We start from the raw sequence: 57671 nt of genomic DNA, 5'->3' as shown, positions 1-57671 counted from the left end.
TCGTCACCCGCCGGCAGCGGCCGGTCGCGGCGGTGGTCGGCATCCAGCGCCTGACCGAGATCGAGAACACCCTTTCCGACCTGAACGATCTGGCGCTCGTCCTCGCCCGGGCGGCGACGGATTCGGGCCGGCGTACGTCGTTCGACGATGTGCTCAGCGCCTACGGGCACACCCGGGAATCCCTCGCCGCCCTGCCCGACGACGAGTGACGATGACGGACATCACCTTCACCGACGCGGCGATAGACGACCTACGACGAATCGGTCCCGACGCCGTACCGAAGGTCCTCCGGAAGGTCTTGATCCTCACCGACGACGCCGAGGCCGGCTATCCGCTCGGCGGCGAACTCACCGGATTCCGCAAGCTACTGGTCGGACGCAACACATGGCGCGTCGTCTACCGGATCACCGACGAGAAGACGGTCGAGATCTGTGAGATCTGGGCGGTCGGCGCACGGGCCGACGCCGAGGTCTACCGGGCCGCCACGGCACGGATTCGCGCCGCCCGGGACAAGCAGCCGGCCCTGCTTCGGTTGACCGAGGTCATCGCACAGATCGGACGACTGGCCGGGGACATCGCGGTCGAGCGGGAGGAGCCTCGCGAGCCGGTGCCCGACTGGCTCGCCAACCGCCTGATACACACGGCGGGGGTGGCCCGCACGGAGGTCGCCGCCATGGACCTGCAACAGGCGGTCGACCGCTGGACCGCCTACACGACCGGACAGCACTGAGTCGGATAGGCGGCAGAGTACGGGCCGGCTTGCGGCCGCCGGCCAGCATGGCGGCATGTACCCCAGCCCAACCGTCTCGTCCGCCGAGCTGCGCCCCCGCCGGACGTGGTTTCTCGTCGCCGCCCTGATCGCCCTCGCCGGGGTGGTCGCCGGCGTCCTGCTCTTCGTCCTCAGCCTGAACAGCGCCACCGACAGCATGGACAGCGTCACCGAGGGGTTCAACGAGAGCACCGAGCAGGTCTTCCAGACCGGCGACACGGTGTCGGTCGAACTGGCCGCCGACCAGCGGAAGATCGTATGGGTGGACGCGTCTGCGGTCGGCAGCGGCGCGACCTGCGACGTCTCCGGATCGGCCGTCCTCGGCACTCCCACGACCACCTGGACGGTGACCAACTCGACCGGGGAGTGGCGCAGCCTCTACCAACTGTCTGCCGCCGGCGCCGGCACCTACGAGCTGACCTGCACCGCGGGTGGCGGCACCACGCCGGTCGCCCTCGCGGTCGGCCAGCCGCCACAGCTCGGGGAGGCCCTCGGCTTCGCCGGCCGGCTGTTCGGTGGGATCGGCGCGCTGGCCCTGCTGCCCTGTCTCGGGATGGTCGTCGGCGGGGTGATCGCCCTGGTCGTCGCCCTGCGCCGCGGTTCGCACCGCAAGCGCCTGCTGCAGCAGCGGTCGGCCGGCTACGGGTACGCCCCCGGCTACGGACCGCCCCGGTAGCGATCTCGAAAAACCGTTGCCGCCCCGCGCGGCCACTGGATAGCGTGGCCGTACACGGGAAGGGAGGTGGTCCAAGCTTTGATTGGCAATAGGACTCGTGAGGTGGCTGCCCGCTAGCCGCTGTCCTTGACAGTTTTCGTTCGTCGAGACCGTGTGGCAACGGCGCGGCGAATCCACGACAGCCACCCGACCCCCGGGGGTGCCGGCCCAGTCCAGCCGGCCCGCTTCAGCGGAAACCCCCGGGGGTCGTCCTGTTCCCCGGTCCTGTTCCCCGGTCTGCGGAAGGCGGCCGCCGCGTGTCGTCGCGCGAACTCGTCGTACTCGGCACGGCCAGCCAGGTGCCCACCCGACGGCGTAACCACAACGGCTACCTGCTGCGCTGGGACCGCGAGGGCATCCTCTTCGACCCGGGTGAGGGCACCCAGCGGCAGATGCTGCTGGCCGGGGTTTCCGCCACCGACCTGACCCGGGTCTGTGTCACCCACTTCCACGGCGACCACTGCCTGGGCCTGCCCGGCATCGTCCAGCGGCTGTCACTCGACCGGGTGCCGCATCCGGTGCCCGTGCACTTCCCCGCCGGCGGGGCCGGCTACTTCGAGCGGCTACGGCACGCCAGTTCGTTCCACGACGTCGCCGACGTCCGCGCCGAACCGGTCGGCACCGACGGCCAGCGGTTCGACATCGGCGCCGGGGTGCTGGAGGCACGCCGGCTGCGACATCCCGTCGAGACGTACGGCTACCGACTTCTGGCTCCGGACGGGCGACGGATGCTGCGGGACCGGCTCGACGCGTACGGCATCTCCGGGCCCGCGGTCGGCGCGTTGCAGCGCGACGGCCACCTCGACCTGGACGGGCGTCGCGTGTCCCTGGAGGCGGTCAGCGAGCACCGGCGCGGCCAGCGGTTCGCCTTCGTCATGGACACCGGCCTGTGCGACAACGTGTTCGCCCTGGCCGAGGAGGCCGACCTGCTGGTGATCGAGTCGACGTTCCTGTCCGTGGACGCCGCCCTCGCCGCCGAGGTCGGCCACCTGACCGCGGCGCAGGCGGGCCGGGTGGCGGCCGAGTCCGGGGTACGCCGGCTCGTGCTGACCCACTTCTCGCAGCGGTATCCGGATCCGGAGCGGTTCGCGGCGGAGGCGCGGGAAGAGTTCGGCGGTGATCTCGTCGTGGCCGACGACCTGATGCGGGTGCCGGTACCTCCCACGGTCTGACGGGCGGCGAGCCACGCCGCCGGACCAGAACGGCGCCGACCATCATCACCTGGGCATACACTCGGCGGATGTCGGTCTCGCTGCGGGTCGCCGAGGCGGTGGACGTGCCCCGGATCGCCGAGTTGCACCGCCGTTCGCGGATCGACACCTACTCCGACCTGGTGAGCTACGACACACTCACCCGGGTGCCGGCACCGGTGTTCGCCGACTGGTGGGTGGAGCGGTGGAGCCACGAGCGGGAGACGCACGTGCTCACCGTCGCCGAACGCGACGGGCGGCTGGTCGGGTTCACCTATGTCGGCCCCGACGACGAGGGCAGCCAGGCGGACACCGGCCTGCTCTACGCCATCCACCTCGAATCCGCCGAGCGGGGCCGCGGGACCGGGCGGGCACTGATGGCCGAAGCCCTGGCGACCCTGCGGGAACAGGGCTGGCAGCGGGCGGCGCTGTGGGTCCTGGCCGGCAACGACCGGGCACGCGGCTTCTACGAGCGCGGCGGCTGGCAGCCGACCGGGTGGTGCCGCGACAGCACGTTCGGCCCGCCGGTCAAGGAGATCCGGTACGACCGTCCGCTGCGCTGAGCGCTCCCGCCGCTGGGTGCGGGAGGTTCGTGGCGGGCGAGAGTACGTGACCTATGTATGCGGGGGAACCGTATGGTCACGCACCCTCGCCCACCGTGCCCACCGGACCCGGGGGGAACGCCTGGCCGGAGGCGTCAGACCGGCGGAGGCTGCCGGTCACCTGATCGGGTGGGCGATGCGGGACCATCGGGTGCTGGCGGGGCATCGCCGGTGGTCACCGCTGGAGCGAAGACTGCGTTCTCGGTGTCGTACCGCGGGCCGTTCGTGCCCCGCGTACACCTAGTCAACGGTGCGGCGGACCCGACGGGTCGGACAGTTTGTGCGACGTCCGGACGTCGTCACCGGGCGCCGAGGTGCGCCAGGAGGTCCTGCCGGGTCAGCACGCCCTTCGGCTTGCCGTCGACGAGCACCAGGGCAGCGTCAGACTTCTCCAGCAGCGCGACCGCCTCACTCACCGGCTGCCCGCCACCGACCACCGGCAGCGGCGGTCCCATGTGCCGCTCGATCGTGTCGTGCAGGTGCGCCTGGCCGGAGAAGAGCGCGTCGAGCAGATCACGCTCGGCGACCGAACCGGCGACCTCGCCCGTCACGACCGGCGGCTCGGCCTTGAGCACCGGGAGCTGGGAGACGCCGTACTCGCGCATGTAGTCGATCGCGTCGCGGACCGTCTCGGTCGGGTGCACGTGGATCAGCTCCGGCATGCCGCCCGGCTTGCCGGCCAGTGCCTCGGCCACGGTCGCCTCGGCCCCGCCGGTCTCCATGAAGCCGTAGCGCGCCATCCACTCGTCGTTGAAGATCTTCGACAGGTAGCCGCGGCCGCCGTCGGGCAGCAGCACCACGACGACGTCGTCGGGGCCGGCCCGCCGGGCGACGTCGAGCGCCGCGACGACCGCCATGCCGCAGGAGCCGCCGACGAGCAGACCCTCCTCACGGGCGAGCCGCCGGGTCAGGTCGAAGGACTCCTTGTCGGAAACCTCGACGATCTCGTCGCAGATGGTCCGGTCGTAGGTCTCCGGCCAGAAGTCCTCGCCGACGCCCTCCACGAGGTAGGGCCGGCCGGTGCCGCCGGAGTAGACCGAGCCCTCCGGGTCGGCGCCGACGATGCGGACCCGCCCCTCGGACGCCTCCTTGAGGTAGCGGCCGATGCCGGAGATGGTGCCGCCGGTGCCGACCCCGGCCACGAAGTGGGTGATCCGGCCGGCCGTCTGCTCCCACAACTCGGGGCCGGTCGTCTCGTAGTGCGAGCGGGGGTTGGCGGTGTTGGCGTACTGGTTGGGCTTCCACGCGCCGGGGATCTCCCGGGCCAGCCGGTCGGAGACGTTGTAGTAGGAGCGCGGATCCTCCGGGGCCACCGCGGTCGGGCAGACCACCACCTCGGCGCCGTACGCCCGCAGCACGTTCTGCTTGTCCTCGCTGACCTTGTCGGGGCAGACGAAGACGCAGCGGTATCCCTTGAGCTGTGCCACCAGGGCCAGCCCGACACCGGTGTTGCCGCTGGTCGGCTCGACGATCGTGCCGCCGGGCTGGAGCAGGCCGCTCTTCTCCGCCTCTTCGACCATCCGTACGGCGATCCGGTCCTTGACCGAGCCCCCGGGGTTGAAGTATTCGACCTTCGCCAGCACGGTGGCGGCGATGCCCTCGGTGACGCTGCGCAGCCGCACCAGCGGGGTGTTACCGATCAGCTCGACGACATTGTCGTAGTAGCGCACGTCGTTGTGCCCTTCTCGGAGGCGCCACGGCAGGTGGCCGGGCCGGTGATCGCACGGGTCACGTCAAGACTACGTGCGGTTCAGGTCACGACCTGTCCCGGGATGACCGTGGATCGCTTGGCCTCCCACTCCAGGAACCGCTCGGTCTCGGCGAGGATCGACCCGGCCAGCCAGGTCGCCATGAGCGCGTCGTCGGCCAGGCCGAAGAAGGTGAGGAACAACTCCGGCACCAGGTCGACCGGCGACGCGATGTACGCCGTCGCCGCGGCCATCATCGCCAGCCGCAGCCCCCCGTCGTATTCGCCCCGTGCGGTGGCCTTGAGCATCCGGGGCAGCGCCCCGATCCGTTTGCCCAGGCCGGGGCCACCGCGGGCGCCCGACGTCAGTGCCCGCCCCAACGCCGCGAAAGCGGCGGTCCGCTTCAAAGTCTTGGCCATGTCGCCGACCTCCCTGCCGCCAATGATGCACCCGTACGCCAACCGGCGCCTCCGTCGCGGTACGTACCCAACCGGTCGCGGATCTAGGCAATCGGTCAAGCGGTACGTCGCCTCCGGGGGCTAACCTCGAAGACCGTACGACGCACGCCACGACCGACCGGCCCGATGCCGGCGGCCGGGTGTCCGGCGGCGGGCTACGGCGGGCAGGCGACGGTCCGGGGGGACGGGATGGCTCGGATGGAGACGGTCGAACAGGGATCGGCCCCGTGGCGGGTCGTCCGACGCGTGGGGCTCGCCGCCGCGATCGGCGCGGGCCTGACCGCGGCCGGTGCCGCCGCGCTCGGCGGGATCCTGCTCGGCCAGGCCAACCGGGCCCGCCGCACCATCCCGATGGCCGAGGCCCCACCGCCGCGCGGCGAGGGCGTCTACGGCGCCAAGTTCCCCGGCCGGCCGATCACCCTGGCGGTGCTCGGTGACTCGACGGCGGCCGGCTACGGCGTCCACCGTCCACGTGAGACACCCGGCGCGCTGCTGGCCACCGGGGTGTCCCGCCGGCTGGGGCGGCCGGTGCGGCTGCGCCGGTTCGCCGTCGTCGGGTCGATATCCGCCGGTCTGGCACCACAGGTCGAGGTGGCGGTCGAGGCGAAACCCGATCTCGCGGTCATCCTGATCGGCGGCAACGACATCACCAACCGGACGCCGTACGGTATCGCGGTGCGTCACCTCGTCGACGCCGTACGCGACCTGCGCCGGGCCGGCGCCGAGGTCGTCGTCGGCACCTGCCCCGACCTCGGCGCGATCCAGCCGATCAAGCCACCGTTGCGGTGGCTGGCCCGCCGGTGGAGCCGGCAGTTGGCGGCGGCCCAGACGGTGGCGGTGGTCGAGGCGGGCGGCCGCACGGTGTCGCTCGGCGACCTGCTCGGTCCGCGGTTCGCCGCCGATCCGGTCCGGATGTTCGCCTGGGACCGTTACCACCCGTCCGCCGACGGTTACGCGGTGGCGGTGGCCGCGATGCTGCCCACGGTCCTGTCCGCGCTCGGTGCCGGCGAGGAACGACGGGCCGTACCGGTCGCCGGCGAAGGGCCGCGCTCCCTGACCCAGGCCGCCGCGCAGGCCGCCCGCGAGCCGGGCACCGAGGTCACCGGCACCCAGGTCGCCGGCCGCGACCGTGGGCCGGGCGGCCGCTGGGCGCAGTTGCGCCGGCGCCGGCCGGCCTGGCTCGGCCCGCTGCCGAGCGGCGGGCTGCCGGCCCTGTTCGGCAGTTCGAGGGCCGACGATCCGGCCCCGGTCGCCGTACCCTTGAGGCATGGGTCACACGACGCGGCGCAACCATCCACGGTGGAGAAACCCCGGTGAACGCTCGCCGTCGGGCCTCGTCCGCCACGGGGTGACCCGATGACCGGCATGGCCCTACGCGTCGGGCGCGCCGCCGCCCTGACCCTGATCGCCGGCACGGTCGGCGGTGCCGCGCTGCTCGCCGGCGAGGCACTGGTCGCCCGCACCCGCCGCTACGCGCAACCGGAGATGGGCCTGACGCTGCGCGCGACGGTCGGTGACCCGGCGGCGCCCCCGCTGCGGCTGGTCCTGCTCGGCGACTCGCTGGCGCTCGGCGTCGGCGTCGACCAGGTGGCCGACACCGTCGGCGGCCAGTTGGCCCGCCTGCTCAGCGAGGGCGACGGTCCGGCCGCCGGCCGGCGGCGGGTCGAACTGTCCAGCGTCGGCGTCTCCGGGTCGCGGTCCACCGATCTCGCGACGCAGGTGGCGCGGGCGCTGCTGGGGCGGCTCCCGGACGTGGCGGTGATCCTGATCGGCGCCAACGACGCCACCGGCCTGCGCCGGCCGGTCGAAGCGGCGGCACACCTCGGTGCGGCGGTGCGTCGCCTGGGTGCCGCCGGTGTCGAGGTGGTCGTCGGCACCTGCCCCGACCTCGGCGCCGTACGGGCGATCGCTCCCCCGCTGCGACAGGTGGTCGGCTGGGCCGGGCGGGTGACGGCGCGGGCCCAGACCAGGGCGGTGCACGACGCCGGCGGCCAGACCGTCGACCTGGCCGCCGAGGCGGGTCCGGTCTTCCGGGCCGACGCCGGAACGCTCTGCCACGACGGCTACCACCCGTCGGCCGACGGCTACCGGGTCTGGGCGCACGCCCTGCTGCCGGCCGTGTCGCGTGCCGCGAGCGGCGCCGACCGCAGCTGAGCCGCCGCAACACCTTCGCCCTTCCCGCCGAAGTTACCCGCGGGTTAAGTTGGGCTCATGTCGACAGAGCCGTCCCGCACCGCCGTCATCGTCTCCACCGCCCGATCCCCCATCGGCCGCGCCGCCAAGGGGTCACTGCGCGAACTCCGGCCCGACGACCTCGCGGCCACCATCGTCCGGGCCGCCCTGGACAAGGTGCCGCAGCTCGACCCGGCGCGGATCGACGACCTCTACCTCGGTTGCGGCCTGCCCGGCGGCGAGCAGGGCTTCAACATGGCCCGGGTGGTCGGCACCCTGCTCGGCCTCGACACCGTGCCGGGCGCGACCGTGACCCGCTACTGCGCCTCCTCGCTACAGACCACCCGGATGGCCTTCCACGCCATCGCCGCCGGGGAGGGCGACGTCTTCGTCTCCGCCGGCGTCGAGTGCGTCTCGCGGTACGCCCGCGGCAACTCCGACAGCCTGCCGCCCGAGGCGCAGGAGCTGGTCGGCGGCGGATGGCACAACCCCCGGTTCGCGGCGGCGCGGGAACGGTCGGCGGCGCGGGCGCGCGGTGGCACGGACCGGTGGCACGACCCCCGGCTCGACGACGAACTGCCCGACATCTACCTCGCGATGGGACAGACGGCGGAGAACCTCGCCGAGGCGTACGACGTCAGCCGGGCCGACATGGACGAGTTCGGCGTACGCAGCCAGAACCTCGCCGAGAAGGCCATCTCCGACGGGTTCTGGGCCCGCGAGATCACGCCGGTGACGCTGCCGTCCGGCGAGGTGGTCAGCGCCGACGACGGCCCGCGCGCCGGGGTGACCCTGGAGGGGGTGGCCGGGCTCAAGCCGGTGTTCCGGCCCGACGGCCGGGTCACCGCCGGCAACTGCTGCCCGCTGAACGACGGCGCCGCCGCCGTGGTGGTCATGAGCGAGAGCCGGGCCCGCGAACTCGGCATCACCCCGCTGGCCCGGATCGTGTCGACCGGGGTCAGCGCCCTGTCTCCGGAGATCATGGGGCTCGGCCCGGTCGAGGCGTCCCGGCAGGCACTGCGCCGGGCCGGCATGACCATCGACGACGTCGACCTGGTCGAGATCAACGAGGCGTTCGCGGCGCAGGTGATCCCGTCGTACCGGGAGCTGGGGATTCCGCTGGACAAGCTCAACGTGATGGGTGGAGCGATCGCGGTCGGGCACCCGTTCGGGATGACCGGGGCACGGATCACCGGGACGCTGCTCAACGCGCTCGACTGGCACGACCGCACGATCGGCCTGGAGACGATGTGCGTCGGCGGCGGCCAGGGCATGGCGATGATCGTCGAACGCCTGAGCTGACCCCCAAGATCCCCGTGATCAGGGACCAAGACCGGCGGGTCGCCGGCGTGGCGCGTGTCCAGCCCCCTGATCACGGGGATCTTGCCAACCCCGGACGGTACGGATCACAGCGCGCGCCGGGTCGCCTGCACGTCCGCGGCCGCCACGCCGAGCAGTTCCGGTGCCGGACCGGCGACGACCAGATCCGCGGCGACGACCTTCAACTGGTCGGTGAGGGCAAGGTCGTTGGGCAGCCGGGGCACCGGTCGCCGAGGCCCGCCCTCGGCATCGGCGGCCCGGTCGGCGATTCGCTGCACCAGTGCGTGCATCAGATCCCCCCGCGCCACCGGCACGCCCGGGTCGTCAGATGTGGCGGGGACCGCCACCGCACCGGCGGGTCCGGCCGGGGCCGCCGCCGCACCGTCACGTCCGGCCGGCACCGCCGCCGCACCGTCAGATGTGGCCCGGGCCGCCGCCGCACCGTCAGAGCTGGCCGGGGTCACCGCCGCGTTGTCAGAGCTGGCCGGGGCCGCCGCCGCACCGGAGGTACGGCCGGGCAGGAGCCCGCCGGAGCCCGCCGCGGCCCGCCAGCGCGGTGCCTCCCAGTGGCCGACCTGACGCACGAGCAGGTCCACCGCGCGACCGAACTCCTCGACGCTCATGGCGGGTCAGTCTAGGGGAGTTGGCTGGTCTCGCCGTCTTTGCTGGCCTCGCCTCCGGCGAGGCTGGCTGCGCCGGCTGGCTCTCGCTCCGCTCGGACAGCTCGCTCCGCGAGGGCTGGCTAGCTCCGCTTCGCGAGGGCTGGCTCGCTCCGTAAGGGCTGGCACGCTCCGCTTCGCGCCGCCTATGCACCGTCTTCGCCCTGGGCCGCAGCCCTTCGCGGGGCGGGCCTCGGGCTCGTCAAGGTGCGGCGGCGCTGGATCGACGCCGGGCTCTGGTCGCGGTTACTGCCATCCGTCGATTACTTCCCCGAACGCTGCTGCACGGTGGGGTTCCCGGCCGGCGCGCACGGATCCGGCCGGCCCGCAGTGAGGGGCGTCCTCGGGGTGGACCACCCCTCGCCGACGCCGACCCCACGCTCGGAACGCTCGCGCGGCCCCCTCCCGATCAACGCGCAGGTCGCCCGCCTGAGGAGAAGACGTTGATCTGGGCGGGAGAGACCTTATCCGCCCCGGGTTAGGTCTCTCCCGCCCAGATCAACAACAACCGCTGGCTGTAATCCCGGCAAAACCGTCAATGATCGGCCGGGTTGCAACGCCTGCCTCGGCCAGGCCGGGCAGTCCGACCTAGATGGCCTTGATCGCCGCCCCTTCCACCCCGGAGCGGGGTGGGGGTGCCGCCAGGGCCGGGCCGTCGGGCCGTCGCGAAGGCAGGGCCGCCATCGCAAGCCGGGACCGCCGCGGCTCGGCCGGGCCGCCGCACGACAAGGCCGCCGCACGGCAGAACCGCCACACGACAAGGCCGCCGCACGACAAGGCCGCCGGGCCGCTGCCAGGAAAGGCCGGGACGCTCAGGGAAACCGGCCGCTCAGGAAGAGGCGAGCCGGCCAGGAGAAGGCGGGCCGGCGGTGGAAAGGGCGACGCCCGCCCCGGGGTGGGGCGGGCGTCGGTCGTGATCGGTGGCGTCGCCGGTCGGGCGGCGCCGGCAGGGGACGGTCAGTCGTCGCCCTGGAAGAAGCTGAGCAGCCGCAGGATCTCGATGTAGAGCCAGATCAGGCTGACCAGGATGCCGAAGGCCGCGGTCCAGGAGTAGCGCTGCGGCAGCCCCATCCGGACGCCTTCCTCGACCTCGTGGAAGCTGAGGACGAAGCTCAGCGCGGCGACGATGATGCAGACCACGCTGAAGCCGATCGCCAGTGCGCCACCGCTGCGCAGACCGGTGTCGACGCCGAAGAGCGACAGCACCAGGTTGATCAGCATGACGGCGAAGAGGCCGACCATCGCCGCGATCATGCCGCGGACGAACTTCGGCGTGGCCCGGATGGCGCGCACCTTGTAGAGCATCGCCATCAGGAAGAACACCCCGAAGGTGGCGACCACCGCCTGGAGGACGATGCCCTGGAAGCCGGCGACGACCTCGAAGTACTTGCTCACCATGCCGACGAAGACACCCTCGACGACGGCGTAGGTGACGACCAGCGCCGGGTTGGCCATCCGGGAGAACGAGATGACCAGGCCGAGCACGAGCCCGACGACCGCCGCACCGATCCAGGCCGCGCTGAGCAGCGCGTCGGGCACGAGGACCCACGCCGCGGCGGCCGAGGCGCCGACGATGCCGAGCAGGGTGACGGTCTTGACGACGACGTCGTCGACCGACATCGGCTGCACGGCGGGCGGCGCATCCGGGTATCCCGCCGCCGTCGGGTACGGCTGACCGAATTGGCCGGCGGGGGCGTACCCGGCGGCCCGCTCGCGCTCGGCCGCGCGGCCGAGCCGGGCCAGCACCGGGTTGGAAGTTCTCACTGTCAGGCCTCCTTCAGAGGTCGTTGCACGGTAACCGTGCACTACAACAGTAATCTCCTCCACGAATATTCGGGAGTTCCACAGCCTGTGAGCACGCTGAACGCACGAGGTGCCCGGGGCGGGGATCGAACCCGCACGCCTTTCGGCAGCCGCTTTTAAGGCGGCCGTGTCTGCCGTTCCACCACCCGGGCCGGGCGGTCCGCAGCGGCCGATCGCCGCGCTGCCCATACGGTAGCGGGTCTGTACCGACCGGGGCGTACCCGTTGCAGCGCGCGACGCTAGGGTCATGGCCGTGACCAGCACTACCGCCACGGACGCCGGGCAGGATTCGACGGATCCGGAGAACGGTACGGGTGAACGGCGGTCCAGCCCGGCCGGACGGACGATGATCCGTGGATATCTTCCCGATCTGGCGATCTGCCTGCTCTTCGTGGTCGTCGCCGGCTGGGTCACCCACGGGATGTGGCCCGATCCGGGCAGCCGGGTGCTGGCACTCAACCCGGCGGACCAGACGCTCTACGAGTGGTTCCTCGCCAACGATGCCCGGCTGCTGTTCGGCGATGTCGGATTACGTACCGACCGGCTGAACGCACCGGACGGCGTCAATCTGATGGCCAACACGACGGTGATCCTGTTGGGGGTGGTCTTCGCGCCGGTGACGCTGTTGTTCGGCGTACCGGTCACGTTCGCCGTACTGGCCGGGTTGTGCCTGGCGGCGACCGCGATCGCCTGGTATCTGCTGTTCACCCGTACGGCGAAGGTGCATCGGTTCGCCGCCGCGCTGGGCGCCGGCCTGTGCGGCTTCGCCCCGGCGATGGTGTCGCACACCAACAGCCACCTGCACATGACCGCCCAGTTCATGGTCCCGGTGATCGTCTGGCTGGTCGTCCGCCTGGTCCGCGCCGCCGACCCGGCCGGCCCCGCCGACCCGGCCGGCCCCGCCGACCCGGTCGGCCCCGCCGACCCGGCCGGCCCCGCCGACCCGGTCGGCCCCGCCGACCCGGGCAGCGCCGCCGACCCGGGCAGCGTCACCGGGCCGGACCGGCGGCGGATCGTCACCTCCGGCCTCGGTCTCGGTGCCGCCGTCGCCGCCCAGGTGTTCATCGGCGAGGAGGTCGTCTTCCTCACCGCGCTCGCCCTGGTCGTGATCACCCTGGCGTACGCCGCCACCAACTGGCGGCACGTACGGCGGATCCTGCCCGGCGCCACCGCCGGCATGGCGCTCGCGGTCGGCTCCGCCAGCCTGGTGCTCGCCTATCCGCTGTGGTTCCAGTTCACCGGGCCGGGCAGCGTGCCGAACGGGCTGTTCAGCCCGCACTACTTCTCCGCCGACCTGGCGAGCTGGGCGGCGATCTCACCACTGTCGTACGCCGGTAGCGAGGTGTCGGCCCGGTTGACGACCGGCCCGGCCGAGTACAACACGTTCCTCGGCTGGCCGCTGATCGTCGTCGCGGTCGGCTGCGCCGCCTGGCTGATCCGCCGCCCCATCGTCGTCGCCTGCGCGGTCGCCGCGGTCGTGATGGCCGGCCTGTCGCTCGGCCCCGAACTGGTGATCAACGGGGTACGCACCGAGATCCCCGGCCCCTACGCGCTGCTGCTCGGGGTGCCGGTGGTCGACGGCGCGCTGCCGATGCGTTTCGCCGTCGCGGCCGTACCGCTGATCGCCACGATTCTCGCGTTCGCCGTCGACCGGGCCCTGCGCGCCCCCGGCCGGCCGGTACGGCTCCTCGTGCCGGGGGCGGTCGCGGTCGCGCTGGTGACGGTGTTCCCGGCGCCGCTGCCGACCGTCGACCGCCCGGCCCTGCCGCAGTTCATCACCGGCGGGCACTGGCGCGACTGTGTCGAGCCGGGCGGTGTGCTGGTGCCGGTGCCGCTGCCGACCCCGCAGGAGCCGTGGCCGCAGCGCTGGGCGGCGGCGGCCGACGCCGAGTTCGCCCTGCCCGAGGGGTTCTTCATCGGTCCGTACGCGGCGGACGGCCGGGCGTCGATGGGCACATACAAGCAGGCCACGTCCGCCCTGCTGGCGGAGGTGGCCCGGACCGGTGCGGTGCCGGCGATCGACGACGAGGACCGGCAGCGGGCCAGCGCCGACATCGACTTCTGGGGTGCCTCCTGCGTGGCCCTGGCCGACGGGACACCACACGTCGACAGCCTGCGCAGCACGCTGGAGCAACTCTTCGGCCCGCCGACCCGGTCGGCCGACGCCTGGACCTGGAAGGTGCGCTGACCCCGGGCGCCGGTCGGCGCCCGGGGTCAGGTGGAGCGTCAGGCCCGGCTGTCGGCGTCCAGCCGGGGTGTCGCCTCCAGGAACTCCTCACGCGGGTCGTGCAACTGTCCGAGCGCGACCACCTCGCGGCGCAGGAAGAAGGCCAGCGTCCAGTCGACGACGACCCGTACCTTGCGGTTCAGCGACGGGATCCGGCTCATGTGGTACGTCCGGTGCATGAACCAGGCCGGCAGGCCCTTGAGCTTGATCCCGTAGACCTGGGCTACGCCCTTGTGCAGGCCGAGGCTGGCGACGCTGCCGGCGTGCTTGTGCTTGTATTCGACGGGCTCCCGGCCCCGGATCACCGCCCGGATGTTGTCGGCCAGCCGCGACGCCTGCCGTACGGCGTGCTGCGCGCTCGGCGAGCAGAAGGCCCCGGGCGGACCGGTCAGGTCCGGTACGGCCGCGCAGTCGCCGGCGCTCCAGGCACCCTCGACGACCGTGTCCCCGTCGACCACCTGCAGCGTCGGCAGGCAGGTGACCCGGCGGCGTTCGTCGCGCGGCAGGTCGGTGTTGTCGAGCATCGGCGACGGCTTGACGCCGGCGGTCCAGACGATGGTGTCGGCGCGGAAGGCGTCGCCGTCGGAGAGCTTCACCAGCCCGTCGACACACGACTCCAGCCGGGTGTCCAGCCGGATGTCCATCCCCCGCTTGAGCAGCACCTCGACCGTGTACGCGCCCATGTCCCGGTCGACCTCGGGCAGCACCCGCTGGGTCGCCTCGACCAGGACCCAGCGCATGTCCTCGGCCTTCAGTTCCGGGTAGTACTTCAGCGCGTCCCGGGCCATGTCCTCCATCTCGGCCAGCGCCTCGATGCCGGCGTAGCCGCCGCCGACGAAGACGAACGTCAACGCACTTCGGCGGGTCTCCGGGTCGGCGGTGGCGGCCGCCACGTCCAGCCGGTCGAGCACGTGATTGCGCAGGTAGATGGCCTCACCGATGGTCTTGAACCCGATGCCGTGCTCGCGCAGGCCGGGGATCGGCAGGGTGCGGGACACCGCGCCGGGGGCGACGACGATGTGGTCGTACGGGATCTCGCGGGCCGGCCCGATGATCGGCTGCACGGTCGCGGTCTTGCGGGCGTGCTCGACCCGGGTGACGGTGCCGGCGACGATGTGACATTTGCGAAGTTCACGGCGCAGCGGCACTACGGAGTGCCGCGGCGAGATGTTGCCGGCCGCCGCCTCGGGCAGGAACGGCTGATAGGTCATGTGGGGCTGCGGGTCGACGACGATGACTTCGGCCTCGCGCGACCCGAGCTTCTTCGAAAGGCGCAGGGCCGCGTAGAGCCCGACGTGACCGGCGCCCACCACCAAAATCCGCTGCGTTTTCACACCCCCATCTTTCTCCTGCCGGCCGCCGGTTATGCCGCCGATCCCGGCCAATGTGACCGAGGACAACGGTGTGACGTCGCTCCGTGTCGGCCGTCACGCCCCGCCGGCGTCAGCGGCGGAGCAGGCGGGCGAGGAGCGCCGCCACCCCGACCGCGACGGCGAGGCCGGCCAGCGCGACGGCCAGGAAGGTCCGCCCACCGCCCCAACCGGCGGCGGACAGCAGCAGGATTCCCAGCACCGCCGAGGCCAGCACCACCGCCCCGGCCCGGAACAGCCAGCCGGTGAACACCTCGGGGGCGACGACCGCGTCGTACGGCAGAACGGCGGCGAGCGCGCACAGCGTGTGGTGCAGGTAGAGGAAGGTGGCCAGGCCGAGCAGCCGCCACAGGGCGACGGGTTCGCCGTACCGGCTGGTGGACAGCACCCAGCCGCCGACCGCGACGACCGCGAAGAGGGTCGCCCACCGGCCTCTCGGGGCGAGCACCGGCAGGACGGCGGCGGCCAGCAGGGCGAAGACGAAGCGGCTGAGGAAGATCTGCGCCGGGTAGGCCAGCACCAGCGCCACGATCCCGGTGAGCAGGATGCCGCCGCGCACCCCGAGCGGCGGCAGCGTCGCCCGGGTGACCACGGTCCGGACCGACCGGAACCGGTCGACGATCGAGCTGATCACCGGTGCACCGGCCGGGGTGCGGAGGCGAGCCGGGCCACGTCGCGCAGCACCAGGTCGAGGCTGCCGGCACCGGCCCAGGCGACGACCGGCACGCCGTGCTCACGGAGCTGGCCGATGGTGTTGTCCCGGTCGAGGCGCCACAACCGGTGCGCGATGTCGCTCCACTGGCCCCGGCCCGGCGGGACCGCCGAGTCCGGCAGGGTGTCGACGGCGACCACGAACCGGCCGGACCGGGCCAGCCGGGCGAGCATTTCCGCCGACCTCGGGTCGACGAGCGGGGTGAGCACCACCACGAGCGCGTCCGACGACAGCACGTGCGGGCCGAAGACCTGGTCGTACGGCTCGTACGGGCTGCTCTCGGCGCGTACGTCGAGCAGCCATTCGAGCACGGTCAGGTACTGCCGGCGGCCGGTGGCCGGACGCAACCGCCGGGCGGCCGGACCGTACTCCAGCAGCGACACCCGGTCGCCGCGGTGCAGGTAGTGCTCGGCGACCGCGGCGGCGGCCCGCACCGTGGTGTCGAGCACCGACGGGCTGCCCTTGATCCCGCCCGACCGGCCGGCCTCGGCGAGCACGTCGAGCAGCAGCACCACCTCGGCGTCGCGGTCGGACAGCGTCGAGGCGACGTGCAGTTGCCGGGTCCGTAGCGACACCCGCCAGTCGATCCGGCGCAGCCGGTCACCCGGTCCGAAGATCCGTACGCCGGCCAGCTCGCCGCCCTCACCCGGTCGCCGGGACCGGTGCCCGCCGACGAGCCCGGCGGCCCGGGGCATCGCCTCGTCGGCGTCGAACGGGTCGGTGACCGGATAGACGGGCACGCCCCGCGGCTCGGCGATCACCGGCCGGCCGACCACCAGACCGTCGGCGGCCGCGACCTGGACCCCGGCCGGGCCGAGCGGCTGACGTCCCCAGCGCAGCGCCTCGCCGCGCAGTTCGACGTCGACCTCGCCGCCGCCGGGTACGGCGATCGCGTGCGGCCGGTCGCCACGCTCGATCCGCAGCCAGGGCGACGTGCGTGTGCGTACCACCGCCAGGTCGTACCCGACGGTGTCGTGGTTGCCGACGGTGACCGTACCGGTGACCGGCCCGCCCTCGACCAGATGGCTGTCACCGGCCTCGATCCGCAGCCGGGGCGGATCTGCGGGCCGGCGGCGCAACGCCCACGCGGTGCCGAGCGCGAACGGAGTCGCCAGCACGACGAGGTCGACCCGGCCCAGCAGAACCCCGGCGACGAGCAGCAGCCCGACCAGCAACACCGCGCGGCGCAGCGCCCGGGTCGGGGTCCAGTCCGGCTGGTCGGTGGGGTCGTGGTCGGGCACGGCTTGCGCGCCCGGCACCGCGGGCCGCAGCATCAGAACCCGGCCGCGTACGTCGGCAGTGCTCCGCTGGCCGGGGCCGGCGTGCTGGACAGCACCTCGTCGACGACGAACGACGGGTCGACCCGGCGCAGCCACATCTCCGGACGCAGCGTGATCCGGTGGGCCAGCGCCGGTACGGCGACCTCCTTGACGTCCTCCGGGATGACGTAGTCACGGCCGGCGAGCGCGGCCTTCGCCCGGGCCAGCAGCAGCAGGGCCAGCGAACCACGCGGCGACGCACCGACCAGGACCGACGCGTGCTCGCGGGTCGCGGCGGTCAGATCGACGATGTACCGGCCGATGGAGTCCTCGACCACGACGGTCTCCAGGGCGGCCTGCATGGCGAGCAGGGCGGCGGCGTCGACGACCGGCTCGAGTTCGGCCTCCTCACGCTGACGGGACATCCGCCGGCGCAGGATGTCCCACTCCTGCTCACGGTCGGGGTAACCGAACGAGACGCGGAGCAGGAACCGGTCGAGCTGCGCCTCCGGCAGCGGATAGGTGCCCTCGTACTCGATGGGGTTGGCGGTGGCGAGCACGTGGAACGGGGCGTCGAGCCGGTAGGTGACGCCCTCCACCGACACCTGCTTCTCCTGCATCGCCTCCAGCAGCGCCGCCTGCGTCTTCGGCGGCGTCCGGTTGATCTCGTCGGCGAGCAGCAGGTTGGTGAACACCGGGCCGGCGCGGAAGGTGAAGTCGGCCTTGCTCTGGTCGTAGAGGAACGAGCCGGTCACGTCGGCGGGCAGCAGGTCCGGGGTGAACTGCAGGCGGCGGAAGTCGAGCCCGAGCGCCTGGGCGAAGGACCGCGCGGTCAGCGTCTTGCCCAGACCGGGCAGGTCCTCCAGCAGCACGTGCCCACCGGCGAGAATGCCGGCGAGCACGAGTTCGAGGGCATCCTGCTTGCCGACCACGACCGTGCCGACCGAGTCGAGCACCGCCCGCGCCATGCGGCCCACATCGGGTACGGCGATCCCGCCCGCCTGCCGGCCTCCGGATACGGCGTCCCCACCGGTCATGTCTTCTCCAATTGCGCGACGGCCGCCGCGATGTCGGCCGGCCTGGGCTTGCGCCGGGCCGGAGTGGTCAGCAACTTCCACAGTGGATCGGTCAGGAGCGCGCGGGCCCGTTCCGGGTCGGTCGCCCGGGTGAAACCGTGCCGCTGCCGCAGCCGTTCGTCGACAAGTTCACCGAGCGCCGGCAGCACCACCTGGTTGAACCGCTCCGGGTCGTTCTGCGCCCGCGCCAGCACGGTCTCCCACCGGCCGACCGCGGTCTGCAGGGCGTCCTGCGCGGACCAGTTGTAGGCGCCGTCGTCCTCCCGTAGCAGCGGCCGTACCGGGGCCGGCGGGGCGAGCCGCGCGGTGACCTGGCGCAGCACGAGCAGCGCCAGGAAGCCGGCGAAGACGGCGACCATCGGCACCGCGAACCCGAACAGCCGCAGCCCGAAGAGCGTCACGGCGGTGCAGGCGGCGGCGATGGCCGCCGTACGCAGCCACAGCCGCAGCCCCGACCGGTCCCGCCGCAGCCGGGGCGGTGGCTCCTCCTCGTGCTGGAGCAGGTCGTCGATACTCGCCCCGGTCACGCCGTCCCCTCGCTGCGCTCGGTGACGGCGCGACTGGAACTGAGCCGACCAGTTCGCTCACTCCGCTCGCTCACCCCGCCCCCTCGCTCCGCTCGGTCACGGCTTTACCTCCGTGGTGAGTTCGCCGCGGAGCCGTTGCAGGGCTGCCCGGGCCTGGGTACGCATCCGCTCGTCGACGGTACGGGTGGCGTAGCGCGCCTCCCGGTAGACGGTGGCGAACGGGCCGAGCACGTCGGCACTGACCCCGCGGTTGCCGCTGAGCAACCGGGTCACCAGATCGGTCGGGGTGTCGCCGACCTCACGCCGCACACCCGCCGCGGCGGCGGCCTGCTCCAGCCGCAACCAGCACGCGATCACCGCGCGCCGCGGGTCGGAGTCGGCGTCGGACAGGTCGACCAGGCCGGCGTCGACGGCGGCGACCACCTCTTCGGCCGTACGGCCGGCGGCCCGTCGTGGCGCGTCCGGCCGGACGCGACGGGTCCGGCGCCCCAGCCTGTCCCGCAGCATCGCCCACACCAGCAGGCCGACCGCGACCACGACGGCGAGCACACACAGGGTGGCGGCCAGCGGGGCCAGCCAGTCCGGCAGTTCGGTGGGTTCGGCCGCGGCGACCGCGCTGGGCTCCGGCGGGAAGGACGGAAGCTCCCGCTCCTGGGAGTAGTCGGGCAGCCCCGGTACGACGTCGTTGTCGACCGTCGGCTCGACGCGGCTGAACTCGAGCGACGAATGGCCGGCGGCGACCGCCGTCACCGCGAGCAGCAGCGCGACGACTGCAAGCGGCCAGAGCCGGCGCAACGAGTTGGCATCCATGGTGGCCCTCAATCCAGCCCGGCGAGGGTCTTCGCCCGGCCGAACACCTCGTCGAGCATCGCCGGGGTGAGCCGTCCGGTGAAGGTGTTCTGCTGGCTGACGTGATAGCAGCCCAGCAGGTGCGGGACCGGCGCCGGCGGCGACCAGTGCGCGCCGTGCCCGAACGCCGGGCGTGGACTGGGCGGGCGTACGCCGTACACCCGGGTCATGGCCGGCCACCACGCGGCCCAGGCGAACGCACCGAGGGCGACCACGACCCGCAGCGTCGACCTGATCAGTTCGATCTCCCGGTGCAGCCACGGCGCGCAGGTGTCGCGTTCGGCCGGGGTGGGCTTGTTGTCCGGCGGCGCGCACCGCACCGCCGCGAAGATCCGGGTGCCGCGCACGGTGAGGCCGTCGTCGCGGGCCAGGCTGGTCGGCTGGTTCGCCAGCCCGGCGCGGTGCAGCGCGGCGAAGAGCACGTCGCCGGAGCGGTCACCGGTGAAGATCCGACCGGTGCGGTTGCCGCCGTGCGCGGCCGGCGCGAGACCGAGGATGCCGATCCTGGCGTCGCCGGCCCCGAAGCCCGGCACCGGGCGGCCCCAGTAGACCTGGTCGCGAAACGCCGCCCGCCTGGTCGTCGCGACCTCTTCGCGCCACTCGACCAGCCGGGGGCAGGCGAAGCAGTCGGCCACCGCGGCGTCGAGTGCGGCGAGGTCGCCGGCACGCCGGGCGCCGGCGACGACGTCCGCAGCGGTACGACTCACCACGTACCCTCCCCTGCTCGACCCGCCCCATGCTGCCAGACCGGGGCCGGGTCCGATCAGGCGGTGAGTCTGGTGCGGAAAAGCTCCAAGGTACGGGCCCAGGCGCTGGCCGAGGCCGCCCGGTCGAAGACCTCCGGCCGGTCGTCGTTGAAGAACGCGTGCCGGGTGCCGGGGTAGTCGTAGACCGCGCATTCGCCACCGGCGGCCTCGATGGCGCGTGACGCCGTGACCACGCCCTCGGCCGCCGACGTGCCGTCCTCCTCGGAGCAGTGGATGACCGCCGCCTTGCCGGCGTAGTCCGTCCACTCCGGACGCATCCGCTCCCACGGCAGGACTGGATAGAACCCGACGGTCGCCACGATCCGGTCGGACAGGGTCGCCGACCACAGCGCGAGGCTGCCGCCGGCGCAGAAGCCGACGGTGCCGACCCGTCCGTTGACCTCCGGTCGCTGCGCCAGGTAGTCGGCGGCACCGCCGATGTCCTTGGCGGCCTGGTCCATCGCCAGCCCCATGATGAGCTTGCCGGCCTCGTCGGGCTCGCTGGTCGACTTGCCGTGGTAGAGGTCGGGGGCCAGGGCCACGAATCCGGCCTCGGCGAACCGGTCGGCGATCGAGGTGATGTGCGGCACCAGGCCCCACCACTCCTGGATGACGATGACGGCCGGGGCGGCAGAGGACCGCTCGCCTGTCGGCAGGGCGAGGTAGCCCTCACTGGTCCCGCCGTTGCTGCGGTAACTCACCATTTCGCCCATCGGCCGTCCTCCTGTCGGTCAGTCATCGTTGGCTGGTCGCACAGTGGTCTTGCGTGGCCGTCAGCCTGTCATGCCGGACAGGAACGCGGAAGCCGGCGGCGACGTGGCGTACACCTCCTCTTAACCCGAGGTGTGCCCCGTCGCCGCCGGCTTCATCGAACCGGTTGGCGGTTCTTACCCGGCGACCGGCTCCAGGCAGAGCACGTCGCCCTTGGCGCCCGGCTTGCCCTCCCAGTAGTTGACCTGGGTGGTCGGGTGGGCGGCGCAGACGGTTTCGACATCCTTGGCCTCGATCTCGGTCTTGTCCGAAATCTTGCCGACGACCTTCCACTCGGCCGTGGCGTCGCCGCAGTCGATCGTCTTGAGGTCGTCCGCGCTCTGGCCGACCATGCAATCACCGACGTTGGCCGTCGACGGGGCACCGGTCAGGTTGTTCCAGATGAAGCCGCCGACGGCGATCACGACGAGAACCACGACCACGCCGATGATCTGCTTGGCGATGCCGCCGAGGAACGCCTTGCCGCGCGACGGCGGGGCCGGCGGCGGAGGAGGCGTCATCGAGGGGTTGGGGGCACCGGCCGGCGGCGGGGGCGGCGGTGCAACCTGCTCAGACACGGAGGGTTTCCTTCCATGGGGGTTGATCTGGCAGGCGACACCGTAACGGGGACCACCGACAATCATCGACCCGATTCCACGGAATCGACATGATCGATACGGCCGGTCGGCCTGACCCGACCGAACAGTTGATCGTTTAGGGCCGATCCGGGACCCTTCAGCCGGTCGCTGTGGGCTCCGGCACATCAGGCGTAGCCGGGGACGGATCGGCCGTCGCGGTCGGCGACGGGTCCGGCCCGGTCGGCGCCGGGTCGGTCGGCGCGGCTTCCGACGGCACCGGCGTCGGCGTCGGCGGCACCGAAGGTGCTTCCGGCACCGTGCTGAACGGCTTGATGGGGGCGCCCTCCGGGCAGTACGGGTAGGTCCGCTTTGGACTTCCCTCGATTTCCGCCCGCATGGCCTCCTCGCACCACGCATGGCCGAGCCGGATCGGCCGGCCGTCCTGGTCGAGCAGCCGGGCATTCTGGATCAGCCGGCCCTGCTCGTCGTAGACGTACACGTCGCGGACCTCGGAATAGGGGTCGCTGTACGTGGGCTGGTAGTAGGTCGGCGGCGGGTCTGAGTCGACGAACGCCACGAAGCCGAAGACAGCCACCACGATCCCGGCGGCGTGCAGCCCGCGCCGCTGCCACCGGCCCAGGCGGTCGGAGCCACGCCGGCCGAGCCAGATCGAGCCGACCACGAAGGCGACGATCAGGAACAGGGTGCCGAAGATCGTGCTGTCCACGATCGGAACCAGCGACAGGCTGCCGCCGTTGACGAAGAACGCGACCAGCATCGCGGCGAGATAGCCCCGCAGCACCCACCAGGCCGGCCGCAGCAGCCGCAGGAAGTCGGAGACCTGCGAATAGCCGATCAACGGGCCGAGCCGGGTGTCGGCCGCCTTGATCTGCCCCCGGGTCCGGCGTACGACCCCGGCGATCCGGTCGTCGAGGTTGGGTGCCGGCCCCTTGACCGGGACGTTCGCGGCGGCCCGCAGTTCGGCGGCATACGCGGCCGGCGAGCCGAGCCGGTCGGCCAGCGGTCCCTCCCCCTCGGCGGCGATCTCCGCGAGATGCTCCGGCAGGTCTTCGAGCAGCTCGTCGCGAACCGCCGGTGGCAGGTCGGCGAGCGCCGCCCGCACCTGCTCCACGTAGCGAGTGATCTCCGGTCCACTAATGACGGTCATGCGGCACCTCGCTCCGCTCGGCAGCCGCACGACTGCAACCTGAGCCAACTGACTCGCTCGCTCCGCTCACTCATGCGGCACCTCGCTCCGCTCGGCAGCCGCACGACTGCAACCTGAGCCAACTGATTCCCTCGCGCGGCTCGGTCATGCCGCCATCCCCCGATCGTCCAGCAAGGTGTCCATTGTGGAGGCGAATTCGCGCCAGACCTTGGTGCTGCGGTTGAGTTGGTCGCGGCCGGCGGCGTTGAGCGAGTAGTACTTGCGGTGCGGCCCCTCTTCGCTCGGTACGACGTAGGTGGTCAGGAAACCGGACTGGAAGAGGCGGCGCAGGGTGCCGTAGACCGAGGCGTCGCCCACCTCGTCGAGCCCGGCGGCACGCAGCCGGCGCAGGATGTCGTAACCGTAGCCGTCCTCATCCCTGAGCACGGCGAGTACGGCCAGATCCAGCACGCCCTTGAGCAACTGGGTGGTGTCCACGGGCTGAACGCTACTTCGCATTACACAGTAGCGTCAACCGCGCGCTACCCGCTGGCGTGTTGCCGCTAATCTGACGCCGTGCCTGCCAACGAACTCCTCAGCCGCCTCGCCGCCGCGCCCGGCGTCTACCGGGGCCGGGGCGACGGCCCCGAAAGCGGCCCGTTCGTGGCCCGGATGGCGGTCACCTCGGCGGTGCACGGGCGGGCCCTGATCCTCGACTACGAGGCGACCAGCGACCGCGACGGCCTCCAGCACGTCGAACACACCGTGCTCGTTGTCGGCGAGGGCGGCCGGCCCGAACTCCACGTCGCCTGCCTGAAACTGCCCGGCGTGGTCCGCTTCGCGCAGACCGCACCCAACCAGTTCACGGCGTACGAGGGGCCGATGGTCGCCCGGATCACGCTCACCGTTCCGCAGCCGGGCGCGGTCAGCTACGGCTGGTGGTGGTCGCGGGACGAGGCCGAGCCGCGCGAACAGTTCCGCGCCGAGATGCGCCGCTCCGGCTGAGCCGATCCGGCGCCCGCCCAACTAGGCGAGGCTCCAGGCAATACCGTCGAGGATGTCGTGTTCGCTGGCCACCACCGAGGTCATCCCGGCCCGCTCCATGATCACCCGCAGCACCAGCGCCCCCGCACCGATCACGTCGGCCCGGCCCGGATGCATCACCGGGATCTCCATCCGCTGGGCCGCCGACCGGGTCAACAGGTCGGCCGTCACCTTCGCCACCGCCTCGTACGACACCCGGGCGTGGTGGATGCGGGCCGGGTCGTACTCGGGCAGTTCCTGCGCGATGCCGACCACGGTCGTGACCGAACCGGCCAGGCCGACCAGCGTCGCGGCCTCCCTACCCGGCACGACGGCCAGCGCCCGGTCGACCGCCTCGGCGATGTCGGCCTCGGCCGCCGCGACCTGGGCCGCGCTCGGCGGATCGCCGTGCAGGTGCCGCTCGGTCATCCGGACACAACCGATGTCGACCGAGACCGCGCTCTCGACCTCGGCACCGCCGACCACGAACTCCGTCGAACCGCCGCCGATGTCGACGACCAGGTACGGCGGCCGGGCATCGGCGGGCAGGCCGCGTACGGCCCCGGTGAACGACAGCCGTGCCTCCTCGACACCGGTCACCACCTCCGGCGCCACCCCGAGCGTGTCGAGCACCATGGCCCGGAAGTCGTCGGCGTTCGACGCGTCGCGGGACGCCGACGTGGCGCACATGCGTACCCGGTCGACGCCGAGCGACTCGATCCGCTCCGCGTAGCCGACCAGCGCCGCCCGGGTGCGCTCGATCGCCTCCGGGGCCAGCCGGCCGGTGCGGTCGACGCCCTGCCCGAGCCGCACGATCTCCATCTGCCGGATCAGGTCGACCAGCGGCGCGCCCGGCGGGGCGTCCGGCCCGGGCAGGTCGGCCACCAGGAGCCGGATCGAGTTCGTGCCGCAGTCGATCGCCGCCACTCTCGTCACGCCGCAACCCTACGAGGTCACGTCGCCCCCGGCGCGCCGGCCCGCCGTCACAGGTGCAGGAGCATCCGTACGTTGCCCAGCGTGTTCGGCTTGACCCGCTCCAGGCCGAGGAACTCGGCGACCCCCTCGTCGTACGAGCGCAGCAACTGCTCGTACACCTGGTGTGGCACCGGCGCCCCGTCGATCTCGACGAACCCGAACGAGCCGAAGAAGCGCGTCTCGAAGGTCAGCACGAAGACCCGGGCCACCCCGAGTTCGCGGGCGGTGGCCAGCAGGGCGTCGACGATCCGGTGACCGATCCGCATGCCCCGGCAGTCCGGATCGACCGCGACGGTACGGATCTCGGCCAGGTCCTCCCACATGACGTGCAGCGCGCCACAGCCGACGACCGCCCCGTCCTCGGTCCGGACCGCCACCCAGAACTCCTGGATGTCCTCGAAAAGGGTGACCGTGGCCTTGCTGAGCATCCGCCGGCCACCGCTGTAGGTGTCGATCAACCGGCGGATGACCCGCACGTCCGAGGTACGCGCCCGGCGCACGACGAAATCCATGCCCACCAAACTAGGACCGCCGGATCCGGGCCGACCCGCCGGGGCGGTCCGGAATCCCGGATTCGTGTCGGGCCCGCACCGCGAATGTCGACGGCGGCCGATCGAAGCCGACAGTGAGAACATGACAACGCCCCGCGCACCCTTCGCCGCGCGCTTCGTCGCCATCCCGGCCGCCGTCGTCCTCACCGTCGGCTCGCTCGGCTGCGGCGTCATCGACACCGTCCGGAACGTGGTGGACACCGCCGGCGTCCTGTCGGAATTCTCCGACCGGCTCGGCAAGGCAGCCGGCCTCACCTACACCGCCGAATACCGGATCGAGGGCAGCGACAGCGACACGGTCAGCTACGTGCAGCAGCCGCCGAACACCGCGACCGTCAAGGGCGACGGCCGCATGATCTTCACACCGGAACACATGATCTTCTGCGGCCCGACCGCCGGCCGGGTCACCTGCCAGAAGGCCCCCAACCACGCCGCCGCCACCGGCGATCCGACCCTGCTCGCGGGAGTGGCCGGACCCGGCTTCATCACCCCGGAGATCGCGCTCGGCATGGTCGCCCTCGCGGCGCTGGTTCCCGACGCCGACGTCGAGACCTCCGAGCGGACCATCGCCGGCCAGAAGTCGCTGTGCGCCGACGTGACCGGGATCAAGGACCCCAACGCCGCGGCCGACACGGTGGCGCAGGACTTCTCGGTCTGCGTGACCGAGTCGGGCGTACTCGCGGCGTTCAACGGCACCACCGACACGGGCGAGAATGCCTCGCTCGAACTCAGCGGCTACTCCGACCGGGTCGACGGATCCGCGTTCGCCCCGCCGGCCGGCGCGGAGATCGTCGACGTCAGTGTGATCCAGTCGTAGGCACGTCGACGCACGGGCCGCCGGTCCACCACGGTTCGACCAGTTCGAGCGTCTCGTCGCCGAACGGGTTGACGCCAGGGCCGGCGGCCAGCGCGTGGCCGAGATGCACGTGCAGGCACTTGACCCGGCCCGGCATACCGCCGGCGGACACCCCGGCGATCTCCGGCACCTCGCCGATCGCCTCCCGCCGGGTCAGGTAGTCGTGGTGGGCGGCCAGGTAGCGGGCCGCCAGCTCCGGGTCATCGGCCAGCCGCTCCGCCATCTCCTTCATCACGCCGGCCGACTCCAGCCGGCTGCACGCGGCCGTCGCCCGCGGACAGGTCAGGTAGAACAGCGTCGGGAACGGGGTGCCGTCGGCCAGCCGGGGCGTCGTCTCGACCACGTCCGGCAGCCCGCACGGACACCGGTGGGCCACCGCGCGGGTACCCCGCGGGGGCCGACCGAGCTGCGCGCCGACAGCGGCCAGGTCGGCCTCGGTCGCCGGTTCCCGCACCGGCGGCGGTACGGCCGCGGCGGCCGCTTCCGCGGGTGGCTCAACCGTCATGCCGTCTTCCTCTTGTTCGCGACTGCGGGGCTCCGCTGCGCTGCACTCCTCGCGCTCACAGCACCAGCCCTTCGTTTCACGACTGCGGGGCTCCGCTGCGCTGCACTCCTCGCGCTCACGGGTGCTGGCCTTCGTCGTTCGCCGCCTGGATGCTCGCCCACAGCGTGTCGTACCAGGGTGCGGGGTCTTCGGGCGGGCCGGCCGGCTCGACGCCGGCGTCCCGGGCCGCCCCCTCGGGATCGGTCAGGACGACCATCGGCACCTCACCCGGCATGACCATGTAGAACCGCTTCCTGGCCTCGGTCTTGACGTATTCCGGGTCCTGCCACAGCTCGGCCCGCTCGGCGAGTTCGTCGATGTGCTCGCGCTGGGCCGCCTGCGCCGCCTCGATCCGGGCGATGTCGGACTGCTGGCTGAGGTAGAGGCGTACCGGATAGGTGTAGGCCAGGGCGAGCGCGACGAGGACCGCGATCAGGACCGTCGCCCGGCCGGTGATCCGGCGCGGCTGTGGTGCGGTGGTGCGCTTGGCGGCACCGCCGGCGGCGGCCCGCCGGGCGGCGGCCGGCCGGCTGGCCGAGCGCGGCCCGTCGGTGGTCCGGCCGGTTCCCGGCGTACGGCCGGATCCGCCCCGCGCGTCGACGCGTACGCCGAAGTCACGGGCGGCCGGCCGGCCGGTGCGGCGGGTCGTGCCCCGGCCCGGTTGGCCCGGCCGGCGGGCCGGGCCCTGACCGCTTGGTGTGCGGCGCTGCGCCATCGTCGCGCCCCCTCCCCGAGGTGCTCCGTGACCCCGTGGTCGTGGCCGGCTACCCGCCGGCACCCGCCACGACCACGGGGATCGACGGGATGCTACGCAGAACGGTATCGCGGGAACGCGCCGGCTCCGGCGTAGCGCGCCGCGTCCGCCAACTCCTCCTCGATCCGCAGGAGCTGGTTGTACTTCGCGACCCGCTCGGAACGGGCCGGTGCGCCGGTCTTGATCTGGCCGCTGCCGGTGGCCACCGCCAGGTCGGCGATCGTGGTGTCCTCGGTCTCGCCGGAGCGGTGGCTCATCATGGTCCGGAAACCGTTGCGGTGGGCCAGCTCGACCGCGTCGAAGGTCTCGGTCAGCGAACCGATCTGGTTGACCTTGACCAGCACCGCGTTGGCGGCGCTCTCCGCGATGCCCCGGGCGATGCGCTGCGGGTTGGTGACGAAGAGGTCGTCGCCGACGATCTGCAGCTTGCTGCCGAGCGAGGCGGTCATCGCCGACCAGCCGGCCCAGTCGTCCTCGGCCAGCGGGTCCTCGATCGACACGATCGGGTACGCCTCGGCCAGCTTCGCGTAGTAGTTGACCATCTCGTCGGCGCTCTTCTGGGCGCTCTCGAAGACGTACGACCCGTCCTTGTAGAACTCGGTCGCGGCGACGTCGAGCGCCAGCACGATGTCGGTGCCGAGCTGGTAGCCGGCGGCCTGCACCGCCTCGGCGATCAGGTCGAGGGCGGCGGCGTTGGACGGCAGGTCAGGCGCGAAGCCACCCTCGTCGCCGAGCCCGGTGGACAGGCCCTTCTTCTTCAGGACGGCCTTGAGGGCGTGGTAGACCTCGGCGCCGGACCGCAGCGCGTCGCGGAAGGTCGGCGCGCCGATCGGGGCGATCATGAACTCCTGCACGTCGACGTTGGAGTCGGCGTGTGCCCCACCGTTGAGGATGTTCATCATCGGCACCGGCAGCAGGTGGGCGTTGGGGCCGCCCAGGTAGCGGAAGAGGCTCAGCTCGGCGCTGCTGGCCGCCGCCTTCGCCACGGCCAGCGACACGCCCAGGATCGCGTTCGCGCCCAGCTCCGACTTGTCGGCGGTGCCGTCGATGTCGAGCAGCTTCTGGTCGATCAGCCGCTGCTCGCTGGCCTCGTAGCCGAGGAGCTGCTCGACGATGCGGTCCTCGATGTTGGCGACCGCGTTCTCGACGCCCTTGCCGTTGTAGCGGTCCTTCACGCCGTCGCGCAGCTCTACCGCCTCGAACGCGCCGGTGGACGCGCCGGACGGCACGGCGGCGCGGGCGATCGTGCCGTCGTCCAGCCCGATCTCGACTTCGACGGTCGGGTTGCCGCGCGAGTCGAGAATCTCCCGGGCGACGATCCCCTCGATGGTGGCCACTGTGGTCGCTCCTCGTTGTCGGGTTCCTACGAGTCCCCTGGGCCGCTTCGGCACGGCCGGGGCTTACCGGTCGGGCCGCGACGGTGCGGCTGAGCCTACTTTCCCGCCACGGCGGCACGGCCTGGCAGCGTCCGGCCGTTGCGGTCGGCTCTGCGGCCCGGGACAGCGTGGCTGGGCGTTCACAGGCAGCGTATCGGGCGTCGGTTGGCGGCCGGGCGTCGCCTCCGGGGCCGCGGGTACGCAACCCGCATGAGTCAGCTTTCCGACATTTAGCCACCAGGGTCACATATTGCGGGAACCGGTTTGCGCGGACTTCACCCCATCGGCAAGGCTGGGGGCCATGCCCGCCCACCCGTCCCTGCCCCGCGTCCTCGTGGGATCGCTAGTCGCCGTGATGCTGCTCTCCGGGTGCCAGACGCTGGGCGACGCCGGGCAGGTGATCGACCGCGCCGAGCTGGTGAACGACCTCGCCGCCCGGCTCGACCGGTCCACCGAGCTGACGTACTCGGCCGACTACCAGATCGCCGGCGGCCAGACGGCGAGCATCGTCCAGGCACAGAAGCCGGTCCGGGCCGCCTACACCTATCCCGGCGGCAAGCTCACCGTCACCGACGAGGCGACCGTCATCTGCGTCACCGAGGACCGCACCACCTGCACCATCACGCCGCCGCCGTCGCCGAGCGCCAAGCCCGCCATCACGGTCTTCCAGAACGCGGGCAACCAGGGGCTGGTCACCCCGACCATGGTGATCAACATGCTGACCACGGCCGCGCTCGACCCGGACGCGGTCATCGAGCAGACCGACACCACGGTCGCCGGCCGGCACGCCACCTGCGTCAAGGTCGGCGAGGTGGCCGCGTCGGACTTCACCGCCTGCGTCACCACCGAGGGCGTCCTCGGCAGTTTCCGCGGGGTGGTCGAGGGCAAGCCGGTCGAACTCGCGATGAGCCGGCTGCGCGACGCGGTCGACCCGGACGCCTTCGAGGTGCCCGCCGAGGCCACTGTCGTCGACCGGCGCGCCGGCCACCCATGACCGTGCCGCCGCCACGCCCGCCGGTCGGGTCCGTGGTGCGTGGGCGGTTCGTCCCCGACGCCCTGGGCACCGGTCCCGCCCTGCCGGACGATCTCTGCCTGCTGGTCGACGGCCGGAAGCTGCTGGTCGGCGCGGCGGGCGGGTTTCCCGCCGTACGCGACCTGCCCGCCGGCACCGAGTGGATCCCGCTCGGCACCCTCGACGGCGCCCGGGTCTGGGCCGGCGTGCCGGCCGGGTCCGAAACCGCCCCGGCCGCCCACCCCCCGACCACCGGCACCGGCCGGGACGGCGCCCGCCCCGAGCCCGCCGGGGACGGCCTCGGTCACTGGCTGGGCTGGCCGGCGCTCGCCGCCGAACTGGGCGAGCCCTACGCCGCACTCGCCAGCCGGGCGCTGCAGGTGATGACCTGGCGGCGCACCCACCGGTTCTGCGGCGCCTGCGCGACCGAACTGGCCGACGTGCCCGGCGAGCACGCACGCCGCTGCCCGTCCTGCTCGCTCTACGTGCCGATGCAACTCTCCCCCGCCATCCTGGCCGCGATCCGAAGGCCCGGCCCGGCCGGCGGTGCCGACGAACTGTTGCTGGTCCGGCACACGTACGGGCCGACCGACATCTGGGCGCTGGTCGCCGGGTTCGTCGAGGCCGGCGAGTCGCTCGAAGAGGCGGTGCACCGGGAGGTCGGCGAGGAGGTCGGACTCACCGTCGACCGGGTCACCTACTTCGGCAGCCAACCGTGGGCGATGTCCGGTCCCGGGGTGGTGCTCGCCGGCTTCCACGCGGTCTGCGCCGCCGACGCCGAACCGGTCGTCGACGGCACCGAACTCGCCGACGCCCGCTGGTTCCCGCTCGACCGGCTGCCGACGGAGATCCCGCCGGCGTACTCGATCTCCCGCTGGCTGATCGACGACGCCATCAGGCGGCCAAGATCCGCGTGATCAGGGAGTTCGTACCCCGGCACGCCGGCGACACGCTCGATTCGATCCCTGATCACGCGGATCTTGGGTGGGTCAGACGTCCAGCAGGGTGCGGAGGTGGCGAGGTGGGGGCGAGCCGTGCGCGAGCATCGCGTCGTGCCACTCGCGCCGGGTCCGGCCGGCCGGCCGCCGCGCGCCGATCTCGGCGACCTCGGTGTAGCCGACGAAGTACGTCGAGAGCTGGGTCGAGGTGAGCAGGGACCGCCGCCACTTGCCGGCCGCCTCGCCCTCCTCCTGGAATCCCGGCCCGGTCATCAGCGCCATCCCGTCGGCCTCGGACAGGTCCTCGCAGTGCACGAGCTGGTCGAGGATCGCGTTGATCGACATACGCAGCCGCATCTTGAGCTGCTGGAGCCGCACCGGCAGGCCGCCGTACCCGAGTTCGGTCATCACCTGCTCGGCGTAGACCGCCCAGCCCTCCACGAACGGACCCGACCAGCCGAGCGCCCGGACCCGGGTCGTGCCACGGAACCGCCGGGCGTGGGCCAGTTGCAGGAAGTGGCCGGGCATCGCCTCGTGGACGGTCAGGTTCTCGATCATGTGGTTGTTGTATTCGCGGTAGAACGACTCGACCCGCTCCGCCGGCCAGTCCGACGGTGGGGGCGCGATGCAGTAGAGGGTCGGCACGTCGGCGGTCTCCAGCGGGCCGGGCGGGTCGCAGTACGCGACCGCGACGCCCCGGGCGAACTCCGGCATCAACTGGATGACGCACGGATCGGTCACCGGCGACACCACGTCGTGACCGGCAACGAACTCCGTCGTCGCGGCCAGCGACCGGGCCGCCGCGGCCACGATCGACGCGTCGTCGGGGTGCTCGGCGCCGAGCCGGTCCAGGGCCCGCCGTACGGTCTCGTCGGTGGCCGGCCCACCGACCAGCTCGGCCGCTGCCGCGCGCAACTCCTCCCCCGCCTCCGCCAGGTGGGCCCGCGCCCGGCGCAGCACCTCGGCGGCGGGCAGCTCGGTGTCGAGGGTGTGCCAGGGCCGGGCCTCCCACAGCCGCCGGCCGAGCCGCGGATCGCGGCCCGGACCGCGGTCGACCCGGAGCCAGGCGGAGAAGTCCTCCAGCGCGGTGACCGCGTCGCGGGCGACCGGTTCCAGCCGGGCGCGCAGGCCGGGCGCCTGGTCGAGCAGCGCCGGCAGCTCGTCGCGGACCAGCGCCGCCGTGCCGGCGAACTGGCCGGCGGCGGTCTCGGCGTGGATACGCGGCACGTCCCGCAGGGTCGCCCGGGCCGTCGCGAGGGCGTCGGGTACGGCGGCGAGCCGGCCGGCGAGGCTCGCCAGCCGTACGTCGACCGGGGCGAACGGGCGGGCCAGCAGCGCGTAGAGCAGCGGCCCGGGGTTGTGCTTCAGCGGGTCCCACTCGTGGGTGCGTACCTCGGTCAGTTCGAACGTCTGGCGCTCGACGAGGGCGGTCAGGATGGCGTGGTCGACCTGTTCCTGCCGGTCGAGGGGGTCGACGTCGACCTCGGCGAGCGCGTTGCCGGCCTCGCGCAGCATGGCGAGCCGGGCGGCGACACCGTCGGTGGACAGGTCGGGCAGCCGGTCGTCGGCCCGATGGTCACCGGCGGACGAGGCGAGGGCGGGGTCACTGTCGAGGAGCGCTTCGACGATCCGGTCGGCGAGCGGAGCGAACTGCGGCATCCCGCCAACCTACGACAACCGCCGCGTGCCCCGCCGCCCTCCACGATCCCCGTGATCAGGGAGCTGTTCGGACGGGTCGCCGGCGTGTCGCGGCCCCGGCCCGATCAGACGGAACCCTCGGCGGCGCGTACCGCCTCGGCGTAGGCGAGCGCCGTCCGGCGCAGGGCCGCCTCCGCGTCCAGCCCCTCGGCCCGCGCCCGCGCCACGATCGCCAGCAGTTCCACTCCCAGGCCGTGCTCGGCGACCGACGCGTCCGGCGCCGCCGCCTCGGCGGCGGGCTCGGGGACCGGGCCACCGGTCGGCAGCGGCACCGCGACGCCGGCCCGTTCCGCCCGTTGCAGGATCTTCGCGGCCAGGGCCAGCGCCGGCTGGGCGAGCGCGATCCCGTCCATGGCCGAACCACGGGCCTTCTCCGCCCGCTTGATCTGCTCCCAGTTGTCGACGATCTCGTCGATGTCCTCGACCGTGCGGCCGGCGAAGACGTGCGGATTGCGGCGGATCATCTTCTCCACCAGGCCGCCGGCCACGTCGTCGACGTTCCACCTCTCGCCCTCGGGCCGCTCCTGCGCGAGCCGGGCGTGCAGCACCACCTGGAGCAGGACGTCGCCCAGCTCCTCGCGCAACGCGTCCAGGTCACCGGCCTCGATCGCGTCGTACGCCTCGTAGCACTCCTCGAGCAGGAACTGGGCCAGGCTGGCATGCGTCTGCGCCCGCTTCCACGGGTCGCCGCCTGGTGACGCCAGCCGGTCCATCACGGCCACCGCGTCCAGCAGCCGGGCCCCGGGCGGGTCCCACGAGCCGTACATCAGCTCCAGCTCGGCCAGGCCGGGTTCGCGGACCAGGCGCAGCCCCAGCTCGCGGGCCAGCGCCTGGTCACCGGCCGGGCCGGCGAGCCAGACCACCGTACGGCCGGCACCGGCGACCGCCAGCAGGTCGGCCGCCGGGTCCTCGGTGACGGTGACCTCGGCGCCCGCCGCGCGCACCGCCGTGACCATCTCGCCGTCCGCCCCGGCGAAGACCGGATTGGCGCGTACGACGTCCCACGCCGCCGCCGTCAGCAGACCGGCCGGCAGGCGGGGCGAGGTGACCAGCAGTACGATCCGCGCCATGCGGTCAGCGGTTGATGACCGCGGGCTCGGCGGTCTTCGCCTCGAACGGCAGGATCACCAGCGGCTGCGGCTGCCCGTCGGGGCCCTGGAAGGTGACCAGCGCGAGCTGGGCCGGGGCATACCGGGGGTTGACCGTCGCGTCGACCTTCCGCACCTGCGCGAAGACCTCGTCGCGCAGGCCGATGCTCTGCGACAGCGTCTGGCGGTCCTGCGTGCCGAGGGTGGCGACGAACTCCTCGAAGGTCGGCGCCGGGTCGCGGAAGCCGCCACCCTTCGCCAGCCGGTCGTAGACGTCGCGCAGGTCGGCCTCGCTCGGCTCGACCGGCTGCGAGGCGCCGACCAGCGCCTGCACGTAGCCCTCGTATTCGGCGAACCGCTGGGTGAACTCCGCGGTCGGCGGCAGCCGGAGCTGCTGCACGACCTGCTCGACCGCGATCGGGGTCGCGGTCAGGCCCTTCTCCCGGGCGAGCCCGCCGAGCACGTCGATGCCGAGCAGGGTCACCACGATGTCCTGCCGGGTGATCGGCAGGGTGACCTCGGTCGGGGTCGGCCCCTCGGTCTGCTCCGGCTGGGCGGCCCGCTGCTGCTCGATCACGGCGGTCAACTGGTCGAGCGCGTCGTTATAGAGCGCGTCGACCCGCTTCTCGGTGATGTGGCCGTCGCCGACGTACGCGGCGACGCCCGGCTGCGACCGGCAGGCGGTCATCCCGCCGAGTCCAAGGGCGGCAATGACTGCTATCGACACCAGACGACGGGCACGCTGCATGGTCGACACTCTCTCACGCGTTCTCGGGGCGGGCCCCGGCCGGGTCGCCGAGGACATCCTTGAGCAACTGGGCGCACCAGTCCAGTAGCGCCTGGTCGCGCAGTGGCTCGCCGCCGATCCGGCGGGTGGTCGGCCGGGGCACGCTGACCTGGTCGGTCGCCGACTTGTAGACCGAGTCCGGGTGGTAGCGCTTGAGCCGCATCTGCTTGGAGTCCGGCAGTGGCAGCGGGCCGAACCGCAGGTGCCGGCCCTGCAACGAGACGTCGGTCAGGCCGTACGCGCGGGCCAGCAGCCGGAACCGGGCCACCGCGACCAGGTTCTGCACCGGCTCCGGCGGGGTGCCGTAGCGGTCGGTCATCTCGGCGACCACCTCGCGCAGCCGGGCGTCGTCGCGGGCCTCGGCGAGCTTGCGGTACATCTCCAGACGCAGCCGCTCCACGCCGACGTAGTCGTGCGGCAGGTGCGCGTCGACCGGCAGATCGATCTTGACGTCGACCTCCTCCTCCGGCCGCTCGCCCTTGAACTGCTGCACCGCCTCGCCGACCATCCGGACGTAGAGGTCGAAGCCGACCCCCTCGATGTGCCCGGACTGCTCGCCGCCGAGCAGGTTGCCGGCGCCCCGGATCTCCAGGTCCTTCATCGCCACGTACATGCCGGCGCCGAGTTCGGTGTGCTGGGCGATGGTGGCCAGCCGCTCGTGCGCGTGCTCGGTCAGCGGCTTCTCCGGCGGGTAGAGGAAGTAGGCGTACGCCCGCTCCCGGCCCCGGCCGACCCGGCCCCGGATCTGGTGCAGCTGGGCCAGGCCGAGCAGGTCGGCCCGCTCCACGATCAGCGTGTTCGCGTTCGGGATGTCGATGCCCGACTCGACGATCGTGGTGCAGACCAGTACGTCGTACTCCTTCTCCCAGAAGCCGACCATGACCTTCTCCAGGGCGTCCTCGCCCATCTGGCCGTGCGCCACCGCGACCCGGGCCTCCGGCACCAGCTCACGCAGCCGGCGGGCCGCCCGGTCGATCGACTCGACCCGATTGTGCAGGTAGAAGACCTGGCCGTCGCGGAGCAGCTCGCGGTGGATCGACGCGGCGACCTGCTTGTCGTCGTACGCCCCGACGAACGTCAGCACCGGGTGCCGCTCCTCCGGCGGGGTGGCGATCGTCGACATCTCCCGGATGCCGGTGATCGCCATCTCCAGGGTGCGCGGGATCGGGGTGGCCGACATGGTCAGCACGTCGACCGCCGTACGCAGCGTCTTCAGGTGTTCCTTGTGCTCGACGCCGAAACGCTGCTCCTCGTCGACGATGACCATGCCGAGCTGCTTGAACCGGGTCGCCGACTGGAGCAGCCGGTGGGTGCCGATGACGATGTCGGCGCTGCCCTCCGCGGCGGCGGTCAGCGTCTGCTCGGCCTCCTTCGGCGTCTGGAACCGGGACAGTTGCCGGATCTGGACCGGGAACTGGCTCATCCGCTCGGCGAACGTGTTGTAGTGCTGCTGGGCGAGCAGCGTCGTCGGCACCAGCACCGCCACCTGCTTGCCGTCCTGCACCGCCTTGAACGCCGCCCGTACCGCGATCTCGGTCTTGCCGTAGCCGACGTCGCCGCAGATCAGCCGGTCCATCGGCGCCTGCTGCTCCATGTCCCGCTTGACCTCTTCGATCGCGGCGAGCTGGTCCGGCGTCTCGGTGTAGGGGAACGCGTCCTCCAACTCCCGCTGCCACGGGGTGTCCGGCCCGTACGCGTGGCCCTTGGACGCCTTGCGGGCGGCGTAGAGCTGGATGAGCTGGGCGGCGATCTCGCGGACCGCCTTGCGGGCCCGGGCCTTGGCCTTCTGCCAGTCCGAGCCACCCATCTTGTGCAGGGTGGGCTGTTCGCCGCCGACGTAGCGGGAGAGCTGGTCGAGCTGGTCGGTGGGGACGAAGAGCCGATCACCCGGCTGACCGCGCTTCGAGGCGGCGTACTCGATGACCAGGTATTCGCGTTCGGCGCCGTTGACGGTGCGCTGCACCAGTTCGACGTAGCGGCCGATGCCGTGCTGCTCGTGCACCACGTGGTCGCCGGCCTTCAGCTCCAGCGGGTCGATGGTGTTGCGCCGCCGGCTCGGCATCTTGCGCATGTCGCGGGTCGACGCGCCCCGGCCGCCGGTGACGTCGTTGCCGGTGAGTACGGCGAGCCGGGCCGCCTCGTCGACGAAGCCGTGGTTGAGCGCGCCGCAGGCGACGACGAGGTGGCCGGCGGCCGGCGGCTGCTCGATCGTCTCGGTGAGCACCGCGCCGAGCCCGGCGTCGCGCAGCACCTCGACCGACCGCTGTGCCGGACCGTGGCCCTCGAAGACCAGCGCGACCGCCCAGCCGTCGCCGACCCAGCGCTTCAGGTCGTCGACGACCCGGCCGGTGTCGCCGTGGTAGAGCTGGGTCGGGTGGGCGGCGAGGGTGACCGCGTCACTCGTGTCCGGGGTGACGGCCACCTCCTCCGGCTCGTCCAGCCACGGCTGCGGTTCGCCGGCCGCCGCCTCGCCCTCGACCAGGCCGAACGGCGCCACCGACCACCACGGCTGGCGCAGCGTGGCGGCGGTGGCGCGCACCTCGGCCAGCGTCCGGAACGCGGCCGCGCCCAGGTCGATCGGGGCCTGGCCGCCGACCGCGGCCGCCGCCCAGCTCGCCTCCAGGAACTCCGCCGACGTACGGACCAGGTCGTGGGCGCGGGTCCGGATCCGTTCCGGGTCGCAGAGCAGTACGTGGGTGCCGGCCGGCATCCGGTGCAGCAGCAGCTCCATCGCGCCGGTGCCATCGAGCAGGGCCGGGGCCAGCGACTCCATCCCCTCCACCGGGATGCCCTCGGCCAGCTTCTCCAGGATCTCCGCCAGCTCCGGGTGCTGCTCGGCCAGCTCGGCCGCCCGGGCCCGGACCTTCGGGGTGAGCAGCAGTTCCCGGCACGGCGGGGCGTGCAGCCGGTCGACCGCCTCGATCGTGCGCTGGTCGGCGACGGCGAAGGTGCGGATCTCCTCGATCTCGTCGCCCCAGAACTCGACCCGCGACGGGTGCTCGTCGACCGGCGGGAAGACGTCGAGGATGCCGCCCCGCACGGCGAACTCTCCGCGCTTGGTGACCAGGTCGACCCGGGCGTACGCCAGGTCGGTCAGCCGCCGGACGATGTCGTCGAGCGACGCCTCGCCCTTCACGGCAAGCTCGACCGGCTCCAGGTCACCGAGCCCCTTGAGCTGCGGCTGGAGCACCGACCGTACGGGGGCGACGACCACCTTCAGCGGGTCGCCCAGTTCGGGGTGGGTGAGCCGGCGCAGGATCGCCAGCCGCCGGCCGACGGTGTCCGACCGCGGCGACAGCCGCTCGTGCGGCAGCGTCTCCCACGACGGGAACACCGCCACCTGCTCCGGCGGCAGCAGGCTGTGCAGCGCGGCGGCCAGGTCGTCGGCCTCCCGGCTGGTCGCGGTGACCGCCAGCACCGGCCGGTCCGCCCCGCCGCGGTCGGCCGTGGCGGCCATCGCGGCCACGACGAACGGGCGCAGCGCCGGCGGTGCCGTCACGTCGAGGTCGTCGGCCTGGCCGAAGCCGGCCCGGGCCAGGTCACGGGCACGGGCGAGCCCCTTGTCGCCGAGGGCGGCGGTGAGCAGACCGGAGAGCATCATGGGACGTCACTTCCTCGCGTGGCACGGGGAGGCACCGGATCGTGGAGGCACGCGCGAGCGCCCCCGCGCCCGGTAGGGGCGGGGGTCGAAGCGTGCCCGACCAGCCTATCCCCGCCGGATCCGGGACCGCCGCACGATAACCGCTTGCCCCGTGCCCGTACCTCTGATCGGCTTCCTCGATGGCTGAACAGTGGCGGGTACGGTTCGACGCCGAGGTGACCTTCACCAATGGTGGCGGGCTGCGTACCGAGGACTTCCGGCTCGACATCCCGGGGTCGGACATCAGCGACGACGATCTCGCCGCGCTCTTCGTACGGCACCTGGGGCTGCTCATGGTCGCCGAGGTACGGATCAGCGGAAAGACCCTGCTCCGCGAGGCGCATCGAGGTGGTCGCGGCACCGGCACCACCGCCGCTGCCGGGAGTGGGCGGGGCGGGCGGCGGCTGGTCGAACTGAGCCACGTCATCCACGACGGCATGACGACGCTGCCCGGGTGGCCCGGCCCGGTGATCGACGAGTGGCTGTCACGCGAGGCGTCCCGGGCCCGCTACGCCGAGGGCGTCGAGTTCCACGTCGCCCGGATCACCATGATCGGCAACACGGGTACGTACGTCGACACGCCCGCACACCGCTATGCCGGCACACCCGATCTCTCCGGCGTCGGGCTCGACCGACTCGCCGACCTGCCCGGTCTCGTCGTACGCGTCCCGGACGGGGTACGTGCCATCGACCGGCTGCTGCTCGCCCCGTACGAGGTGACCGGCCGGGCGGTGCTGCTGCACACCGGTTGGGACGCGCACTTCGGCACCGAGCGGTACGGCGGCCCGGATCACCCGTACCTCTCCGGGGACGGGGCGCGGTGGCTGGTCGAGCAGGGTGCGGCGCTGGTCGGCATCGACTCGTTGAACATCGACGACTCCTCCCCCGCCGCCGGCGGGCAGCGGCCGGCGCACAGCGCACTGCTGGCCGCCGGCATCCCGATCGTCGAGCACCTGCGTGGCCTCGACCAGCTTCCGCCGGAGGGCTTCCGCTTCACCGCGGCGCCACCGATGGTCGCCGGGATGGGCACCCTCCCCGTACGCGCCTTCGCCGTCGTGCCCTGACCGTCGGCGGCAGCAGGGCCGTCCGGCGGGCGGGCAGCAGGGCCGTCCGGCGGGCGGGCAGCAGGGCCGTCCGGCGGGCGGCATGCTCGTCGGATGCCGCGCACCGCCCGGGTTCCGCGAGAGTTGGCCTTTCTCCCCTTCCTCGGCAGTCGGGCCGTCGCCGACGGACTCCTCACCAGGGACATGCTGCGCGGCGCCGCCTGGCGCCGGCTGCTGCCTGACGTCTATGTGCTCGCCGCCGGCTACCGTCCGGAGGACCACCGGATGTGGTGTGAGGCCGTCGCGCTGACCCTGCCGCCCGGTGCGGCCTTCTGTGGGCTCAGCGCGGCCTACCTCTGGGGAGTCGATCTCCTTGATCGACAAACTCCGGTGTCCGTGGCGCTGCCGAGCGGGGTCCGGCGCCGGCGACACCCACGAATCCGGTACGGCTATCCACGGCTGGCTCCCGGCGATCACGACCACCTGGCCGGGCTCCCGGTCACCACGCCCGCCCGCACCGCGTACGACCTCGGCCGGCAGGCTTCCATGACGGAAAGCGTCGTCGCTGTCGACGCATTGCTTGCCCGGCGACTCGTCCGAGTCAACCAACTCACCGAGTACGCCGCCGCGCGGCGACGCTGGCCCGGCGTGGACAGGTTCAGGCGGGCTCTCGCCTTCGCCGATCCGCTGAGCGGATCCCCGATGGAGACCCGGCTCCGGCTCACCCTTGTCAGAGGTGGCCTCCCGGCTCCGGTGCTCCAGTTCGAGATCCACGACGGGCAGGGCAGATTCGTGGGCCGCGTCGACTTCGCCTACCCGCGGTGGCGTATCGCAATCGAATACGAAGGTGACCACCACCGAGAACGCTCACAGTTCCGCCGGGATGTCGCCCGACTGAACGCGCTGCGGGCGCAGGGTTGGCTCGTCCTCCGGTTCACCGCCGACGACGTGGTCCGGCAACCGGCGCGGCTGCTCGCTCTGGTCTCTCAGGCGATCCAAGAACGCCGCCAGACCGCACCGCCGGGCACGAACTGAGCGTGGGAGGGGTTATCCGGCGGTGATAACCCCTCCCACGCTCAGTTCGTGGCCGGGCTGCGGCGGCAGCGGACGGCAGCCAGGGCAGGCGGGCGTTCGTCAGTAGCGGACGGAGATGCGGCGGCGGGCGGCGTCGACGCGGGCCAGGCCGCCGTACGGGATGATCAACTGCGGGTCGGTGTGGCCGAGGTCCACGTCGAAGACGAGTACGGCGTCCGGGTTGTACTCGCCGACGGCACGGGTGACCGCCGCCCGTTGGGCCGCCGCGTACTCCTGCTTCTCCGGCGGGGAGAGGCGCTTGGCGAAGTCCCAGGACTTGGGGCGGCCGACGACGACGGCCGGGAAGTGTGCCAGCAAGCCGCGCTCGCCGAGGTTGCGCAGGATGCGGTAGACCTCGACGTCCGACGGCAACTCCTCCGACGTCTCCACGACCAGGATCCCGCCCCGCTCGACGGCAGCACCCGACGCGGTGGAAGCACCCGACGCATCGGGAGCAGCGCCGGCAGGCGGGCCCAGCCACGGGGTCGGGCCGACGCGGTCGGCGGCGAGCAGCCAGTGAAGGATCTCCAGGTTGCCGCCCCAGACCGGCCCCTCGACCACCGTCGCCGGCCCCTGCCAGTGCCAACCCGTCCCGGGAAACATCGGCGGGTCGCGGTCGAGGTTGGCCGGGTCGGCCCAGTCGGCGGGCTCGTCGTTCCAACTGTCGGCGGGTGTGAGGTCGTACCAGCCTGTCGTGAACAGGGCGGCGCGCAGCGACTCCGCGCTCTGCGGGTGCAGCGCCCCTGGCCTGCCGAGGTGCACCAGGACCGAACCCCCGTGATACGACACGATGCCGAGCCCGAAGAGGTGGTTGAGCAGGTTGGTGTTGTCGGAGTAGCCGAAGAACGGCTTCGGGTTGGCGCGCAGCACGGCGTCGTCGAGGTGCGGGACGACGGTGATCTGGTCGTCGCCGCCGACGGTGGCGAGTACGGCGGTGATCGTCGGGTCGGCGAACGCGGCTGTGATGTCCCGGGCCCGGTCGGTGGCGCTGGCCCCCATCACCCGGGTGGTCGGGTATTCGACCGGTTCGAGGAGGAACTCCTCGCGCAGCCGGCGCAGGCCGAGTTCGTACACGTGCGGGAAGATCGCCGGCAGACCGGCGGACGGGGAGATCACCGCGACCCGGTCACCGGGCTTCGGCTTCGGCGGATAGCGCATGCCGACCGACGCTATCCCTGGCCGGCGGCCCGGGCACGCGGTTTTCGGCCCACTTACTTATCGCACCTTTCGGGCGATATAGGGTAGCGATCAGGTAACCCCTGAGACTTGACTCACCACCCCGACCCCGGCCGGTGGCACCGCCGATAGCATTCTTGGAGCCGGACAGCGCTGTCCTCCGTACAACTGTAAGGAGCGCACGGTGACCGACCAGCTAGACCACGACGGCCCCGACGCGGCGCTGCGCGCCGACATCCGGCGGCTCGGCACCCTCCTCGGACAGACCCTGGCCCGCCAGGAGGGGCGTCCCCTGCTCGACCTGGTCGAGGAGATCCGCGCCCTGGTCCGGTCCGACGCCGAGGCCGCCGCGCTGCGGCTCGCCGCGATGGACGTCACCACGGGCACCAAGCTGGCCCGCGCCTTCTCCACCTACTTCCACCTCGCCAACATCACCGAGCAGGTGCACCGCTCCCGCGACCTGCGCCGCCGCCGCGCCACCCAGGGCGGCTGGCTGGACCAGGCCGCCAAGCTGATCGCCGAACGCGGCGTGCCCGCCGACGAGATCGCCGCCGCCGCCCGGCGGCTGGCCGTACGGCCGGTCTTCACCGCGCACCCGACCGAGGCCGCCCGGCGGTCGATCCTGTCGAAGCTGCGTGCCGTCGCCGACGAACTCGACGCGGAAGCCGCCAACTCGGTGCTGTACGGCGCCACCGACGAGGGACCGACCAGCCGGCGCCTCGCCGAACTGCTGGACCTGCTGTGGCAGACCGACGAGCTGCGGCTGGACCGGCCCGACCCGACCGACGAGGCCCGCAACGCCGTCTACTACCTGCGTGACCTCTACGGCGACGCCGCCCCGCAGGTGCTCGACGACCTCGCCGACACGCTGCGGACCCTCGGCGTGGAGACGTCGCCGACCAGCCGGCCGCTGACCTTCGGCACCTGGATCGGCGGCGACCGCGACGGCAACCCGTTCGTCACCCCGACCGTCACCCGAGACGTGCTGCTCATCCAGCACGAGCACGGCATCCAGGCGACCGAGAAGGCGATGGACGCCCTCATCGACGAGGTGTCGGTGTCCCGCCGGCTGCGCGGGGTCTCGCTGGACCTGTCCGCCAGCCTCGCCAAGGACCTCGACGCGCTGCCCGAGGTCGCGCCCCGGTTCCGGCGCACGAACGCCGAGGAGCCCTACCGGCTCAAGGCGCGCTGTGTGAAGGCCAAGCTCGACAACACCCGGCAACGGCTGGCCCGGGGCACCGCGCACGTGCCGGGCCGCGACTACCGGGGCTCCGGCGAACTGCTCGCCGACCTGGAGGTGATGCGGGCGTCGCTGGCCCGCAACGCCGGGCAGCTCACCGCCGTCGGCAAGCTCGCCTCGGTGATCCGTACGGTGTCGTCGTTCGGGCTGCACCTGGCCACGATGGACGTACGCGAGCACGCCGAGGCGCACCACGCGGTGCTGGCCCAGCTCTACGGGCGGGTCGGCGAGGTGACCGACTACAACCGGCTGTCGCGGGCCGACCGGACCAAGCTGCTGGCCGAGGAACTCACCGGCCGGCGGCCGCTGACCAGCATCGACACCCCGTTGACCGAGGGCGCGCGAAAGACGTTCGACGTGTTCGGCACGATCCGCGACGCGCAGGAGCGGTTCGGGGCCGAGGTGGTCGAGTCGTACATCATCTCGATGACGCTCGGGGTCGACGACGTGCTCGCCGCGGCCGTGCTGGCCCGCGAGGCCGGGCTGGTCGACGTGCACAACGGCCGGGCCCGGATCGGGTTCGTGCCGCTGCTGGAGACGCCCGCCGAGTTGAACGCCGGCGGCGAACTGCTCGACGAGATGCTGTCGCTGCCCGCCTACCGGGCGATCGTCGCGGCCCGGGGCGACGTGCAGGAGGTGATGCTCGGCTACTCCGACTCCAACAAGGAGGCCGGAATCACCACGTCGCAGTGGTCGATCCACCGGGCCCAGCGGTCGCTGCGTGACGTGGCGGCCCGGCACGGCGTACGGCTGCGGCTCTTCCACGGCCGGGGCGGCACCGTCGGCCGGGGCGGCGGCCCGACCCACGAGGCGATCCTGGCCCAGCCGTACGGCACCCTCGACGGCGCGATCAAGGTCACCGAGCAGGGTGAGGTCATCTCCGACAAGTACACGCTGCCGGCGCTGGCCCGGGAGAACCTCGAACTGACCGTCGCCGCGGTGCTCCAGGCGACGTTGCTGCACACCACGCCGCGGCAGCCGGAGGAGCAGTTGGAGCGGTGGGACGCCGCGATGGACGTCGTATCCGACGCCGCGTTCCGCGTCTACCGGGCCCTGGTCGAGAACCCGGACCTGCCGGAATACTTCTGGGCGTCGACGCCGACCGAGCTGCTCGGTGCCCTCAACATCGGTTCCCGTCCGTCGAAGCGGCCGAACACCGGTGCCGGGTTGGGCGGCCTGCGGGCCATCCCGTGGGTCTTCGGCTGGACCCAGTCGCGGCAGATCGTGCCCGGCTGGTTCGGGGTCGGGTCGGGGCTGGCGGCGGCCCGGGCGGCGGGGCTGTCGGATGTCCTGACCGAGATGCACGACAACTGGCACTTCTTCCGTACGTTCGTGTCGAACGTCGAGATGATGCTGACCAAGACCGACCTCAGCATCGCCCGCCGGTACGTCGAGACGCTGGTGCCCGAGCCGCTACAGCCGATCTTCGCCACGATCGAGCAGGAGTACGAGCAGACCAGGCGCGAGGTGCTCGCCATCACCGGCGCACCCGACCTGCTGGAGAACTCGCCGGTGCTCCAGCGCACGCTGGCCGTCCGCGACACCTACCTGGAGCCGCTGCACCACCTGCAGGTGGCGCTGCTGCGGCAGTACCGGGACTCCGGTGCGGCCGGCCGGGCGGTGGCGACCGCCCCCGGCGCCCGGCGTGGTCCCGACGACGGCACCGCGCTGGAGCGGGCCCTGCTGACCACGGTCAACGGGATCGCCGCCGGCATGCGCAACACCGGCTGACCCTGGCCCCACGCGGCGGCGCGGCTGTGCCGCGCCGCCGCCCCCCGCCCGCGCCGCCCGGCCGTCACCAGCAAGATCCGCGTGATCAGGGAGTACGTCGCGCGGCACGCCGACGCCACGCGGGACTCGGTCCCTGATCACGGGGATCTTAAGGGGTCAGCTCGTTTCGCCGGCGACGCTGAAGGAGCGCAGCCGGTCGACGGCCAGCACCGTCCCGGCCACGGTGATCAGGACGCTCATCACCACGGCCAGCGGGATGCCGACCGTGGCGGTCAGGATCTCGGTCGGGGCGATCTTGTCGGCCAGCGCCACCACGTACTGCTGGATGGACAGCACCCGGGTGCCGCTGACGAAGTTGCCGAGCAGCCCCTCCCAGATCAGCACGTAGACCAGGCCGAGCAGCATCGGCCGCCGGGTGAGCAGGCTCAGCGCCAGGAAGAACGCCGAGTAAGCCAGCGCACCGATCGCGCTGACCGCGACCAGGGCCAGCCCGAACCGTACCGAGTGGGCGAGCACCCCGGCGATGTAGAGCGGGATCGCGGCGGTGACGGTGGTGACCGCGGTCGCCACGAACAGCTTGGGCAGGATGATCTGCCAGCGGGGCAGCGGCGTGGTCAGGATGTGGACGACGGTTCCGTCGTCGATCTCGGAGCCGAGTACGCCGGTGCCGACGATGAGCGCGACGACGGGCAGTACGACGGCCAGCCCGAGGCCGAGCACGACCGCCTGCCCCCAGGCGTCGGGGTCGATGCCGACGACCCGGGACGCGACGGCGAGCGCGACCACCAGCAGCGGTAGTGGGACCAGCAGCAGGAACCGGCGGCGACCGAACAGGCCGCGGGCGGTGATCCAGGTGACGGTGGACAAGAAGACTCCTCTATGGACGATCGGCGGGCGCGGTGCCGGGCACGGTCACGCCTCCACCAGGTACGAGAACACGCTCTCCAGCGACTCGTCGGACGGCAGCAGGCGGTGGACCCGGATGCCGCTCGTGAGCGCGACCCGGGGCAGCACCCGGGTGAAGGTGCCGTAGTCGCTGGCGCGGACGGTCAGGCCGGCGCGGTCGAGTTCGACGCCGGCGACCGACGGCTCGGCGATGAGCGCGGTGGCCAGCCGCCGGTCGTCGGTCGACTGGACGGCGAAGACGTGCGGCCGGTTGGTCATCAGCCGCCGGATGGAGCGGAAGTCGCCGGACGCGGCGAGCCGGCCGGCGACGATGACCTGCACCGTGCCGGACAGTTGCTCGACCTCTTCGAGGATGTGCGAGCTGAACAGGATGGTCCGGCCGGCGTCCCCGAGCCGGTGCAGCAGGTCCATCATGTGCATCCGCTGCCGCGGGTCCATGCCGTTGAAGGGCTCGTCGAGCAGCAGCACCTGCGGGTCGTGGACGAGGGCGGCGGCGACCCGGGCCCGCTGCCGCATGCCCTTGGAGTACGTGCCGATCCGCCGGTGTTGCGCGTCGGCCATCTCGACCATGTCGATCGCCGCCTTGGCGGCGGCGACCGGATCGGGCAGCCCGTGCAGCCGGGCACTGGCCAGCACGAACTCGTACGCGCTGAGGAACGGGTAGGCCGCCTCACGCTCGCTGACCAGCCCGAGCCGCCGGTAGACCGACGGGTTGCGCCAGGTGGGCGCGCCGTCGACGGTGACGGTTCCCCGGGACGGGGCGAGGAAGCCGGCCATCATGTGCAGCAGGGTGGTCTTGCCGGCGCCGTTGGGGCCGAGCAGCCCGGTGACGCCCGGGCCGAGGGTCATCGTGACGTCGTTGACCGCGACGACGTTGCCGTACCAGCGGGAGACGCCCGCCAACTCGACGTTGCTCATGAGGCGGCGACCTTCCGGTATCGGGCGAGCAGCAGCAGGACGCCGGCGGCGACGAGGGCGACGGCGAACAGGGCGTACACGGGTCCGAAGTCACCGGGCATGCCCCCGGCCCCGCCGTCGAAGGTGATCAGCTGGTCGCGGAACAGCCAGATGCCGATGCCCTGCACGAGGGTGGACGGGGCGGCGATCCCGGCCAGTTCGTTGACGGCCTGCGACGGCATGACCGACAGCACGCCGGCGACCGGGGTGGTCATCAGGAAGACGGCGACGATGCCGCCGGCGGCGAACGCCCGCTTGCCGGTCAGGGAGGCGACGAGCAACCCGACGACGCCGAAGAGAACCGCCCACATGCCGGCGTAGAGCAGTCCGGGCACCAGGTCGAGGAACTCGTCCCAGACCGCGCCGGCGCCGCCCTCGATGGTGAACGCGGCCCCGAGGAACATCAGCAGCTGCGGTCCGCCGAGCAGCAGCCAGACCGCGGTGACGAGGGCGACCAGCTTCGCCAGGGCGTAGTCGCCGCGGCGCAACGGCCGGGAGAAGTAGAGCGGCAGGACGCCGCTGCGCAGGTCGCGGGAGACCAGCTCGGGCGCGACGATGGCGACGAAGAAGATGATCAGCCAGCTCAGCCCGTCGGCGAACTGGGCATAGGTGAACAGGACCTCGCCGAGTTGGGCCCGTACGCCGGTCGCGATGACCGCGACGAGGGTGACGATGCCGACGATCAGCCAGGGAAAGATCTTCGCCTTGGCGCTACGGCCGAGGCCGAACGCCGTACGCAGCGCGTGTACGTAGAGCGAGCCGACCACGTACCGCCGGCCGAGCCGCGGCCCGGTGTAGCGCTGGTAGCCGATGTCGTGGATGACGCCCGCCGGGGCGTGGGTCTCAGGCGTGGGCACTGGTGGTCTCCCTCTGGGCGAACAGCTCGGCCACCCGGTGCCGCCGCTGGTCGAGACGGTGCAGCGGCAGCTCGAGTTCGGCCACCGCGGTCATGATGAGGTCGTACGTCCGGTCGTTCTCGACCGGTACGAGCAGCAGCCGGCCCTCGCGGCGCACCGGCAGCCGGTCCGCGGTGAGGCGGGCGGCGAGCTCGTCGACGCCCTCGCTGACCTCGATGGTGAGCACGTCGGTGGCGCCGGTCATGGCCGAGATGTTGTCGGCGCGCAGCAGCCGGCCGCCGTCGATCGCGATCAGCGAGTCGCAGATCCGCTCGACCTCGCCGAGCAGGTGTGAGCAGACGAGTACGGAGATGCCGAACTCGGTGCCGATGCGCTGGATGAGGTTGAGCATCGCGTCGCGGCCGGCCGGGTCGAGCCCGTTGGTGGGCTCGTCGAGCAACAGCAGGTCGGGGTCGTGCACGAGCGCCTGGGCGAGCTTGACCCGCTGCTTCATGCCGGTGGAGTAGCCACCGATCTGCCGGTAGCGCTCCTCGTAGAGGCCGACGTGGCGCAGCGCCTCCGAAGCCCGCTCCCGGGCGATGGTGCGCGGCAACCCGCTGATCCGACCGAGGTGGGTGACGAATTCGGCCGCCGACAGGTCGGGCGGCAGGCTCTCGTGTTCGGGCATGTAGCCGACCCGGGCCCGGACCTGCTCGGCCTGCGTCGTGGGGTCGAGATCGAGGACCCGGAGCTGGCCGCTGCTCGGTTCGAGCAGACCGAGCATGATCTTGATGAAGGTCGACTTGCCCGCGCCGTTGGCGCCGACCAGGCCGACGATGCCCGGCTCGACCGTCACCGTCAGGTCGGACAGGGCGGTCACCCGCCCGCCGTACGTCTTGGTGAGCGACTGGGTCGCGATAAGTGTCACGCGCCCAGCGTAGGGATCGGCGGGCCGTCGTGGGACCGACCGAAGTCGACCCTTTTCCCTGAGCTTGCCCTGACGCTCCCGTCCGGCGACCCTAGGGGCGGACCCGGGGCAGCAGCGCGGCGCCCGCCATCGGTGCGCGATGATGGGGCAGGTTCCGGGACGGTAACGGCTGGGACGGAGGCGGTGCCGCGGCAACCGCGCCGTGGCACTCTCGACCGATGCCCGCCGGGGCTGCGAAACTGTGTGCCGGTCAGCAGTTGGGGGTGCGATGAGCAACGGGTGGGTGCTGCCCGATGGGGTGCTGCAGGACGCGCCGGCTTACACGCCGCGCCCGCACGAACTGGCCGACCTGGAGCTGCTGCTCTCCGGCGCGTACGCCCCGCTGACCGGGTTCCTCGGCAGGGTCGACCTGTCCGCGCTGCACCACCGGGCCCGGCTCGCCGACGGCACGCCGTGGCCGGTGCCGGTGACGCTGGAGGTGCCGGTCCAACTGGTCACCAACTTCGACCTGGACAACCCGTTGCACCGGGTGCTGGTGCTGACCGATCCGGAGGGTGCCCCGCTGGCGGCGGTCGACGTCACCGACCTCTGGTCGACCCGCGACGGCTGGGCCGGCGTCGGGGGCACGGTCCGGCGGCTCGGCGACGGCGCCAACGGCCCGTTCCAGCGGCTGCGCCGGGCACCGGCCGAGATCCGCGGGCTGCTGCCGCCCGGCCGGGTGCTGGGGGTGCTCGCCGACCGGCCGCTGCACCGGCCGCAACTGGCCCAGATCGCGCACGCGGCCCGTACCCTCGCCGCCCATGTGCTGATCCTGATCCCGTTGACCGAGCACGGGATCGACGGGCTCGCGCCCGAGGTGCTGGTCCGCAGCGTCTTCGCGGCCCGCGACCGGATGCCGCCGGCCACCCTGGTCGTGGTTCCGATGGCCCGGCGCGGCGACGAGATCCGCGACGCGCTGCTGCGGGCCCGGGTCGCCGCCGCGTACGGCGTGACCCATCTGCTGTCGACCGGTGACACGCTTTCCGGCGGCGGGTTGCGGGTGCTGGTGCCCCGCGAACTCGCCTACGACAGCCGCGACGGCCAGTGGCGCTGGCGCGACGACATCCCGCCGCGCAACCGGCGGCTGGCGCTGAGCCCGGCCGAGATCGAGGACCTCCTCGACCGCGGGTTCCCGCTGCCGGAATGGCACACGCCGCCGGCGGTCGCCAAGGAACTCGCCCGGGCCCGGCCGCCGCGCCGCTTCCGTGGACTGGTGCTGTTCTTCACCGGTCTGTCCGGGTCGGGCAAGTCGACGATCGCCCGGGGGGTCGCCGACGCGCTGCGGGAGAGCGGCGAACGGACGGTCACCCTGCTCGACGGTGACGTCGTACGCCGGGAACTGTCCGCCGGGCTCGGATTCAGCAAGGCCGACCGGGATCTCAACGTACGCCGGATCGGTTGGGTCGCGGCGGAGGTGGCCCGCCACCACGGGCTGGCGATCTGCTGCCCGATCGCCCCGTACGAACGGGCCCGGGCGACCGCGCGGGCGATGGCGCACGCCGCCGGGGCGGGCTTCGTGCTGGTACACGTCGCCACCCCGCTGGAGGTGTGCGAGCGGCGCGACCGCAAGGGCCTCTACGCGCGGGCCCGCGCCGGCCAACTGACCGGGATGACCGGCATCGACGACCCGTACGAGGTGCCGACCGACGCCGAACTTGTCGTGGACACCAGCAACTCGAGCATCGAGGCGGGTGTCGAGGCGGTCCTGCACTACCTGATTGAGACCGGCTGGGTGGAGCCCCATCTCCCCCCGACGGAGGCCTTAACCGGGCCTTAGCTCCGGCACAGCGCGGCGCTATCCCGTTCCGGGCGAACCTTTGGTCCACAGGCAACCGAAGGAGGCCCACCATGACCCGCAAAACGATCGTCGCCCTGGCCGTCGGCGGCGTCGCCGCCCTGGCGATCACCGGTACGGCGATCGCCGCCGTGGCGGCGGACACCGGCCAGGACCGCCGGCCGGCCGTGACGGCCGCGCGGACCGGCGACGCCGGCACCGGCCCGGCGGCCGATCCGGTCTCGGCGGAGCGCGCGAAGGAGATCGCGCTCGGCAGGGTGGGCGGCGGCACCGTCGAGGAGGTCGACCGGGACCGGGAGCACGGCCGCCCGGTCTGGGAGGTCGAGATCTACAAGGGCCAGGTCGAATACGAGGTCGACGTCGACCGGGAGACCGGCGAGATCGTCAAGTTCGAGCAGGACGACGACCGCGACGACGACTGATTCCGGCACGAAGGCCGGCCGCCCTGTCGGCAGCCGGCCTTCGGCGTCCGGTGGTGCTAGCGGGGGCGTACGTCGACCTGGAACTGTGCCTGCCGGCCGAGGGCGCGATAGGCGATCAGCGCGAACGGGCTGCTGTCCACCCGCGAGTCGTAGCCCTGCTGGTTGCGGGGCGTGTCGAAGTAGACCATCGCCTTCACCCGTGGGAAGAGCCGCATCTGGTCGCCGACCGAGCGGTAGAAGCCGGCCTTGTGGTTCGGGTTGCGGTCGGAGTGCCAGACACCCCACTCGCTGAGCATCAGCGGCTTGTCGGGATAGCGGGCCGCCGCCCAGTTGTAGAATCCGGGCCACGACGGGTGCCGGTCCGACCGCCGGTTCATCATCTCGGCGAAGTCGCCGTACCCGTAGCCGGGATCGCTGTAGGCGTAGGCGTCCCAGGCGATCCAGTCGACGACGTCGTCGCCGGGGTAGAGGTCGGGAAACCACGGCTGGACGTTCCACGGCACGTACGCCATGTGCACCAGGGTGGAGACGATGCCGGTGGCGCCGGTGGCGCGCAGCCGGGTGACCACGTACCGGAACATGGCGGCGTAGTCGTCGGCGGTGTAGCCGGAGCCGGGCTCCGGGCGTACGTCGTCCTCCGGCTCATGGTGGACGGTGAAGAAGAACTGTTCCGGAAAGTTGGTCCGCAGGTGCGCGGCCAGCCGGTCCAGGTGGGCGTCGACCTCCGGATCGCCCGCCGCGATCCGCGCCCAGGAGGCACCCTGCGGTTTCCAGTTCAGGAAGAGCAGGCGCGGGTTGCGGGGGTCGCGGGCGATGGCGATCTCCTCGGCGGTCGGGAAGATCTCGGTGCCCCGGTGGTAGGCGTGGTAGATCGCCTGCGGCCGGCCGGTCTTCAGCTCGAACTCGCGCAGGGCCGTCGTACGCGGGGTGCGAGTGTGCGCGCCCGGTGCGACCCCCCACAGCACACCGCAGGTGGGTACGAGTTTCGCGCCGACCGCGCAGTCGGGGTCACCGGGCGGGCCGGTGGTGGGAGCGGTGGGCCCGGGGGTGGCCGTCGGACTGCCCGGTCCGGTGGGCGTCGGGCTGGCGGTCGGGGTGCCGGTCGGTGACGGGTCCGGGGTGCCGGTCGGTGACGGGTCCGGGGTGCCGGACGGCGACGGGGTCGGGGTGCCGGACGGTGTCGCGGTCGGGGTGGTCGTCGCGGTCGGGGCACCCGGTACGCCGGGTGCGGCGGCGGCCGGCACGCCGGGTGCTCCGGCGGTCGGTGCCCCCGGTGCCCCGGCGGTCGGCACGCCCGGTGCCCGGCCGCCACGGGCGCCGAGCCAGGACAGCCACAGGGTCGGCTGAGACAGGGCCTCGGCCGGCCGTACGCCTTCCTTCGCGGCGAACCGGGCCATCGTGTCGCCACCCGGCACGGTCACCGCGAACGAGTACGTACCTGGTCCACGTACCTCGTCGGTGACGTCGAAGGTGACGCCGGGGTCGGCCGGGCGCGGTGCCGCGGTGGCCACCACGGAGCCGAGCCGGGGTGCGGACCGGTCGGTGACCGACGATTCCCGCCAGGTGTTGGCCGGGACCCGGGTCAGCTCGATGTGGCCGGGCAGTTCGGTGCCCCGGCTGGTCAGGCGGATCTCGGCGCGGGCCGGTTCGCGGCCACCGCGCAGCGGGCCGACGGTGAACTTGAGGTATGTGATCCGGGCCGCCCCGCCGGTGCCGCCGGCCACCAGTTCGGAGCGGGCGCCGGAGACGGTCGTGGGTACGTCGGTCGCGGTGTAGGTGTCGTCGCTGACCGGGATCCGCTGGTCGGGGGCGGCCCCGACCTGTCCGCCGAGATGTCCGAGCAGGACCGCCAGGGCGATGGCGGCGACCGTGGTGCCGGTCGCGGCGAGGGTGTCCCTTCTGACCATGGCCGGAGGTCCTTCCGTGCCTGGGGCAAGTCCTCCTCGGCGGCTCGCCCGTCCGTTGCCTCCCACTTTCCTGACACATGTTGCCTAAAACACATTTAACCTCTAGAGCCGCGTAAATCAGCTAAAGCCTCGTTTACCCCTCAATCGTTATCTTCCGGGCATCCTGGGCCGGTCTCCGCGTCAAGAGTTACGTACTGCCCGACCGCCCGTTTACCCCTCAGGGGGAGATACGCCGCCGAAGTGACAAACCCCCCAGAACATGTCGTCGTCCGACAAGCCGGTCGGGCGGCGCCGCCATCTGTGGAAAGGGCCCCCGAATCTGATGGACGCGTCTCGTCCGGTGTCTCCAGACCTGTCCGACCACCTCGGCCTGCTCCGCCGCCAGTGGTGGGTCGTGCTCGCGCTGCTGGTCACCGGGCTGGCCGGCGCGGCCGTTGTGACCAGCACCCAGGCCAGGGTCTACGAATCGTCGACGTCGGTGCTGGTCCAGCCCGCCGGCCAGGACACCAACGTGGTCGGCGGCCGGACCAGGGGCGACATCAACCTCGACACCGAGGCCCAACTGGTCCGCTCCACCGCGGTGGCGACCGGCGCCGCCGAACTCCTGCGCGTCGACACCGCCGCCGACGACCTCGCGCACGACGTCTCGGTCAAGGTGCCGGCCAACACCTCGGTCCTGGTCATCACCTTCGCGGCCGGCGAGCCCGAGGCGGCCCGCGCCGGCTCGCACGCCTTCGCGGAGGCCTACCTGCGCAACCGGGAGGCCAGCGCCCGCGCCGACCTGGACACCCAGATCGCCGCCCTGAACAGCAAGATCAAGGAGCTGGACGCAGCGCTGGTCCAGGTCATCGGCCGGCTCGCCGGGCTGTCCGCGGGCAGCCCGCAACGGGCCAATCTGGAGAGCCAGCGCGCCACCACCCAGGCCCAGCTCAACTCGCTGACCGGCAAGCTCAACGAACTGACCACCGCCACCGTCAGCGCCGGACGGATCATCAGCGACGCCCGGCTGCCGACCCGGCCGAGCCGGCCCGACACCCTGCTCAACCTCGCCAGCGGCGCCATGCTCGGCCTGCTGCTCGGGCTGGGCGTGGCCGCCGCCCGGGAACGCCTCGACCGCCGGATCCGCGCCGGTTCCGACGTCGGGCGCCGGACCGGCGTACCGGTCCTCGCCGAACTGAGCGACCGGACCGCGTCGCGCGTCGACGACCTGCACCAGCCGTACGGGCCCGGCGGGCACACGTTCTACCGGCTGCGCAACGAGGTGCTGGCCAGCCTCGGGCCCGACGACCGGATCGTGGTGGTCACCGGCGCCAGCCGGGGCACCGCGTCGACCCTGGTCGCCGCCAATCTCGCCGCCACCCTGGCGCACACCGGCTCCGAGGTCGTGCTCGTCGGCGCGAACCCGGCGGAGAGCATCGCCGAAACGACACCGCTCGCCCAGCTCTTCGGGGTGGCATCCACGCCCGGCCTGTCCGAGGTGCTCGCCGGCAAGGTCGACCTCGACACCGCCGCCCAGCGCGCCCCCCGCAACCCCTGGCTGCGGGTGCTGACCACCGGCGGCACCGCGACGGCCGGCGGCCTGCTGCGCTCGCCCTACCTCGGCGAGGTGCTCGACCGGCTCAGCGGCGGCACCGCGTACGTCGTCATCGAGGCCCCGTCGACGGCGACCAGCGCCGACGCGCAGAGCCTCGCCTCCTTCGCCGACGCCGCGCTCATCGCGGTGGAGTTGCGCCGGACCCGCCGGGACGAGGTCACCGACGCGGCCGACCAGTTGCGCCGGATCGGCACCCCGCTGCTCGGCGCGGTCGTCCTGCCGCGCCTCACCCCGCAGCGGGACGGCGAGGCCGGGGCGGCCCCGCGCGGCCGTACCGGGAAGCGGGCCGGCACCACGCGCGAGGCGGCCACCCGCGGTGTGCCGCACGACGGCACCACCCGCGACGCGGCACCCCGGATCGCCGCCGCACCCGGTGCCGCCGCCCGCGACACCGTTTCGCGCGACGCCGTCTCGCGCGCCGGCACGATCCGCGACGGCGCCGGCCGGAGCGGCAGGACGGCGGACGAGGCCCGGGTCGCGCGGCTCGACCTCACCGCCGGCACCGCGCTGATCCGTACCCGGACGGCCACCGGGCCGGGCACTGACGCCGGTGAGGGCGACGGTGGCGTCGAGACCGCCGTACTGCACCGCCTCGACCGGCTCACGCTGGCCGAGATGGACCGTGCCACGGCCGACGGCTGGCCGACCACCGGCGACGGCGGGCTGCCGTCGGCGCGTACCGGCGACGACGGCCGCGAGGGGCCCGGCCGGTGACGGTCGTCGCACCGGCCGCCGGCCCGGGTCGGCCCCCCGACCGGGAGGCGCCGCCGGGCGACGCTCCGGGCCACCCGCCCATCGCCGGGCACGCCATCGGGCCGGCGGCCGGCGGCAAGCACCGGGCGGCCGGCCCGCCGCCGGTCCTGCCCGCCTGGCCGGTGACCGGGCTGCTCCTGCTCTATCCACTGTGGTGGGCACTCGGGCTCGGCGTACTGATCTTCCCGATCCTGGCGGTGCCGATGGCGTACGCGCTGCTGCGCGCGCACCTCGGTGGCCGCCCGGTACGGCTGCCGCCCGGCTTCTGGCTGTGGGCCGTCTTCCTCGCCGTCCTGGTCGTGAGCATGGCCGCCCTCGGCTCCGAGCCGACCGGCGCGGTACCCGGGCCGGCGTCCGGCCGGATGGTCGGCGTGCTCTTCCGCCTCGTCGAGTACCTGGCGATGACCGTGCTGCTGATCCACGCCGGCAACCTCACCGAACGCGAGCTGCCGGTCCGGCGGCTGGTCCGGCTGCTCGGCTGGCTGTTCGTGGTCACCGTCGCCGGCGGGCTGCTCGGCGTGTTCGCCGGCACGTTCGAGTTCACCTCCCCGGTCGAGATGCTGCTCCCGCCGGAGATCCGCGGCCGGGGATTCGTGCAGTCGCTGGTGCACCCGTACGCGGCGCAGATCCACGACATCATCGGCGACCAGCGTCCCCGTCCGGCCGCCCCGTGGGGTTACACCAACACCTGGGGCAACAACTTCTGCCTGCTCGTGGTCTGGTTCGTGGTCGCGGTGTGGGGGCAGGTGACCCGGCGGCGTACCCGGCTGCTCGCGCTGGCCTGCCTCGCCGTCTCGGTCGTACCGGTGGTGATCTCGCTGAACCGGGGCCTGTGGATCGGGCTCGGCCTGGCCGCCGGGTACGTCGCACTGCGGCTGGCCCTCGCCGGCCGGGTCTGGGTGATCGGCGCGCTCGCGGCGGCGGCCGTGGCGCTGGCGGCGGCGCTGGTCGTCACCCCGCTCGGCAACGTGGTCACCGCCCGGCTCGACAACGGCAAGTCCAACGGCGTGCGGTCCTACCTCATCGGACGGGCGGTCGCCGGCGTCGCCGAGTCACCGGTGATCGGCTACGGCTCGACCCGGACCACGATCGGCGGCCGCCACTCGATCACCGTCGGCGAGAGCGCCGACTGCGAACGGTGCGGCAACTTCACGATCGGCGGCAACGGCCAGCTCTGGCAGTTGCTCATCGCGCACGGGCTGACCGGCACGTTCGCGTACCTCGGCTTTCTCGGTTACGGAGTGTGGCGATTCCGGCGGGACCGAAGTCCGGTCGGGATCGCCGGGAGTTGCGCGATCCTCGGCTCGTTCGCCGCCATGCTCTGGTACAACGCGCTGGTCACCCCCCTGGCGTTCATGTTCTTGGCCTACGCGCTGCTGTGGCGCAACGAGGGGAGGCAGGCAGATGAGTCCGGTCACCACCGCACCGGCACACCTGACCGACGGTGACGCGGCGTTGCGCGCGCGATACCTGGAGGAAGTGCTCGGCGTGCTCTACCCGCCGCCGTGCGCCGTCGACGGCGGGCCGCGGGACGGCGCCGGCCCGGTCGCCGGCTATCTCGTGGTGCCCGACGCCCGCCGGCCGCGGCTGCTGGTTCCGACCCGGTCGCGGCGGGTCGCCGCCGCCGCCGTACGCCACTACGCCGAACCGCAGTCCCGGTCGGCCCGGCTCAAGCGCGACGCCGTCGTGCTGGCGCTGCGCAGCGGGGCGTCGAAGGTGGTGCTCCGGGACCGGATCCGGGTCACCGGCCCGGCCGGGAGCGGCATCGACGGCTACCTGCGCCGGCAACTCGACACCGACCTCGCCATCAGCGTCCACATCGGACCCGCCCGGGCCAACCGGAAACCGGTGCTGCAACTCATCTCGCCGGCCGGCGAGACCGCCGGATTCGCCAAGCTCGGCGTCGGCCCGCTGACCCGGCGCCTGGTCCGCGCCGAGACCGCCGCCCTGACCGCGCTGTCCCATGTGGATCTGCGGCACCTGATGGTGCCGGCGGTGCGGCACGCCGGCCAGTGGCACGGCCACCAGGTGCTGGTGCAGTCGGCGCTGCCGGTCTGGGAGCCACGCCAGCCGTTGCAGCCCTACCGGCTCACCGACGCGATGCGCGAGATCGCCGGCTGCTGCGGCATCTCCCGGGGCTGGCTGGCCACCAGCCCGTACTGGGCCGAGATGCGCGACCGGCTCACCGCCGTCGCCGACCGGCCAGAGGGCGCCGCGCTCGCCGGGGCCGCCCGGTCGCTCGCCGCCCGTGCCGGCGACACCGACCTGCGGTACGGCGCGTGGCACGGCGACTGGGCGCCGTGGAACATGGCGTCGCTCGGCGACCGGCTGCTGGTCTGGGACTGGGAGCGGTTCGCGACCGGCGTACCGCTGGGGTTCGACGCCCTGCACCACGACCTGCAACAGCGCATCATGGCCAGCGGCGACGCGGCGGCCGCGGTCGAGGCCACCGTACGGCAGGCCCCGCTGCTGCTCCGCCCCTTCGACACCCCGCCCGGCACCGCCGAACTGACCGCGCTGCTCTACCTGATCGACCTCGCCGCCCGCTATCTCGCGGACCGGCAGGCCGAGGCCGGCGCCCGGCTCGGGGTCCTCGGCACCTGGCTGCTGCCGGTCCTGGTCCGCCGGGTGGAGGGCTACCAGTGATCCGGTCCTCCCGGGTGCCCGAGCCGGTCAAACGGGTCGCGCACCTCGGCTCCCGCTCGTACGGCCGGCTCACCGCACCGGCCCGGATGCTGCCGTCGTTCCTGATCTGCGGCGGGCAACGGTGCGGCACGACCTCGCTCTACCGGGCGATGGCCGCCCATCCGGCGATCCTCAAGGCCGTGCTGCACAAGGGCGTGCACTACTTCGACACGTCCTACCACCGGGGCCTGTCCTGGTATCGGGCGCACTTCCCGCTGCGCCGCACCGCCGACCGGCTGGCCGAGCGGCACGGGGTGCCGGTGCAGACCTTCGAGTCCAGCCCGTACTACATGTACCACCCGCACGCGCCGGCCCGGATCGCCCGCGACCTGCCCGGCGTGAAGCTGGTCGTGCTGGTCCGCGATCCGGTCGAGCGGGCCTACTCGCACCACGCCCACGAGCTGGCCCGTGGCTTCGAGTCGGAGACCTCGTTCAGCCGGGCACTGGCGCTGGAGCCGGCCCGGCTGCGCGGCGAGCAGCGGCGACTCGTCGGCGATCCGACGTACCACAGCTTCGCCCACCAGCACCACGCCTACCGGGCCCGCGGCGAGTACGCGACCCACCTCGCCGAGCTGGCCGCCCGGGTCGGCCGGGACCGGATCCACGTGGTGGAGAGCGAACGGTTCTTCGCCACCCCGGAAGACGTCTACGACGAGGTGCTGGACTTCCTCGGCCTGCCCAACCTCGGCTACCCCGCGTTCGAGCGGCACAACGCCCGGCCGCGCG

The 57671-nt window shown here is 72.7% G+C and carries 51 protein-coding genes, 1 tRNA gene and 1 pseudogene (2 of these 53 cut by a window edge); 22 read left to right on the top strand and 31 right to left on the bottom strand.

The annotated features are described in order from the left end of the window. The 5 genes from AB0M79_RS20595 to AB0M79_RS20575 all read left to right on the top strand — a co-directional run. Positions 1-209: the 3' portion of a hypothetical protein gene (locus AB0M79_RS20595; RefSeq protein ID WP_364215887.1), read on the top strand. 100 nt of this gene lie to the left of the window's left edge; 209 of the gene's 309 nt are visible here — the last part of the coding sequence; its start codon lies off the left edge, out of view; the stop codon is at positions 207-209. A gap of 2 nt (positions 210-211) precedes the next feature. Beyond that, the gene (locus AB0M79_RS20590) at positions 212-730 is read left to right on the top strand and encodes a type II toxin-antitoxin system RelE/ParE family toxin (protein WP_364215884.1); all 519 of its coding nucleotides are present in this window, start codon (positions 212-214) and stop codon (positions 728-730) included. A gap of 55 nt (positions 731-785) precedes the next feature. After that, positions 786-1445 carry a hypothetical protein gene (locus AB0M79_RS20585; protein WP_364215881.1) on the top strand — a complete coding sequence of 220 codons (660 nt, stop codon included), beginning with the start codon at positions 786-788 and terminating at the stop codon, positions 1443-1445. 296 nt (positions 1446-1741) lie between these two features. Next, positions 1742-2656: a ribonuclease Z gene (locus AB0M79_RS20580; RefSeq protein ID WP_364215878.1), complete on the top strand. Its 915-nt coding sequence runs from the start codon at positions 1742-1744 to the stop codon at positions 2654-2656. A gap of 68 nt (positions 2657-2724) precedes the next feature. Further along, entirely contained in the window at positions 2725-3237 is a 513-nt protein-coding gene (locus AB0M79_RS20575; RefSeq protein ID WP_364215875.1) for a GNAT family N-acetyltransferase, read from the top strand. Positions 3238-3575: 338 nt separating this feature from the next. On the opposite strand, the gene AB0M79_RS20570 is transcribed toward AB0M79_RS20575, so the two are convergent. After that, positions 3576-4946, bottom strand: coding sequence for a cystathionine beta-synthase (locus AB0M79_RS20570; protein WP_357533852.1), 1371 nt, complete (start codon positions 4944-4946; stop codon positions 3576-3578). A gap of 80 nt (positions 4947-5026) precedes the next feature. Next, positions 5027-5383, bottom strand: coding sequence for a DUF1232 domain-containing protein (locus AB0M79_RS20565; protein ID WP_357533854.1), 357 nt, complete (start codon positions 5381-5383; stop codon positions 5027-5029). 237 nt (positions 5384-5620) lie between these two features. Between AB0M79_RS20565 and AB0M79_RS20560 the strand changes: the two genes are divergently transcribed. Genes AB0M79_RS20560 through AB0M79_RS20550 form a run of 3 tightly spaced genes read left to right on the top strand, consistent with a single transcriptional unit; the run spans position 5621 to position 8896 of the window. Next, positions 5621-6739 (top strand): SGNH/GDSL hydrolase family protein, encoded by a 1119-nt coding sequence (locus AB0M79_RS20560; protein ID WP_364215871.1) that lies wholly within the window; start codon positions 5621-5623, stop codon positions 6737-6739. Positions 6740-6778: 39 nt separating this feature from the next. Next, positions 6779-7576: an SGNH/GDSL hydrolase family protein gene (locus AB0M79_RS20555; RefSeq protein WP_364215868.1), complete on the top strand. Its 798-nt coding sequence runs from the start codon at positions 6779-6781 to the stop codon at positions 7574-7576. 57 nt (positions 7577-7633) lie between these two features. Continuing rightward, entirely contained in the window at positions 7634-8896 is a 1263-nt protein-coding gene (locus tag AB0M79_RS20550) for an acetyl-CoA C-acetyltransferase (RefSeq protein ID WP_364215865.1), read from the top strand. A gap of 104 nt (positions 8897-9000) precedes the next feature. On the opposite strand, the pseudogene AB0M79_RS20545 reads toward AB0M79_RS20550, so the two are convergent. The 3 genes and pseudogenes from AB0M79_RS20545 to AB0M79_RS20535 form a co-directional block, all read right to left on the bottom strand. After that, positions 9001-9222 (bottom strand): annotated as a pseudogene (locus tag AB0M79_RS20545) (hypothetical protein); the annotation flags it as partial. Between the two features lie 1308 nt (positions 9223-10530). Further along, positions 10531-11337, bottom strand: a complete 807-nt coding sequence (locus AB0M79_RS20540; protein WP_357533861.1) for a Bax inhibitor-1/YccA family protein — start codon at positions 11335-11337, stop codon at positions 10531-10533. Positions 11338-11447: 110 nt separating this feature from the next. Continuing rightward, positions 11448-11528 (bottom strand) — tRNA-Leu (locus AB0M79_RS20535). Between the two features lie 95 nt (positions 11529-11623). Between AB0M79_RS20535 and AB0M79_RS20530 the strand changes: the two genes are divergently transcribed. Next, complete coding sequence (locus AB0M79_RS20530; protein ID WP_364215861.1) at positions 11624-13564, top strand: hypothetical protein; 1941 nt, start codon at positions 11624-11626, stop codon at positions 13562-13564. Positions 13565-13602: 38 nt separating this feature from the next. Here the strand turns inward: AB0M79_RS20530 and AB0M79_RS20525 are convergent, their stop codons facing one another. From AB0M79_RS20525 to AB0M79_RS20475, 11 genes are all read right to left on the bottom strand, one after another. Further along, positions 13603-14937 (bottom strand): NAD(P)/FAD-dependent oxidoreductase, encoded by a 1335-nt coding sequence (locus tag AB0M79_RS20525; protein ID WP_364215858.1) that lies wholly within the window; start codon positions 14935-14937, stop codon positions 13603-13605. A 109-nt stretch (positions 14938-15046) separates the two neighbouring features. Beyond that, positions 15047-15604, bottom strand: a complete 558-nt coding sequence (locus AB0M79_RS20520; protein WP_357534126.1) for a hypothetical protein — start codon at positions 15602-15604, stop codon at positions 15047-15049. Further along, positions 15604-16944 (bottom strand): DUF58 domain-containing protein, encoded by a 1341-nt coding sequence (locus AB0M79_RS20515; protein WP_357533866.1) that lies wholly within the window; start codon positions 16942-16944, stop codon positions 15604-15606. Before AB0M79_RS20515 ends, AB0M79_RS20520 begins: the two co-directional genes overlap by 1 nt. 14 nt (positions 16945-16958) lie before the next feature. After that, positions 16959-17981, bottom strand: coding sequence for a MoxR family ATPase (locus tag AB0M79_RS20510; RefSeq protein ID WP_364215854.1), 1023 nt, complete (start codon positions 17979-17981; stop codon positions 16959-16961). Continuing rightward, positions 17978-18547, bottom strand: coding sequence for a hypothetical protein (locus tag AB0M79_RS20505; protein WP_364215851.1), 570 nt, complete (start codon positions 18545-18547; stop codon positions 17978-17980). The genes AB0M79_RS20510 and AB0M79_RS20505 overlap by 4 nt, the downstream gene beginning before the upstream one ends. A gap of 96 nt (positions 18548-18643) precedes the next feature. After that, positions 18644-19357 carry a DUF4129 domain-containing protein gene (locus tag AB0M79_RS20500; RefSeq protein ID WP_364215848.1) on the bottom strand — a complete coding sequence of 238 codons (714 nt, stop codon included), beginning with the start codon at positions 19355-19357 and terminating at the stop codon, positions 18644-18646. Positions 19358-19365: 8 nt separating this feature from the next. After that, positions 19366-20106, bottom strand: a complete 741-nt coding sequence (locus tag AB0M79_RS20495) for a uracil-DNA glycosylase (protein WP_364215845.1) — start codon at positions 20104-20106, stop codon at positions 19366-19368. A 53-nt stretch (positions 20107-20159) separates the two neighbouring features. After that, positions 20160-20855: a dienelactone hydrolase family protein gene (locus tag AB0M79_RS20490; protein WP_364215842.1), complete on the bottom strand. Its 696-nt coding sequence runs from the start codon at positions 20853-20855 to the stop codon at positions 20160-20162. A gap of 174 nt (positions 20856-21029) precedes the next feature. Further along, on the bottom strand, positions 21030-21470 hold the full coding sequence (locus AB0M79_RS20485; protein WP_364215839.1) for a hypothetical protein: 441 nt from the start codon (positions 21468-21470) through the stop codon (positions 21030-21032). A 157-nt stretch (positions 21471-21627) separates the two neighbouring features. Next, positions 21628-22638, bottom strand: coding sequence for a hypothetical protein (locus tag AB0M79_RS20480; RefSeq protein ID WP_364215836.1), 1011 nt, complete (start codon positions 22636-22638; stop codon positions 21628-21630). A gap of 144 nt (positions 22639-22782) precedes the next feature. After that, positions 22783-23115: a PadR family transcriptional regulator gene (locus tag AB0M79_RS20475; protein WP_364215833.1), complete on the bottom strand. Its 333-nt coding sequence runs from the start codon at positions 23113-23115 to the stop codon at positions 22783-22785. Positions 23116-23193: 78 nt separating this feature from the next. Between AB0M79_RS20475 and AB0M79_RS20470 the strand changes: the two genes are divergently transcribed. Beyond that, positions 23194-23622 carry a hypothetical protein gene (locus AB0M79_RS20470; protein WP_357533881.1) on the top strand — a complete coding sequence of 143 codons (429 nt, stop codon included), beginning with the start codon at positions 23194-23196 and terminating at the stop codon, positions 23620-23622. A 21-nt stretch (positions 23623-23643) separates the two neighbouring features. Here the strand turns inward: AB0M79_RS20470 and AB0M79_RS20465 are convergent, their stop codons facing one another. Together AB0M79_RS20465 and AB0M79_RS20460 are read right to left on the bottom strand one after the other, a co-directional pair. Next, entirely contained in the window at positions 23644-24567 is a 924-nt protein-coding gene (locus AB0M79_RS20465) for a Ppx/GppA phosphatase family protein (protein WP_364216223.1), read from the bottom strand. 56 nt (positions 24568-24623) lie between these two features. Next, a complete protein-coding gene (locus tag AB0M79_RS20460; protein WP_357533884.1) occupies positions 24624-25127 on the bottom strand; it encodes an amino-acid N-acetyltransferase in 504 nt (167 codons plus the stop codon). Positions 25128-25248: 121 nt separating this feature from the next. On the opposite strand from AB0M79_RS20460, the gene AB0M79_RS20455 reads away from it, so the two are divergent. Continuing rightward, positions 25249-25983: a hypothetical protein gene (locus AB0M79_RS20455; RefSeq protein ID WP_364215829.1), complete on the top strand. Its 735-nt coding sequence runs from the start codon at positions 25249-25251 to the stop codon at positions 25981-25983. Here the strand turns inward: AB0M79_RS20455 and AB0M79_RS20450 are convergent. The 3 genes from AB0M79_RS20450 to eno all read right to left on the bottom strand — a co-directional run bounded on the left by AB0M79_RS20450 (position 25964) and on the right by eno (position 28657). Further along, positions 25964-26527 carry a DUF501 domain-containing protein gene (locus AB0M79_RS20450; RefSeq protein WP_364215826.1) on the bottom strand — a complete coding sequence of 188 codons (564 nt, stop codon included), beginning with the start codon at positions 26525-26527 and terminating at the stop codon, positions 25964-25966. The two genes, AB0M79_RS20455 and AB0M79_RS20450, sit on opposite strands and share 20 nt — an antisense overlap. A gap of 115 nt (positions 26528-26642) precedes the next feature. Next, complete coding sequence (locus AB0M79_RS20445) at positions 26643-27281, bottom strand: septum formation initiator family protein (RefSeq protein WP_364215823.1); 639 nt, start codon at positions 27279-27281, stop codon at positions 26643-26645. Positions 27282-27373: 92 nt separating this feature from the next. Further along, entirely contained in the window at positions 27374-28657 is a 1284-nt protein-coding gene (gene eno / locus AB0M79_RS20440) for a phosphopyruvate hydratase (protein WP_357533892.1), read from the bottom strand. 340 nt (positions 28658-28997) lie between these two features. Between eno and AB0M79_RS20435 the strand changes: the two genes are divergently transcribed. Both AB0M79_RS20435 and nudC read left to right on the top strand, forming a co-directional pair. Continuing rightward, positions 28998-29690, top strand: a complete 693-nt coding sequence (locus tag AB0M79_RS20435; RefSeq protein WP_364215819.1) for a hypothetical protein — start codon at positions 28998-29000, stop codon at positions 29688-29690. Positions 29691-29722: 32 nt separating this feature from the next. Beyond that, the gene (gene nudC, locus AB0M79_RS20430) at positions 29723-30625 is read left to right on the top strand and encodes an NAD(+) diphosphatase (RefSeq protein ID WP_364215816.1); all 903 of its coding nucleotides are present in this window, start codon (positions 29723-29725) and stop codon (positions 30623-30625) included. Between the two features lie 72 nt (positions 30626-30697). Here the strand turns inward: nudC and AB0M79_RS20425 are convergent, their stop codons facing one another. From AB0M79_RS20425 to mfd, 4 genes are all read right to left on the bottom strand, one after another. Continuing rightward, positions 30698-32305 (bottom strand): DUF885 domain-containing protein, encoded by a 1608-nt coding sequence (locus AB0M79_RS20425; protein ID WP_364215813.1) that lies wholly within the window; start codon positions 32303-32305, stop codon positions 30698-30700. A 104-nt stretch (positions 32306-32409) separates the two neighbouring features. Continuing rightward, complete coding sequence (locus AB0M79_RS20420; RefSeq protein ID WP_364215810.1) at positions 32410-33414, bottom strand: nucleoside triphosphate pyrophosphohydrolase; 1005 nt, start codon at positions 33412-33414, stop codon at positions 32410-32412. Positions 33415-33418: 4 nt separating this feature from the next. Continuing rightward, entirely contained in the window at positions 33419-34120 is a 702-nt protein-coding gene (locus AB0M79_RS20415; protein WP_364215807.1) for a hypothetical protein, read from the bottom strand. 73 nt (positions 34121-34193) lie between these two features. Continuing rightward, a complete protein-coding gene (gene mfd / locus AB0M79_RS20410) occupies positions 34194-37817 on the bottom strand; it encodes a transcription-repair coupling factor (RefSeq protein ID WP_364216220.1) in 3624 nt (1207 codons plus the stop codon). Positions 37818-37999: 182 nt separating this feature from the next. On the opposite strand from mfd, the gene AB0M79_RS20405 reads away from it, so the two are divergent. Together AB0M79_RS20405 and AB0M79_RS20400 are read left to right on the top strand one after the other, a co-directional pair. Further along, positions 38000-38923, top strand: a complete 924-nt coding sequence (locus tag AB0M79_RS20405; protein WP_364215804.1) for a cyclase family protein — start codon at positions 38000-38002, stop codon at positions 38921-38923. Between the two features lie 93 nt (positions 38924-39016). Next, on the top strand, positions 39017-39937 hold the full coding sequence (locus AB0M79_RS20400) for a DUF559 domain-containing protein (protein WP_364215801.1): 921 nt from the start codon (positions 39017-39019) through the stop codon (positions 39935-39937). A 99-nt stretch (positions 39938-40036) separates the two neighbouring features. On the opposite strand, the gene AB0M79_RS20395 is transcribed toward AB0M79_RS20400, so the two are convergent. After that, positions 40037-41134 carry a S66 peptidase family protein gene (locus tag AB0M79_RS20395; RefSeq protein WP_364215798.1) on the bottom strand — a complete coding sequence of 366 codons (1098 nt, stop codon included), beginning with the start codon at positions 41132-41134 and terminating at the stop codon, positions 40037-40039. Between the two features lie 202 nt (positions 41135-41336). Here AB0M79_RS20395 and ppc point away from each other — a divergent pair, with 202 nt between their 5' ends. Continuing rightward, entirely contained in the window at positions 41337-44123 is a 2787-nt protein-coding gene (gene ppc / locus AB0M79_RS20390; RefSeq protein ID WP_364215795.1) for a phosphoenolpyruvate carboxylase, read from the top strand. A gap of 156 nt (positions 44124-44279) precedes the next feature. On the opposite strand, the gene AB0M79_RS20385 is transcribed toward ppc, so the two are convergent. The 4 genes from AB0M79_RS20385 to AB0M79_RS20370 are packed head-to-tail and all read right to left on the bottom strand — an operon-like array spanning position 44280 to position 47750. Next, positions 44280-44990, bottom strand: coding sequence for an ABC transporter permease (locus AB0M79_RS20385; protein ID WP_364215792.1), 711 nt, complete (start codon positions 44988-44990; stop codon positions 44280-44282). A 45-nt stretch (positions 44991-45035) separates the two neighbouring features. Continuing rightward, positions 45036-45947 (bottom strand): ABC transporter ATP-binding protein, encoded by a 912-nt coding sequence (locus tag AB0M79_RS20380; protein WP_364215789.1) that lies wholly within the window; start codon positions 45945-45947, stop codon positions 45036-45038. Continuing rightward, positions 45944-46843 carry an ABC transporter permease gene (locus tag AB0M79_RS20375; RefSeq protein ID WP_364215786.1) on the bottom strand — a complete coding sequence of 300 codons (900 nt, stop codon included), beginning with the start codon at positions 46841-46843 and terminating at the stop codon, positions 45944-45946. The genes AB0M79_RS20380 and AB0M79_RS20375 overlap by 4 nt, the downstream gene beginning before the upstream one ends. Further along, complete coding sequence (locus AB0M79_RS20370; protein ID WP_364215783.1) at positions 46830-47750, bottom strand: ABC transporter ATP-binding protein; 921 nt, start codon at positions 47748-47750, stop codon at positions 46830-46832. Before AB0M79_RS20370 ends, AB0M79_RS20375 begins: the two co-directional genes overlap by 14 nt. Before the next feature lie 268 nt (positions 47751-48018). Here AB0M79_RS20370 and cysC point away from each other — a divergent pair, with 268 nt between their 5' ends. Both cysC and AB0M79_RS20360 read left to right on the top strand, forming a co-directional pair. Further along, positions 48019-49566, top strand: coding sequence for an adenylyl-sulfate kinase (cysC, locus tag AB0M79_RS20365; RefSeq protein WP_364215780.1), 1548 nt, complete (start codon positions 48019-48021; stop codon positions 49564-49566). Positions 49567-49637: 71 nt separating this feature from the next. Next, complete coding sequence (locus AB0M79_RS20360) at positions 49638-50006, top strand: PepSY domain-containing protein (protein ID WP_364215777.1); 369 nt, start codon at positions 49638-49640, stop codon at positions 50004-50006. Between the two features lie 56 nt (positions 50007-50062). Here AB0M79_RS20360 and AB0M79_RS20355 read toward each other — a convergent pair whose 3' ends face one another. Then, positions 50063-51913: a DNRLRE domain-containing protein gene (locus AB0M79_RS20355; RefSeq protein ID WP_364215774.1), complete on the bottom strand. Its 1851-nt coding sequence runs from the start codon at positions 51911-51913 to the stop codon at positions 50063-50065. 340 nt (positions 51914-52253) lie between these two features. On the opposite strand from AB0M79_RS20355, the gene AB0M79_RS20350 reads away from it, so the two are divergent. The 4 genes in view from AB0M79_RS20350 to AB0M79_RS20335 are tightly spaced (each overlapping or abutting the next) and all read left to right on the top strand, a layout consistent with a single transcriptional unit that may run on beyond the window. Continuing rightward, on the top strand, positions 52254-54221 hold the full coding sequence (locus AB0M79_RS20350; RefSeq protein WP_364215771.1) for a Wzz/FepE/Etk N-terminal domain-containing protein: 1968 nt from the start codon (positions 52254-52256) through the stop codon (positions 54219-54221). Further along, the gene (locus tag AB0M79_RS20345; RefSeq protein WP_364215768.1) at positions 54218-55708 is read left to right on the top strand and encodes a hypothetical protein; all 1491 of its coding nucleotides are present in this window, start codon (positions 54218-54220) and stop codon (positions 55706-55708) included. Before AB0M79_RS20350 ends, AB0M79_RS20345 begins: the two co-directional genes overlap by 4 nt. Then, complete coding sequence (locus tag AB0M79_RS20340) at positions 55665-56906, top strand: hypothetical protein (RefSeq protein ID WP_364215765.1); 1242 nt, start codon at positions 55665-55667, stop codon at positions 56904-56906. Before AB0M79_RS20345 ends, AB0M79_RS20340 begins: the two co-directional genes overlap by 44 nt. Continuing rightward, a protein-coding gene (locus AB0M79_RS20335) for a sulfotransferase domain-containing protein (RefSeq protein ID WP_364216217.1) crosses the window boundary here: on the top strand, positions 56906-57671 show its 5' portion. The gene runs 107 nt beyond the window's last position; only the first 766 of its 873 coding nucleotides appear in the window; it begins with the start codon at positions 56906-56908; its stop codon lies off the right edge, out of view. Before AB0M79_RS20340 ends, AB0M79_RS20335 begins: the two co-directional genes overlap by 1 nt.

Source organism: Polymorphospora sp. NPDC051019 (genome assembly GCF_040683055.1).
Classification (GTDB): Bacteria; Actinomycetota; Actinomycetes; order Mycobacteriales; family Micromonosporaceae; genus Polymorphospora; species Polymorphospora lycopeni.
Note: the sequence above shows the minus strand (reverse complement) of the source record. Positions and strands in the feature narration are given on the sequence as shown.

Bases quoted from the DNA above. Each gene is read 5' to 3' on its own strand.
- AB0M79_RS20590 (WP_364215884.1), top strand. From the start codon at position 212: ATGACGGACATCACCTTCACCGACGCGGCGATAGACGACCTACGACGA.
- AB0M79_RS20585 (WP_364215881.1), top strand. From the start codon at position 786: ATGTACCCCAGCCCAACCGTCTCGTCCGCCGAGCTGCGCCCCCGCCGG.
- AB0M79_RS20575 (WP_364215875.1), top strand. From the start codon at position 2,725: ATGTCGGTCTCGCTGCGGGTCGCCGAGGCGGTGGACGTGCCCCGGATC.
- AB0M79_RS20565 (WP_357533854.1), bottom strand. From the start codon at position 5,383: ATGGCCAAGACTTTGAAGCGGACCGCCGCTTTCGCGGCGTTGGGGCGG.
- AB0M79_RS20560 (WP_364215871.1), top strand. From the start codon at position 5,621: ATGGAGACGGTCGAACAGGGATCGGCCCCGTGGCGGGTCGTCCGACGC.
- AB0M79_RS20555 (WP_364215868.1), top strand. From the start codon at position 6,779: ATGACCGGCATGGCCCTACGCGTCGGGCGCGCCGCCGCCCTGACCCTG.
- AB0M79_RS20550 (WP_364215865.1), top strand. From the start codon at position 7,634: ATGTCGACAGAGCCGTCCCGCACCGCCGTCATCGTCTCCACCGCCCGA.
- AB0M79_RS20530 (WP_364215861.1), top strand. From the start codon at position 11,624: ATGGCCGTGACCAGCACTACCGCCACGGACGCCGGGCAGGATTCGACG.
- AB0M79_RS20510 (WP_364215854.1), bottom strand. From the start codon at position 17,981: ATGACCGGTGGGGACGCCGTATCCGGAGGCCGGCAGGCGGGCGGGATC.
- AB0M79_RS20500 (WP_364215848.1), bottom strand. From the start codon at position 19,357: ATGGATGCCAACTCGTTGCGCCGGCTCTGGCCGCTTGCAGTCGTCGCG.
- AB0M79_RS20490 (WP_364215842.1), bottom strand. From the start codon at position 20,855: ATGGGCGAAATGGTGAGTTACCGCAGCAACGGCGGGACCAGTGAGGGC.
- AB0M79_RS20480 (WP_364215836.1), bottom strand. From the start codon at position 22,638: ATGACCGTCATTAGTGGACCGGAGATCACTCGCTACGTGGAGCAGGTG.
- AB0M79_RS20460 (WP_357533884.1), bottom strand. From the start codon at position 25,127: ATGGATTTCGTCGTGCGCCGGGCGCGTACCTCGGACGTGCGGGTCATC.
- AB0M79_RS20455 (WP_364215829.1), top strand. From the start codon at position 25,249: ATGACAACGCCCCGCGCACCCTTCGCCGCGCGCTTCGTCGCCATCCCG.
- AB0M79_RS20450 (WP_364215826.1), bottom strand. From the start codon at position 26,527: ATGACGGTTGAGCCACCCGCGGAAGCGGCCGCCGCGGCCGTACCGCCG.
- AB0M79_RS20445 (WP_364215823.1), bottom strand. From the start codon at position 27,281: ATGGCGCAGCGCCGCACACCAAGCGGTCAGGGCCCGGCCCGCCGGCCG.
- AB0M79_RS20435 (WP_364215819.1), top strand. From the start codon at position 28,998: ATGCCCGCCCACCCGTCCCTGCCCCGCGTCCTCGTGGGATCGCTAGTC.
- AB0M79_RS20425 (WP_364215813.1), bottom strand. From the start codon at position 32,305: ATGCCGCAGTTCGCTCCGCTCGCCGACCGGATCGTCGAAGCGCTCCTC.
- AB0M79_RS20420 (WP_364215810.1), bottom strand. From the start codon at position 33,414: ATGGCGCGGATCGTACTGCTGGTCACCTCGCCCCGCCTGCCGGCCGGT.
- AB0M79_RS20415 (WP_364215807.1), bottom strand. From the start codon at position 34,120: ATGACCGCCTGCCGGTCGCAGCCGGGCGTCGCCGCGTACGTCGGCGAC.
- mfd (WP_364216220.1), bottom strand. From the start codon at position 37,817: ATGCTCTCCGGTCTGCTCACCGCCGCCCTCGGCGACAAGGGGCTCGCC.
- AB0M79_RS20405 (WP_364215804.1), top strand. From the start codon at position 38,000: ATGGCTGAACAGTGGCGGGTACGGTTCGACGCCGAGGTGACCTTCACC.
- AB0M79_RS20400 (WP_364215801.1), top strand. From the start codon at position 39,017: ATGCCGCGCACCGCCCGGGTTCCGCGAGAGTTGGCCTTTCTCCCCTTC.
- AB0M79_RS20395 (WP_364215798.1), bottom strand. From the start codon at position 41,134: ATGCGCTATCCGCCGAAGCCGAAGCCCGGTGACCGGGTCGCGGTGATC.
- AB0M79_RS20380 (WP_364215789.1), bottom strand. From the start codon at position 45,947: ATGAGCAACGTCGAGTTGGCGGGCGTCTCCCGCTGGTACGGCAACGTC.
- cysC (WP_364215780.1), top strand. From the start codon at position 48,019: ATGAGCAACGGGTGGGTGCTGCCCGATGGGGTGCTGCAGGACGCGCCG.
- AB0M79_RS20360 (WP_364215777.1), top strand. From the start codon at position 49,638: ATGACCCGCAAAACGATCGTCGCCCTGGCCGTCGGCGGCGTCGCCGCC.
- AB0M79_RS20355 (WP_364215774.1), bottom strand. From the start codon at position 51,913: ATGGTCAGAAGGGACACCCTCGCCGCGACCGGCACCACGGTCGCCGCC.
- AB0M79_RS20340 (WP_364215765.1), top strand. From the start codon at position 55,665: ATGAGTCCGGTCACCACCGCACCGGCACACCTGACCGACGGTGACGCG.